Below are 57,671 nucleotides of genomic sequence, written 5' to 3'. Positions count from 1 at the left end.
TTTGGATGAAATAGCTCAAGAGAATGCGGAGCGAGAAGCAGTTGTTTATGCAGATCGGGGTCTTCGGTATACGTATAAACAGTTTAATGATGTTTGCAAGGAGGCAGCCCGAGCGTTTATGTCGCTTGGAATGGAAAAGGGAGATCATCTTGCCATATGGGCGACTAATACTCCTGAATGGCTGATTACCCAATATGCGACAGGGAAAATGGGAGCGGTGCTCGTTACGGTAAATACGAGTTACAGAGCCAAAGAGCTAGAATACCTTCTGCAGCAGTCTGATTCAAAAACACTGATTTTAATGGAAAATGTGAAGGATCATTCCTATATTGAAACACTCTATGAAGTCATACCGGAACTAAGAGATGCACCTCCTGGAGAGCTGGTCTCAGAGAAACTGCCTTATTTAAAAAATGTTATCGTGCTTGGTGAGAATCGATATCCTGGTACGTACAGCTGGGATGATGTGATGAAAATGGCTTCCCACACATCAGAGCAGGAATTGACTGAAAGGCTGGATTCCTTACACGACGGCGATGTCATCAATATGCAGTATACGTCTGGAACAACTGGATTTCCAAAGGGAGTCATGCTGACTCACCGCAATATCGTCAATAATGCGATCAATATTGCTGAAGGAATGAAGCTGACAAATGAAGATCGAATGTGTATTCCAGTTCCTTTTTTTCATTGTTTTGGGTGTGTATTAGGAACATTAACAGCCGTTACTGTTGGTGCAGCCATGATTCCATTGCAGGAGTTTAATCCGCGCAGTGTTTTACAGGTTGTTGAAGAAGAAAAATGTACCGCCATCCACGGTGTTCCAACGATGTTCATTGCTGAAATGAATCTGGAGGACTTTGAAGAATACGATTTATCCACTCTGCGTACAGGGATAATGGCTGGTTCCACTTGTCCTATTGAAGTCATGAAGGGTGTGGTGGAAAAGATGGGGGCCAATGAAATAACGATTGTATTTGGACAGACCGAATCCTCTCCGGGCATCACTCAAACGAGGACGGACGATCCGCTGGAATTACGAGTCAGCTCCATTGGCAGATCGATGCCTAATATTGAGGTGAAAATCGTCGAACCTGGCACTGAGAATGAAGTGCCTCGGGGGCAGCATGGTGAGTTAATCACACGCGGTTACCATGTCATGAAGGGGTATTACAAAAATCCGGAAGCGACTGCAGCTGCGATTTCCGAGGATGGCTGGCTTCATACAGGTGATTTGGCTGTCATGGATGAAAATGGGTATTGTGCCATTACTGGCAGGCTCAAGGACATGATTATTCGCGGCGGCGAAAATATATATCCGAGAGAAATAGAAGAGTTTTTGTACCAGCATCCTGCCGTGCTTGATGTCCAGGTCATTGGTGTACCGGATGCCAAATATGGTGAAGAAGTAATGGCATGGGTTATTCCAAAAGACAGCACATCCATAACAGCCGAGGATATCCGAACTTATTGCCAGGGGAAAATTTCAAGGCACAAAATTCCGCGCTATATCGAATTTATCGACGAATATCCGATGACAGCTTCTGGAAAAATCCAAAAATATAAGCTTCGTGAACAATCCATGCAGATTTTGGGAACGTGAGGAGGAGCAGCATTGTTTAAGAAAATATTAATTGCCAATCGAGGGGAAATCGCTTCAAGAATAATCCGTACCTGTAAAAGCCTTAATATTGAAACGGTTGCGGTCTATTCGGAGGCAGATCAAGAGGCACCATTTGTTAAGGAAGCGGATTTTGCTTTTCTTTTGGGTGGTCCAAGAGTAAATGAAAGCTATGTTAATACCGCAAAAATATTAGAGATTGCAAAAGAGCATGATGTGGAGGCTATCCATCCGGGCTACGGATTTTTAAGTGAAAACAGTGAGTTTGCGAGGGAATGCATAAGAGAAAATATTGTTTTCATTGGTCCCTCTCCGGATGTCATTGAACTAATGGGTCAAAAGACAAAGGCAAGGGAGGCCATGGAGAAGTCAGGTGTCCCGGTTGTGCCTGGAATATCATACCCGCTTGCTGATGCGGAGGAGGCAGTTGGGGTAGCTGAGAAAATCGGGTATCCTGTCATGCTGAAAGCCTCTGCTGGCGGTGGCGGGATTGGCATGCAGTCTGTTTCAAATGAAATCGAGCTCACAAAAGCCTATGAAGGCAATCAAAACCGAGCCCAAAGTTTTTTTGGAAATGGGGATATGTTCCTTGAGAAAGTCATTGTGAACCCGAGACATATTGAAATTCAAGTGTTGGCTGACAAGCAAGGTAACGCTGTATACCTTTGGGAACGGGAATGTTCCATTCAGCGCCGTAATCAAAAAGTGGTAGAAGAAGCACCATCTTCATTTGTTGATGAGAGTTTACGGAAAAGAATGGGTGAAACAGCATTAAAGGCCGTACGCGATTTAGGCTACTATAATGCCGGTACCTTTGAGTTTTTAATGGATGAACAAAAGAATTTCTATTTCCTTGAAATGAACACGCGCCTGCAGGTTGAACATCCGGTAACAGAGGAGATTACGGGAATTGATATGGTTGAGGAACAAATTAGGATTGCCTATGGGGAAACTTTACGTTTTACCCAAGATGATATTCGGTTAGAGGGTCATGCAATTGAAGTGAGAGTCTATGCGGAGGATCCCGTTACGTTCTTGCCATCACCCGGGCAAATAACCCATCTGAAATTACCGGATGGTCCCGGTGTACGAAATGAGGTTGCAATCAGTGGTAACTCAAAGGTAACACCATTTTATGATCCGATGATTGCAAAACTAATTGTGTCGGCCCCAAGCAGGGAAGCGGCTATAAGCAATATGACAAAGGCACTTCAAAACTATGAAATTCAGGGGATTAAAACAAATCTACCCATGCTTTTGACGGTCATCGAGCATGAAGCATTTAAGGCGGGAGACACAACAACTGGATTTATTGAAGCAAATCTAAAAAAAATGAAAAACAGATAGGAGAGGTAATAATGGCTGAAGAAATCAAAGCAAGTATGGCAGGAAATGTATGGAAAATACAAGTTAAAGAGGGAGATACCGTTGAAAACGGTCAGGACATGGTCATTTTGGAATCTATGAAAATGGAAATTCCTATAGCCGCTGAAGGAGACGGACTCGTCACAGAGGTTGTCGTAAACGAAGGGGATTTTGTAAATGAGGGCGATGTTTTAATCCGTATTGACTAGAAGGGAGAGAACTTTTTTGGAGATACCTGAATTTGTACAAATAAAAGAAGTTGGCCCCCGCGACGGTTTGCAGAACGAGATGAATATAGCTCCGACTGAACAAAAAATAGAATGGATTGACCTGTTGAGCGAAACGGGTCTTTCTTATATTGAAATCACTTCTTTTGTTGCTCCTAAATGGATTCCGCAGCTAGCTGATGCGCTGGAGGTATCAAGGAAAATCAAGCGCAAGGATACGGTCACTTATGCGGCTCTAGTGCCAAATCGAAAGGGATTGGAAAATGCGCTGTTAGCAGATATCGATGAAGTCTCTATTTTCATGTCAGCGAGTGAAGCACATAATCAAAAAAATATAAATAAATCCATTGCAGAAACCTTTCCAATTCTTCAGGAGGTTGCAGAGGATGCATCAAAGGAAGGAAAAACAACAAGAGCTTATGTATCGACAGTGTTTGGCTGTCCGTACGAGGGCGAGGTTCAGATTGACTCTGTCTTACATATATGCGATAAGCTGTTCGCGATGGGGGTAGATGAAATCTCTCTTGGCGATACAATCGGTATTGCCCATCCAAAACAGGTTGATTTCGTTCTGGATGAAGTAACAAAACGGTTTAATAAGGATCGTATTGCGCTACACTTTCACGACACACGCGGCATGGCGCTGGCTAATATATTAGTAGCTTTAAAGAAAGGATATACGATCTTTGATTCCTCGCTTGGTGGTTTGGGCGGCTGTCCATATGCACCTGGAGCCTCAGGAAATGTAGCCACTGATGACTTAGTTTATATGCTTGAGAGGATGGGGATTCGTACGGGTATTGATGGGAGATTGTTAACTGAAGCTGCAGATTATATTCAAAAACAAATGGGTATCCCTTTGTCGAGCAAACAAATGGCTATCCAGGAGAAAAAGGAAGGGAGAAGGGTCAACTGATGATCAATCAATCCATACGAGAAGACGGGATAGCGATGATTGTATTAGATCAGCCTCAAAAATCCAACGCTTTATCTATTGAGATGTTAAAAGAATTGCAACATACGCTGCGTCTATATAAAGAAAATTCATCTATTCATTGCATCATCATTACTGGCAGCGGTGACAAAGCCTTTTGTGCTGGTGCTGATCTAAAAGAACGGTTGAATATGACTCCAACACAGGTAGGAGAAGCGGTCAGATTAATCAAGGAAACCATTTTCATGATTGACCAAATGCCGCAGCCGACGATTGCATCCATTAATGGGGCAGCATTTGGCGGAGGGCTCGAGCTTGCATTGGCATGTGATATCAGAGTGGCCAGCCATCATGCCAAGATGGGGCTCACAGAAACCTCTCTGGGAATCATTCCAGGCGCAGGCGGAACACAGAGACTGCCGAGATTAATTGGAATCAGCAAAGCAAAGGAGCTTATTTTCACCGCTCGCAGGATAGATGCCATTGAGGCACTGCAAATTGGCCTGGTTAATCAAATCGCCAAACGGGATGAACTGGAGACGATGAGCCTATTAATCGCAAGGAAAATTGCAGCCAATGCACCTATCGCAGTTAAGGAAGCTAAAAAAGCGATAGAAAGAGGTATGGAAACAGATTTAGTACATGGTTTGCAAATTGAAGAAATGAGCTATCAGGTTACGATTCCAACGAAGGATCGTATGGAGGGACTCATGGCATTCAAGGAAAAACGTAAGCCTGTATATACCGGTGAATAAACTCTCATTAGAAAGGTAGATGACGATGAACACAATTCAAAATGACCTTATAGAACGAATAGAAAAAATAAAAGGAGGCGGAGAAGAAAAGTATCATCAAAAAAATAAAGAAGCAGGCAAATTGTTCGTCCGTGAGCGTTTGGAGCTATTGTTTGATGAAGGCGTTTTAGCGGAGGATGGATTGTTTGCGAATCATTCTGCGGAAGGTTTACCGGCTGATGGGGTGGTAACTGGATTAGGGAAAATAAATGGTCAAACGGTTGCTGTTATGGCCAATGATTCAACCATTAAAGCAGGATCCTGGGGAGCACGGACGGTTGAGAAAATCATTCGTATTCAGGAAACTGCTGATAAGCTTCAAATTCCTATGCTGTATTTAGTGGACTCAGCCGGCGCGAGAATAACGGATCAGGTAGAGATGTTCCCTGGACGCCGAGGGGCTGGCAGAATTTTTTATAATCAGGTAAAACTATCTGGGAAAATCCCGCAAATCTGTTTATTATTTGGCCCATCTGCAGCTGGCGGTGCCTATATTCCAGCATTTTGCGATATCGTTGTAATGGTGGAAGGGAATGCTTCCATGTATCTTGGATCTCCTAGGATGGCAGAGATGGTGATTGGTGAGAAGGTCACATTGGAGCAAATGGGCGGAGCGAAAATGCATTGTTCCGTTTCAGGATGCGGAGATGTCCTAGTAAGCAGTGAACAAGAGGCAATCGAATATGCCCGGAAATATCTATCCTACTTCCCGGCCAATTTTGCCGAAAAAACAAAAAGCACCGAAGAAAAACTACCTCAAGTATCAGACAAAACAATCGCAGATCTTATCCCTCAGAATCAAAATGCACCTTTTAATATGTATGATCTCATTAATCAATTAATAGACGAGGATTCCTTTTGTGAAATCAAGAAAATGTTTGCACCTGAATTAATTACTGGCCTTGCCCGAATGGGTGGAAAACCGGTTGGAATTATTGCCAATCAGCCGCGTGTAAAGGGTGGAGTCCTTTTTCATGATTCTGCTGATAAAGCAGCCAAATTCATTAATCTATGTGATGCCTTCAATATTCCCTTGCTCTTTTTGGCCGATATCCCAGGCTTTATGATTGGCACTAAAGTTGAGCAGGCAGGAATTATCAGGCATGGTGCAAAAATGATTGCTGCCATGAGTGAAGCAACCGTTCCAAAAATCTCTGTAATTGTTCGAAAAGCGTATGGAGCTGGCCTTTATGCGATGGCCGGTCCAGCCTTTGAACCAGATTGCTGTCTTGCCTTGCCAACAGCCTCGATTGCAGTGATGGGTCCTGAAGCGGCAGTGAATGCTGTGTATGCCAATAAAATTGCCGCGTTGCCGGAAGAAGAACGCCAAGGCTTCATTATGGAAAAAAGAGAAGAGTACAAGGAAGATATTAATATATATCGCCTCGCCTCTGAAATGATCATTGATGATATTGTTGAACCTAATGATTTAAGGAGTCAATTAATCACTAGATTTAGCTTATATGAAAGTAAATATCAGGTCTTTTCATGCCGAAAACATCCGGTTTACCCGGTTTGAGGAAACGGAGGGTTCTTTCATGAGCCAAGTAGCCTGGATACCCGATCAGAGTATAATTTCTAACCTGCGTCTTCATAAATGGATACAAGAACTGAGCCTTAAAGATTATGACCAATTTTATACTAAATCGATTGAAGATCCCGAATGGTATTGGGGCGAGGTCGAAAAAGAATTGGGGTTCAGCTGGAAAACACCATATAAAAAAGTAATGGATTTATCAAATGGGATTGAATTCCCGGATTGGTATGTCGGTGGAACGTGTAATATTGTGGATTCCTGTATAGAGAAATGGATATATTCTGATCATCATGCAATCGAATATGAAAATGAATTAGGACAAACAAAGAAAATCTCCTTTCCGCAATTATATGAGTGGGTGAGCCGAGTGGCAGGAGGGTTATTGGAACAGGGGATTGTACGTGGAGATAGAATAACCATCTATATGCCTATGATCCCGGAGACAATTGTTGCCATTCTGGCTGCCGCAAAAATTGGTGCGGTTGTCTCGCCTGTATTCTCTGGTTTTGCAGAGGATGCCCTAAAAACACGCGTAAACGCAGCAGGTTCCAAAATGATTATAACGGCAGAGTCCTATACTCGACGTGGTAAAAAGGTCGATATGTTAAAGACAGTTACAAATGTTTTAGATGAAACGGATACTTTGGAGAAGGTAGTTGTAGTTGGAGAGAGTGTGACACATGCTTCATTTGTATCCTGGAGTCATATTGAAGCAACAGAACCAGTGAACGTCTCTGCTGAAATGAAGAGTGATGACCCATTCATGCTCATTTACACCTCAGGGACAACAGGCAAACCAAAAGGAACAGTCCATACTCATACCGGTTTCCCGATAAAATCAGCAATTGATGCAAGAATCTCAATGGACATGGTCAAAGGTGATAAGCTTCTCTGGATAACCGATATGGGCTGGATGATGGGACCATTTCAGTTGTTTGCCAGTTTAATGAACGGAGCTACGATCATGCTTTACGATGGGGTGCCTGACTACCCAACGGCTAATCAGATATGGAAGTTAGTTGAAAAGTGGAAAGTTACGCAATTAGGAATTTCACCTACATTAATTCGTTCTTTAATGGCAAGGGCTGATGACTCGATTGGTTCTCATGATCTTTCATCTCTTAAAGTGTTTGGATCAACGGGTGAGCCTTGGAATCCGGATCCGTGGAATTGGCTGTTTGAAAGGGTTGGGAAAAAGAATATCCCGATTATCAATTATTCAGGAGGCACCGAAATATCCGGTGGCATTTTAGGAAATGTTTTATTGAAGCCTATTGCTCCTGTTACATTTAACTCACCGATGCCAGGCATGGATATTACGGTTTTGAATGCATCCGGAGAATCTGTTAAGAACGAAGTGGGTGAGCTATGTATTCGCGCTCCATGGGTTGGCATGACTAAAGGTTTCTGGAATGAGAAGGAAAGATACTTGGATACATACTGGAGCACCTATAAGAATACCTGGGTTCATGGGGACTGGGTGAGTACAGACGGTGTTTTTTGGGAGATTAAAGGACGGTCCGATGATACATTGAATATAGCGGGAAAAAGAGTAGGCCCGACTGAATATGAATCCATTCTTATTAAGCATGAAGATGTGATTGAAGCGGCTGCTATCGGTATTCCGGATGAGCTTAAAGGAGAATCCTGTGTATGCTTTGCCGTTTTACAAACGAATGTAAAGGGGAGTACAGAGCTCGAAGGGGAGCTCATGAAACTTTTGGGCAATCAGCTTGGAAAAGCACTCAAGCCTTCAGCTATTTACTTTGTTAGCGACCTGCCAAAAACGAGAAACCAGAAAATTATGCGCCGAGTCATCAAATCTACCTTCCTTAATCAAGATGCAGGTGATTTATCCTCCCTAGTCAATCCGGAGATCGTACATGAAATCAATCAGATAAAAATAAAATGATAACCTGTTAGGTGGAAGCAAGTGTGCGAATCACTTGTTGGTAAACAGCATCTAATAGTTGAGCGTTGGCATGGATAATCTCCATGCTTTTTTAATTAGTTTTATAGTTAATATAATTTGATTGCTGTATTCTTGAAAATTTAACTTGATTAAAATAATTTAATAGAATGTATTGGAACAAAAGAAAAAGCAAGGCATACATCATTGCCTCGCTTTACTGTCCTGTTAACGAATACGCTGTTTCCGAATCCATTGAGTTGCAATCCATTTTTCACCTTTCGTGACAGGGGCACCGCCATGTAAGGTCTTTTCGTTCAGAGATTCGTCTTGGTAGAAATATTCAAAGTAAACCGCCATTCCTTTTTGTGGAGCGACTGATAAGTCTAGATGAGGGAAATACGTTTCTCCGCCTTCTTCCACATTGTTTAGGTATAAGACAATTGTACTGATTCGATTGTTTTGAGCTGCTTGACTTGTTGAAGCAAAATAATCAAAATGTGCTTTGTATTCCTGACCAGGAGTATAGCGAAGGATATGGAGATTTTCACTATGTTCAGACGGAATGTCAGTGATTTCAGCTAGTCGTTTTTCAATGTGTAAAACGGTTTCATTTTGGGCATCTTCAATGAAAGCACCTGTACTCGTACGCATGCCGTTTACTTCACGGGTTGCTCCAATGGTTGAGCGTTTCATATCTTGCTTCGCTAACTCTATCAATGTATCGCATTCCTCGTTGCTTAACACGTTTCCCAATACCACAACAAGTGGTTCACCGTGACGAGCTAAGATAGGAATTCGTCTGTTCTCTGTTTCAATGAAATGGCCTGAGTGGGGGAAAATAGGCGTTTCTTTTTGTGGATGAATGGTAGTTGTCATTTTTTTCTTCCTCTCCCATCTTTTCTCTGTTCTATTTGTTATTTTATCATGTATGTTAATAAAGCTGATTAGAATTTATATAATTATTTATGGAAGAGTAGATTTCAAAAAAATAATATATGAGATTTTGAAATGATTCGCAGTTTAGTAGAAAAAGTTATAGAGTGGAATTGTAATGATTTCAAAATAAATTTATTGAATAGAAACTAGTTTATGGTAGTGAACGGAGGGCTTGTATATGTCGCGTATTCAATTTTTGGCATCATCTAAGCCATTTATAATGCCTGAAGAAATAGAGGATTACCCTATTAATGGCATAGATGAATTAGATATGTGTTTCTCAGTGTATGAAGCAGAGAAATGGTGGTGTGATATTGTTAAACCAATATTATCAATGCCATATATATATGAAGTCGGAGCGCTTGGTAATCATTTTTTCGTTTATTTGGAGAAATATATGGATATAGGCGATGTTATCGAGCTTTATGAAATACCTGTTCAACAGTGGTATGAAGAATATATACAGCGTGTCCTTGAAGTTCCAGAGCCAATTATGATCAACGTTGGTAGTTACACCTACCAAAATCAATATGGATTATTTCAGCTTAACCCTAAAAAATGGGTAGAAGAGCTTAGCCATCGAACATTATTAACTGAACGTGGTGTAACCACAATTGTAAAATATTGATAACTCTCTACATTTAGGAGTTTCCACAAACGGACTTCCCCCAGTAACATAAGTAAACACGTGTAAAAGGGCTTTGGTTTTTAATATTTAACAGAGCTATTATTAAAATTTTATTGAGGTAGCAGAAGATAAGAATATTAAAAGTTAAGTATAGCAATTGAGTTTTATGCGAATTAATTGGTTGAAATATAGGAGTATGCTGAGAATTTTAATAGTCTAAGAAAGTCCATAGTATTGGAGATACGTGTATGCTAAAAAGAAAATATGGTGGTCGTTTTGACTGGAACCGCATTTTAAAAAGAGAATATTCCCAAACATATCTTGAAACAAGAGAGTTCAAAGGATATATAACGTTGCTGCATGCAGTACAGGTAGTTAAGCCTTTAAATATAAAAATGGTGAGAAAAATCTTTGCATCATAGATAATGGATATATGTGGCTTCAGCAGTTTCCTTCAGATAAGAACCATTCAGTAACTACAATGTTTAATCAAAGAGGAGATATCGTCCAATGGTATATAGATATATGTCTTTGTAATGGAATAAATAATGGTAGACCATGGATGGATGATTTATTTCTGGATATCATTCTTTTACCCTCTGGTGAGATGCTTGAGAAAGACACTGATGAATTGGAGGATGCTTTATTCAAGGGAATCATTGATAAACAACTTTATGATTTAGCTTGGAATGAAGCAAAGACCCTTAAACGTTTAATAAGCTGTGGAGAATTGGATTTGTTAAAACTATCTGCTCAGCATAAAGATCTATTAATAGATTTCCTACAATAAATATGGCTGTTTTCACATAAATTCTTGCTCTTGGATAAAAGGGATAGGTGTCCATTTTTGTATCAACTTTAAATGAAGAGTAAAGAGAAACCCCATACGATGAATGTTTCTCTTCATCTCAATTAAATTAATCAATAGCGATTAGTTCTATATTTCCGTTTGTCTCTGCTTTATTATTAAATCGCTTAGAATTTCTAACTTCTTGTTTTAAAGCCTGCTTCCTCCGGTGGCATCAATAAAGTGCCCTGTGATCCATCGTGCTTCCTCGGATGCTAAAAACATAACTACATCAGCAACATCTTCAGTTGTACCCACTCTATTGAACGCAGATAATGCAGCTGCTTGTGCAAGGCCTTCTGGGGTAGATCGCATTTCCTTGTTCATATCAGTAGCCGTAATTCCAGGCCTTACTGCATTAATTGTAACGCCTTTTGATGCAAAATGTGGGGCTAAGGCCAAAGTCAGTGTCTCAAGGGCGCCCTTGGAAGCCGCATAAATGGCTTGCATTGGAGCGGCAACACGAGTAAAGCCAGTAGAAGTGTTAATGATCCGTCCGCCGTTCGGTATATACGGGCTGGCAGCTTGAGAAAGGAAGAAAGGAGCTTTAAGGTTAACGTTCATGACATCCTCATACATTTCGATGGATGTTTCTTCAAAAGAAACTGGAGGTCCAATCCCTACGTTATTGATTAAGATGTCCAGCCGTATAGTTCCGATTTCCGAGCGAACAGTCTTTTCAAATGCAGTCCAAAGCTTATTTACACCGGAAATGCCGGTGGTTAAATCTGCTTAATATCATCAACAACTTTTGAAGCAGCGTCTTTATTGCTGGCGTAATGAACGCCTATAAATTCCGCTCCGCCAGCAGCTAATTTTCTGGCTATTTCAGCCCCTATTCCGCGACTTGCTCCTGTAACCAAGGCAACTTTCCCGTTGAATTTCCCTTTATTCGTCGGCATATCATCTACCCCTTTTATAATAATTTTAATGCATAATTAATAGTATTGGATTATGATTATTCTGAATAGTACGATATTTTTGTGTCGTTACGATTAAATGGTGTACTAATAAGGGAGTACAACAATTCAGACACAGGTTTATTTTTGCATTAATTGATAGGGGTTATATGAACTTAGAGTAAAGGAAGAGGTGGATTTCATGATTGAATTAAATAGTGCCGATTTAACTTGCCCGTTCACTACTGCTCAGAAAGTATTGTCGGGTAAATGGTCTCTGATGATTATTTTTCATCTAAATGACGGACCAGTACGATTCAATGAACTGTTACGGAGATTTGATGGCTTAACGCACTCATCATTGACTAAACAATTAAGGCAGCTGGAAAACTTTCAACTTATTCACCGTGAGGTTTATAATCAAGTTCCGCCAAAAGTGGAATATTCTTTAACTGACCTAGGAATAAAGCTCAATCCTACGCTTAGTATGCTGACGGAATGGGGAAACGAGTATATACAGAATTGTAATGGAGTTACAAAATAATTAACGGGGCATTCGTTGAATAGCAAGTAGAGCAAATTCCTATCTGAAGATGGCTGTACACCTCAAATTAATATTAAACAATAGTAACAATCCTTATGAAAACAGCTATAAATATAGACTAATTAAGAAAAATCCTTAACAATCACTCATTCAATATCAAATTTAGCTGAGATTGTTTATGTGGAAATTAAAGTAAGGAAGCTGATAATTCTACATAAACTGTTTTAATTCAAGTACAAGAACCTTAATATGAAAGAATAAATCAAAACTCCTCAATGAATGGGGAGTTTATTTTGTTTAATTAACTTTTTCTGGATAAACAAAAAATGAGCCATCAAGCCAAACAAAATGGAACAACTATGATTGATCCGGTGATATTATATGTATGATTTGTATAAAGTAATGAACCAAGTGGATTTAATACAAAAATTAAGAATAAATAAGAGGTATCACATAATAATATTATGTAAACAACCGTATAAAATTTATAGATATGCGGGTAATCGTATATATTAGGCTTATAAGAGAATTTTTATGGCAGTTGAAGGAGAACGGAATAATGGACATATTGAATAAAGGGTATAAAGAAGCAGTTGAAAAAGCAAAAAATGATATTCTGAATGATATATCATTATATATGGAAGAAAGCGAAGCAAAGCCTGCTATACATGATTATTTGGAAAGCAGAGAACGTTATTTGAATCAGATTTGGAATTTAGCATGGAAGAGTCGAACGCTTCAGCGGATGAATAGAACTGAAAAAATTAAATTTTTGGGGCTGCGTGGTATAGAAACAGAAGGAGCCTCCAAGAAAGCAATTAATAAAATGGTTGAACAAGAACTTAGTGGACTAAAATCCTTTGATATGAAAAGTTGGATCCAAGATTACTTTGGAGAAACAGAAGAACGATGGAATGAATTATTTGAAACAGTAAAGCTAAAAAAATTGAAAGGGAATTATGAGAATACCGTTATCAAAGATGAGGCCTTAAGTATTTTGAGCAGTAACAAGCTTTATTTTTATTTAAAGCTCAGATATAAAGTGGCAAATCAATTACAAAAGGATATAGCAAATGTGAAGGGTTTCAATCAAGCCCAATTTGAAACGCTCAACGACCTCTTATATTGGGGATATGATGTATACCAGGATGATTCTGCTTTTGACGAATATATTTATCAAAATCTGATCGATACCTTTGTATACGAAACCATATACCCATTTATAGTATCAGAATTGCCGAATCAGATCATAAACCAATATGAGAATTTGTTTAAAGGGTCGATTAATCATAAGCTGATCAGGCAATTGATCGGCGGAAATATTAGTGAATTTCAATGGGAATATGAAAGTGAAATAGAGCAGGAATTGATTGAGGACCTTATAGATGTTCGAACCCACCCGGATGATTTTGATATACAAATGCCCTTATATCATACTCAGCACAAAGAGAGAATTGAAAAAAGAGAACAGAAATTAGAAGAGATGAGAAAACAGGAAGAAATAAAACAAAAGAAACTGGATGACATCTTTGGTGTGGAATACAAGACGACCGTTTATAGCAACACTAAATATATTCTGCATATTGGAGAAACAAATACCGGTAAAACTTATCAGGCACTAAATAGATTAAGGCAAGCTGCGTCGGGTATATATCTGGCACCTCTAAGGTTATTGGCACTTGAAGTATATGAAACGCTTAGAAACAACGGAATTGCCTGTGCGTTAAAGACAGGTGAAGAAGAAAAGGATATTGCAAATGCCACGCATTATTCCTGCACAATTGAAATGTTTACTGAGAAAGATGAATTCGATGTCATGGTTATAGACGAAGCGCAAATGATAGCAGATAAAGATCGAGGATTTTCCTGGTTTAGAGCTATTAATAAAGCACGAGCTCGCGAGGTTCACATCATAGGCAGTCACAACTCGAAAAGGATGATTTTAAATCTGCTTCAGGGAAATGATATTGAAATTCATGAATACAAACGGGATATACCGCTTATTGTAGAGAAAAAACCTTTTAAGATTGAACATGCCAAGGCAGGGGATGCTTTGATTGTATTTTCTCGAAATAAAGTGCTTCAAACCGCTTCAAAGCTGGAGAGAAACGGCCATAAAGTAAGTGTAATCTATGGAAGTATGCCTCCTGAGACAAGAGCTAAACAAATTCAGAGGTTCATTAACAGGGAGACGCGAGTGATTGTATCTACAGATGCTATCGGGATGGGGCTCAATCTACCGATTAGGCGGGTCGTTTTTCTCGAAAATGATAAATTTGATGGCACGAGAAGGCGTTTATTGACCTCTCAGGAAGTAAAGCAGTTAGCAGGACGTGCCGGCCGTAAAGGTATATATAATGAAGGAAGAGTGGCATTTACTGATCAAATTGGTTTAATGAAACGATTGTTGAATGGTGAAGACCGACCAATCAGTACATTTACAATAGCTCCTACACAGGGTGTATTTGAACGCTTTAAACGTTATCATTCCAGCTTTGATCAATTCTTTGAATTATGGGATGAATTTAAAAATCCTGCCGGGACAACAAAAGCGCCGCTTACTCAGGAAAAAGCTTTATATCATTTAATTCGCCATGAACAAATAGAAGGACGAATGTCGATAACTGATTTATACGGTTTTCTGCATTTACCTTTTTCAGCGAATGAGGAGAGCCTCGTTAATCAATGGCTCTATAATATGAAAGCCATTGTGGATAGAAGAGAATTGAGAGAGCCTTTAATAAAGAAAGATTCCTTGGATGAACTTGAATTATCTTATAAATCAGTAGGATTGCATTTATTGTTTTTGTATAAATTAGATCGAAGAAGTGAAACGGTCTATTGGGAGCGAGTAAGAGAAGAAATCAGTTCAGACGCACATAATCAGTTAAGAAAAGGGGTTAAAAAATATCAAACAAAGTGTCGATCATGCAATAAGCCGTTAAGCTGGAATTATCCATTTGCTATTTGCCAATCGTGTTATGAAGAGAGTAAACGATCAAGATACTATTACAAAGGATGGGATATATAGGACATTTAAGCTTGCTATCATAATGGTTGCAAGCTTTTTGTATTACATAATTATATTATGTAAACTACGAGATAAATAAAAGCATTAATCTATTTATAAAGTGGAATATGCCAATCCTTAAATGCATAAGTTTAATAGAGAAAATAGAGATAATAGATTTTAAACACATAAGTAGAACCGGCTGAAAGCCGGTCCCAACGTTCTTATTGAATGTTTCTGTATAACCCGATCACTTTGCCCAAGATACTGACATTTTGTAGAATGATAGGCTCGAGCATAGAATTTTCCGGCTGCAGACGGAAATGAGTATCTTCTTTAAAGAAACGTTTTACGGTAGCTTCATCATCTTCAGTCATGGCTACGACAATTTCGCCATTGTTTGCTGTATGCTGCTGGCGAACAATTACATAGTCACCGTTAAGTATTCCAGCTTCAATCATACTGTCACCCATAATTTCAAGCATAAACACATTTTCATCGGCAGGAGCCATATGCTCAGGTAGAGGGAAGTATTCTTCTATATTTTCGATAGCTGTAATAGGCTGCCCAGCAGTTACTTTCCCGATTAATGGTACATTAACTGAATTTGTTTTTGGAATATGGTCATGTGGATCCATATCCAGGATTTCAATAGCACGTGGTTTAGTAGGATCTCGTCTAATAAGCCCTTTGCTTTCCAATCGCGCTAAGTGACCATGAACCGTGGAACTTGAAGCCAGTCCGACTGCTTCTCCGATTTCTCGAACGGAAGGTGGATAGCCCTTCGTTTTAACTTCTTCTTTAATATATAGCAAAATATCCTGTTGCCGTTTGGATAATTTAGTAGTCATCTCCCGCACCTCTTTTAGCTTTTCTTGTTTTTAGTATATCATTTCCTGTTTAACAGTACAAACATAAGTTCGTTTTTTGTGTTGACACAAAACGTTTGTTCGGTTTATACTTAGTTTATATTAAACGAACATACATTCGATGGGGGTTTTATTAATGAAAAAATTATGGACTTCTTATAATTATTCCATCTTGTTTTTTATAGGTCTTTTCTTATTAATAACTACAATGATAGTAACAAATATTGAAGCACCGAAAGATGATTATCAACAAATCACGATTAAAAAAGGAGATACAGTTTGGGATATGGCTGAACGTTTTGATGGCAGCGAAATGACACAGACTGAATTTGTCTCTTGGGTTCAGGAACATAATGACTTGCACATTAATCATTTAAAGGAAGGGCAAACGATTGTGATTCCTGTAAAGAAAATGAATGAAAATACAGAAATGCTACACTTAGCAGATTCTGATAAATAACTATATAATCAGTAAGGTCGGGAATTTTTCCCGGCCTTATCTATATGTAAAGAAGAATGGTGAGAGAAAATGAAGGTTGGAATTTATTGCAGAGTCAGCACAGATAAAAGTTCTCAGGAAACATCACTGGAAAGGCAGGAGCAGGAGTTAACAAGACTGGCTGCCATAAAGGGGTTCGAGGTTGTCATAATCGAAAAAGAACAAGCCAGTGGATATGACTTAGAACGAGAAGGCATTCTAATCTTGCTGGAAAAAATGAAAAATAGAGAAATCGAGGGGCTCTTGATTCAGGATGAAACAAGACTTGGCAGAGGAAATGCCAAGATTGCTCTATTACATTGCATCTATAAAGAAGGGGTAAAATTATATACGGTTACTCATAATGGTGAGCTTGAGGTTTCTGAAACAGATGCCATGCTTTTGCAAATCATCAGTATAGTAGAGGAATATCAGCGGAAATTACAAAACAGTAAAATTAGAAGAGGGATGAAACGAGCAATTGAAAATGGATATAAACCACAAAGAAATTTGGCAAATCAACATCTTGGAGGCGGAAGAGAAAGGTCAGAGGTACCATTACAGGAGGTCATTGAGCTGCGTATTAAAGGATTAACATTTGCTGAAATTACGGAGAATTTAAACAGAAAAGGCTATGATCTCTCAAAGGCTACCATTCACCGGAGATATTCAGAATATATGAAAAAGAATCCTAATTAATAGTTCATTCTTGAAAATTACGCAATTTTTCTATACGATGACAATATCTACTTATATTTTAAATAGAAGGAGCAATACTATGCTGCCAATGCATAAAATTAAAAGAATTAATGAATTATCTAAGAAATCAAAAACAGTAGGCCTTACAAAAGAAGAAGCCACTGAACAATCTCTCCTAAGGAAAGAGTATTTGGAAACCTTCCGTACCTCAATGCGAAATACGGTTGAAGGTCTGACAATCATCGATCCCGAAGGTAAGGATGTTACACCTGAAAAAATAAAAAAACTACGTAATAAAAAATTACATTAAGGGTATAGCATAATAGGTTAGACTCCAAAAAATATCTTAAGGAGTGACGATTTTGTAGCATTTACCAACAAAGTCTTGTCAACCTGTTTATACTTCATTAATATAAATTAGAAGGTTAATCTGAAAGGATGTAGGCAATGTTCACAGAAAAAGATAATTTATCTATCACAGCTATTCGTACACTTTCAATCGATGCAATTGAAAAAGCTAACTCAGGTCATCCTGGTATGCCTATGGGAGCAGCTCCTATGGCATATACACTTTGGACCAAATTTATGAACCATAATCCAAAAAATCCGGATTGGTTTAACCGTGATCGTTTTGTATTATCAGCAGGACATGGTTCCATGCTTTTATACAGCTTGTTGCACTTATCAGGTTATGGCCTTGAGATGGAAGAGATTAAGAACTTCAGACAATGGGGCAGTAAAACACCTGGACATCCTGAATATGGTCATACAAAAGGCGTAGAAGCTACAACCGGACCACTTGGCCAAGGTATTGCGATGGCAGTAGGTATGGCAATGGCGGAACGTCATTTGGCGGCAGTTTACAATAAAGACAACTTTGATGTTGTAGATCATTTTACATACAGCATTTGCGGAGATGGAGATTTAATGGAAGGGGTATCAGCTGAAGCTGCTTCTCTTGCTGCCCATTTAAAATTGGGACGTTTAGTAGTCCTATATGATTCCAATGATATCTCTCTTGACGGCGAATTAAACATGAGCTTCTCTGAAAGTGTTGCTGAGCGTTTTAAAGCTTACGGATGGCAATACATTCGCGTAGAAGACGGTAATGATTTGAATGAAATTGCTAAAGCGCTTGAAGAGGCTAAAACAGATCTTGACCGTCCAACTATGATTGAAGTAAAAACAGTTATCGGATACGGTGCTCCAAATAAATCCGGTAAATCAGCTGTACATGGTGCTCCGCTTGGCGAAGACGAAATGAAATTGACTAAAGAATATTACAAATGGACATTCGAAGAAGATTTTTATGTACCACAGGAAGTTTATGACACATTCGAAGAAACTGTTGTAAAAGCTGGTGCTAAAAAAGAAGAAGAATGGAACCAATTATTTGAAAGCTATAAAAACGAATACCCTGAACTTGCTGCTCAACTAGAAACAGCAATCAAAGGCGAATTACCTGAAGGCTGGGATAAGGATATTCCTGTTTATGAAGCAGGAAAAGCCGTTGCTACACGTAATTCAGGTGGGGAAGTATTAAATGCAATCGCAAAAAATCTTCCATCTTTATTTGGTGGATCCGCTGACTTAGCTGGATCAAACAAAACGATGCTGAAGGGCGAAAAAGATTTCTTGCCAGGCTCCTATGATGGCCGTAACATTTGGTTTGGAGTACGTGAATTTGGTATGGGTGCTGCATTAAACGGTATGGCACTTCACGGTGGTGTGCATGTGTATGGAGGAACATTCTTTGTATTCTCTGATTACCTGCGTCCAGCTATTCGTTTAGCAGCGTTAATGAATCTTCCTGTCACATATGTATTTACGCATGACAGTATTGCTGTTGGAGAAGACGGTCCAACTCATGAACCAATTGAGCACTTGGCTGCATTGCGTGCTATGCCTAATGTTTCACTTATCCGTCCGGCTGACAGCAATGAAGTGGCAGCTGCATGGAAAGCGGCATTAACAAGCAAGTCTGCACCAACTGCATTAGTATTATCCCGCCAAAACTTAACTACGTTGCCGCTATCAGCTGAATTAGCTGAAGAAGGCGTTGCTAAAGGTGGATATGTGGTTTCACCTTCCAATAAGGATACTGCCGATGCTATATTGTTAGCATCTGGATCTGAAGTAGGATTGGCTGTTCAAGCACAGGCTATTTTAGCGAATGACGGCATTGATGTATCGGTTGTAAGCATGCCATCGTTTGATCGCTTTGAAGCTCAATCTGCTGAATATAAAGAATCTGTTATCCCTTCAACTGTTAAGAAACGCTTAGCAATTGAATTAGGTACATCTTTTGGATGGGACCGTTATACAGGTGATGAAGGACAAATATTAGCAATGGATCGCTTTGGAGCTTCCGGCCCTGGTGAATTGTTAATGGAAAAATTCGGATTCACTCCATCTAATGTGGTTTCTTTAGTAAAAGAAATGCTACAAAAATAAAATATATTTATTAAAAATCACCAGGGGGTTTTTCTCTGGTGATTTTTTTTATGAATATATTTACAAACAATTCCAAATGATGTATGTTTGATATGTACCTAATATTTCTAGGTAGGTGAAGAAATGTTTAATCGTGAACTTGTAAAAGGAAGTACATCACTTCTTGTTCTGCAGCTTTTGCAAGAAAGAGATATGTATGGGTATGAATTAGTGAAAGAAATGGATCACCGCAGTGACCATGGATTTCAGATGAAGGAAGGTACGCTGTATCCTGCTTTGCATAAGCTTGAAAAACAGGAATATATAGAGTGCTACTGGGTTGAACAAGAGAAGGGACCCGCTCGTAAGTATTACTGTATTACCTTGGCTGGCAAAGAGATGCTAGAGATTAAAACAAACGAATGGAATCGATATGTCCAGGTCATGAACAAGGTAATGGGGAGAACAGAAACATGAGACGGGCTGAAGAAGATTATTTAAGTCAGCTTGATCGATTACTGGGTGCCCATCCTGATAAAACGGCTATTATGGAAGAATATAAGTTGCATATTTCTGAAATGGCCTGCGACATCATTTATGAGGATGAGTCACCCGATTTAATCTATAAAGAACTATCAATGCGGCTAGGTACACCAGAAGAAGTTGCTTTATCCTGGAAACAGGAACTAACCCTTACACCAAGAAAAACAAGGTGGATCTTTGCAGGAATTAACTTGTCCTTATTTATAAGCGGAATCTTGTTAACATTTATCAACCATACATATGATTGGAATTGGGCCAAGGAAATATGGTCGTTGCTAACATCGATTCCTGTACTTTTAATGGCCATCTATATTGGTTTTTGGATCTTGCTTGGTTATGAAATTGGCAAGGAATTTGGACATCAGGGCAGAAAGCTTATTAAGAAAACGTTTTTGATTACGGTGATACCTAACATTACCTTAATGTATTTGGTTATCTTTAACCTCGTACCAGATCAATGGTTTGACCCCTTACTGGATAAGCCATTTATTATTGCCTGTGTATTTTGTACGTTTATCTTATATCCAGTCAGTATTGCTGGGTATCTATGGGGGAAGAAAGCCTCGCTTTGACTATTTGCCTATATACATAGAATAACTATGTATATTTATCACTATATACCTAGAAAAACTAGGTAGAGGGGGGATTCTTAATATGGATATTCAGTTTAAAAAAGAAGATAAAGTATTTTTATTGTTATGTATAGTCCTAGGCTTTTTGGCTGAGTTATCTTTTTTACATGGAGAAGTAGGGATTTCCTATCCGTTGTTCTTATTTGCTTTTTATGGTCTGTTTTTTTGGAGATTTCGGAAAACGAAATTTACTCATATGCGAATTGGAAGCCTTTTGATGGTTTGTATTTGGATTCTTGGTTTATCTTATTTCTATCAATCTAACGTCCTTTTTTATCTAACGAATGGGTTGGTTATACCTATCCTTGTAGCAGCTCAGCTAACACTTATGACAAATCAACAAAAAATTGATTGGAGCAGAGTCAATTTTATTAAACAATTGAAAACGAAGCTGGTAAACAGTATTAAATACAATGAGCAATTCATCTCCTACATCCTAAAAAAAATTCGAAAAGAGGGAGCAGAAGAAACGGGGGGCATGGCTAAAAGTATCGCTTTGGGAATTGTAATTGCCTGTCCGGTGCTCGTCATTATCATTCTATTGCTCGTATCGGCAGACAGTCATTTTCAAGCGATATTTATGCACATCCCTGACTGGTTATTTTCTGTACACATAGGTGAATTCTTTGGTAGATTGATAATTATTATCCTATTCTCTCTATTGTTTTTTGGTTTTTTAAATGTATTACATTTAAAACAACCGCAAACACTGTCCTCAAGCATGAAAGAGGCTGGAAATCTCCAGTTCGATTCAACCATTGTTACAACGATTCTGGTCCTAATCAATGGAGTCTATTTATTATTTACAGTTGTCCAGTTTAAATATTTCTTTAGCAGTCCGCTTCTCAATGATATGACCTATGCTTCAAGCGCGAGAACAGGATTTGCCCAGTTAATGTTGGTTACCCTCATAAATTGGTCCATACTACTTGGAACCTTAAAGTATGTATCTGTTCAAATGAACGCTGCTAAAAGGCTTATACAGGTCCTTCTCAATCTTTTAATCGTATTTAGCGGAGTTATGCTAACCTCGGCTTTTATGCGCCTCTATATGTATGAAGAGGCCTATGGATATACGATTCTCAGAATACTAGCACACACGATTATGCTTTATCTGGTTGTCATTTTCACCTATACATTAGTGAAAATTTGGATTGAACGAATTGCATTAAGACATTTTTATTTTTTAACCGGAATATTGTTTTATACGGGATTGCACATCGTTCAACTGGATCAACTAATTGTTGATAAAAATATAAGTAGATACAAAGAAACGGGCAAAATTGATCTTTATTATTTAAATGAATTATCCTATACAGGACTATCTGGCTTGATTGACTTATATGAATCAGACCCTGATTCAGGTGAATTGAAACAACTTTTATCAGTCCAATATGAGCAAATGAAGGAAACTGACTATACTTGGCAGTCCTATAATATTTCCAGAGTTGAAGTATATGAAAGGTTAGATAATCTTAACCTCACGGAACATGAACAAGGGAGTTAGGAGTATTTGGTTTAATAATCCTAACGAAAAATTCGCCAAAAAATAAATGTGTAATCAACGAAGTATTTAAGTAGAAGTGTTCAGAATTCAATCTAATTGGATAAATAAGAAAGACAACGCCTGGAATCCTTCCCAGTGTTGTCTTTCTTTGTTCTGAATATGTAGTCAGTCAAATTACAGAATTATACATATGATTGATAGTGAAAAGAGTAAATCATATGTATAATGGGTATAAGAGATTAATTTGAAAAGTCAAAAAATTAATCCGCTCGACAAAATTAGAACAACTCTGCACGTTCATTTTACATAATATGCAACAATAGTTTTTTATACTATATGTAAAGAGAATTGGAGGTAAGAGTATGCGCACTTATATTATTTATTTAATAGAGAATGAATTTGCACGTCATTACTATGGACGAGAATATATGTTTTTTAATTTATTCCAGGATTACGAACAATCTGAAGGAGATAAGAAAAAAATACTTCGCAGGCAAATTAACTTTGTTACTAAAAAGATTCATGCACAGCTTTTTACCTCTTTTATGGAAAATCAATTATTGGAAAATAAAGATTGTTATATGGAAAATGGGGTATATTATATCAGAAAGCGAAATGTCGGCCAAAGCGAAGCAAGCTTAGGATATCGCAATCATTCATTGATTCTGCATGCTACTGGAACATATGAATGTGAGACCATATTTTTTGAGTGGCTCAGGCAGTGGAATCCATATTTTTTAGCCTTGGATACAACCAAAGATCGTTGCGCTTGGCTCAGGCCTATTAAACAGAGATTATATGTGTGAAGCAGAATAAAACAGATTCCACTATAAAATCGTTATAAATGCCGTGGAATTTATTCTATTATGTCTGTTTGTATCAAAATCTGATAGAAATATCACAATAGTTATGGTATTATTACTTTGGTTTAGTACAATGTCTTTGTGACAGCACGGAGGAGGTAGTTTAGGTATGCTATATTATATTCTTACGGCAGTGATTGCTTTGCTTGCTGGTGTGGCTTTAGGATTCTTTATCGCCCGTAAATACATGATGGACTATTTAAAGAAAAACCCACCAATCAATGAACAAATGATTAAAATGATGATGACACAAATGGGTATGAAGCCATCCCAAAAGAAAGTAAATCAAATGATGAATGCGATGAACAAACAACAAGGGAAATAAGCCTTGTTACATCTGGATTCTAAGGTGTCGTCACCATACTGTATAGATTAATTTTTGTAATTTGGTTTATCTTTTTTTAGATACATAAGTCAAATTGGTTAATCTTCAATTAGACCGTCTTTTTCTGAAAAATGTTCAGAAGGAGATGGTCTTTTTATGTTGTTAAAGACGGCATATAAGTATAGCGGAAGAAGGATTATAAAATCTTTTATAGAATAATAATCAATGGTGTTGTTTAAATGACGTGTTCTTTAGGGGCTGGACTAAACGATGATTGGTTATATGAAGATCGACTATGGGATAACCACCCATCTAATAACTATTTCATCTGGTTTCACGTATTTGAAGGCGAAATTAACCATTGAGGACAAATAAGAGTGATTAGTATGCAGGTTATCTTCAGTGAAGGTCTTGGCCTATTAGGTTTTTGGATATTGTTTAGTGGGGGGATTTAATAATGTTAATTAGAGAGATACAACCCTTGGATGCCGAAAAATTTATATGTTTAATTAAGCAAGTTGAATCAGAAGCTAAGTTTATGCTTATGGAAGCAGGAGAAAGAAAAACCACTCCTGAACAGCAACGTAAACAATTAGAAAGTATTAAGAAGCAAAGTAATTCAACAATATTTGTTGCAGAAAAAGAAGATGGAGAACTTGTTGGCTATTTGATAGCCATTGGCGGTAGCGTAAAGAGAACAAAGCACTCTGCATATCTAGTGGTTGGTATTTTAGAAAAATACAGAGCTCACGGTATAGGAACAAGTTTATTTCAAAGATTAGAAGAGTGGGCAAGAAACTCTAATATATCAAGATTAGAATTAACAGTTGTTACTCAAAATGAAGCAGGTATTTCTTTATACAAGAAAAGTGGATTTGTGATAGAAGGTATAAAAAGAAAATCATTGCTAATCGATGATGAATTTTATAACGAGTATTTTATGTCCAAAATATTTTAATCTCACGTACTAAGCTAACAGGGCATTGATCTACAACGTTAAGAGATAAAAAAGTTACCAAATACGATTTTGGGGACTGTAATGCACTATAATTAAAGTTACCAAACGTCGCTTTGGGAACGATATTACGTATTTATAAAAAGGTTGCGATACCCCCTTTTAGATTACTTCCAGTAACCGTTATCTTATGCTAGAATAACAAAACCTACTGCATTTACCGCGGCGAATAAAGAAAGGTTGATGCAAAATGAACAAATGGTTACAACAATTTAAAGAAACATTACTCAATGAATTCGGAGAGAGTATCCAATTCATTGGCTTACAAGGCAGTCGCGCTCGAAATGAAGCAACTGAAAACAGCGATATTGATGTAGTTGTTATTTTCGATACACTAACTATTGATAAATTAAAAAGATACGAAATAGTCGTTCAAACGATGCCTGACCGTCATTTACTTTGTGGCTTTGTAGGGGGGATGGATGACCTCAATATTTGGGATAAAGCAGATTTATTTACGTTTATCTATGATACAAAAACCATCTATGGGCAGCTAGCTATTTCGAAAACAGCCATTACAACAGCTCATGTGAAAAAGTTTGTCCGTTCAACAGCTGGAAACATTTATCACATGACCCTACACAATTATTTACATGGAAAGTCTACTGAAATGATTCATGGTTTATTTAAAAACGCTCGCTTTGCGATTCAAGGAAATGTTTTTTTACAACAAACTGAATTCATCTCCCAACTAAATGAATTATCAACAGTTACAAAGGGTTACGACACTGATGTTATAACTCGTCTCATTTCATTAAAAAATAATGCACAAGTCGATTTGGACAAGGATACAGAACTATTATTAGCTTGGTCAAAAGAAATATTGCAAGCTGTAAAAGACGAAACATTGAGTTAATCTCTAGGAAAATATTGAATTAACAACGGCGTTAAATTAGTTTAATCAATCTTTTTCTATATTATAAAATTAAGGTTAGCAGCATACATTTGATTAAACATTATTTTAAATCAACAGCAGTTCAGTTAATTTGGAGCTTAGCAGTCTAACTTACTTATACAATTTCATTCAAAATAATGTTCCCAAATCAAAGTTTGGGGGTATAAGAAAAAGCACTAAGTATTGTTATTTCAACGTTTAGCGCTTTTCCTATGTCACATTATTTATACGGTGTTTTATGCACGTTTCCACAAAGCTAGTACCAGCAACAGGTTCAGCGTGTTTTGATGCTGGCTGTGTTCATCATGATGTTGAATAAAATTTTGCATATTTTTAAAGTTCCTTAACGTACAACATTTCCGAAATGTGGGTTGTACCCCTATACAAATAAAAAGTTTGATTATATATAATCAAACTCAAAACCTTTAAATATAAGGTATAGTTTTATTTTATTATACTATTCACCCTATATTAAGCCAGTTTAATACCGTTTTTTTGTAATAAGTTCAAGACATTATTGAGGTGAAAAAAGTCAAATTGGATAAGAGTACAATTACAACTAATAAAGAGAGGCTGGGACATACGTATTTCAGTCAATGATAAATCCGAACTACTAGGTGATATTTATATTTCGCCTAATAGTTCGGATTTTTATTTGTTTTCAATAGATTAGTTACTTCTATATACCATTATTAAACTTAGTGGAATGGAGCGGAAGCCACCGACTCCTGCGGGAAATAGAGGAAAGGCTGAGACCTGAGCAAGGCACAGCCGAGGAGGCTAAAGCCTTCCTCCCCGCGGAAAGCGAGTGGAGTAAGCGCGCAATGGAACGAACTTTTTTAACTCTTTAATAAGTAACAAAGTCGAAAATAGATATCGTTTGTCTCTTCAGGAACGTTTATAAGTTATGTCCCATCCTCAAACATAGATAGAGATTAATAAGATATTTAAAAATCTAAAGAGATTAATTTTTTCGATCTTGATCATCCTTCAATCGGCCTGCTTTTTTTACGGCTTCTTTTAAGAGGATTTCTATTTGAGCATTTACGCTGCGAAGTTCATCATCTGCCCATTTTTCAATTGCGTCATAAAGTTTAGGATCTATTCTTAGCGGATATGCTTTTCTTTTGGCCATCTTAAAAACCTAGTGAATGCTTCCTGTATTAATAATTGGCTGCGAACCCTTTTCTGAAACAATTGCAACCATTAAGTTATTGACCATTTGTGCTTTCTTGTCTTCATTAAGTTCAACAATATCTTCATCCGCCAATTGGTCAATCGCACTTTTTACCATTCCTATGGCACCATCAACAATTACCTTGCGGGCAGCCAGCACAGCCTGGGCCTGTTGTCTTTGTAACATAGCGGAAGCAATCTCAGAAGAATAGGCTAGATGCATAATTCGTGCTTCAAGCACATCCACACCAGCTACTTCTAAACGTTTTTGTAAATCCTCTGCTAAAAAAACAGCAATTTCATCACTATTTCTCCTTAATGATAGATCGGTTTCTTTGTCAAAGTGGTCATAGGCGTATTGGCTTGCGATATGACGAATTCCCGTTTCACTTTGAATTTGGACAAATTCTTTATAATCCTTCACATCAAAAGTTGCCTTCGCACTATCATTGACGCGGTATACCACCACGGCAGCAATTTCAATCGGATTACCTTCTAAATCATTTACCTTTAGAGTATCGCTATTGAAGTTTATGACACGCAGTGAAACGCTGGATTTGATAGTAAAAGGTATTGCCAACCATAGACCTTGATCCCGTATAACTCCTACATATGTTCCGAAAAATGTTAATACTTTTGCTTCGTTTGGTTGGACAATGGTGATGCCAGATAATAATACGGCAACAGCTATTAATAATACGATTGGAAGTACAGTTGATCCATTTACCAATAGATAAGCACTAATGCCGATAATGACCAACCCTGCAAGGACACCTAAATAACCATTCATTTTAACTGCATTTTTTTCACCCATCTTAACGCCTCCTATATATCAAAGTGATATCACAATTATATCACTTATTTAGTTAGACAGTTAGCATTTTTGTAAAAAATATACAAAACATTCTATTTAACTGTGTAGAGCAACTGATAAAGCACACCTATATAATTATTTAGAAAGTTTGAAATAATCTTTCTTTGGTTTATTTGATTTGCTAAAATAAGGAGGCCTTATAAAAGAGAAAAGGAGGGCGTTTGTGAAGATCTTTGTAAAGCTTAAATGGTTTTTTAAGAAAGAAAAAAAAGCATATATAATTGGCATCATTATGTTATTATTCGTCGCTATTTTGCAGCTGATTCCACCTAGAATTATAGGGATTGTAGTTGATCAAATTAACAATGATTCTCTGACAGGTACAGGTCTTTCGAAATTGACTGCAATTTTAATTGTTTCGGGAGTAGGAATGTACATATTAAGATATTTTTGGCGAATCCAAATCTTTGGTTCAGCCGTGAAGTTAGCAAGAGAACTTCGTTATCGATTATTTGATCATTTTACGAATATGCCGGCATCCTTTTACCAACGTAAGCGCACCGGAGATTTGATGGCACATGCGACCAATGACTTAAATGCAATACAGCAAACCGCAGGCAGCGGTGTCCTATCCTTGGTTGATTCGCTAACGACCGGTGGGTTTGTTGTCCTGGCTATGGCCTTTATTGATTGGCGTTTAACCTTGTTTGCATTGCTTCCTATGCCCGTTATTGCCATCTCAACAAGCTATTATGGGAAGCTATTACATAAAAGATTTAGGTCTGCTCAAGCTGCCTTTTCTGAATTGAATGATAAGACCCAGGAAAGCATAAATGGGATTAAAGTGATTAAGACCTTTGGGCAGGAAAGAGAGGATATTGAATCCTTCCGTTCTTCCTCTAATGATGTAGTGGATAAAAACATATCTGTAGCCCGTATAGATGCCTTGTTTGATCCAACTATCAGTGTAATGGCGGGGCTTTCTTATTTTATTTCAATCGCTGTTGGCGCAAAATATGTGATGGAGGGCAATTTGACGATTGGTGAACTTGTCTCCTTTTCAACCTATCTGGGATTATTGATTTGGCCGATGCTTGCTTTTGGGTTCTTATTTAATATCGTGCAACGTGGGAACGCCTCTTATGATAGGATTGCTGAACTCCTAGCTGAGAAAACTGATGTTTTAGATAAAGTTGGTGCTCTTAACGAACAAGCCAGTGGTGATATAGAATTTGAGATTTCATCCTTTACTTATCCCGATGAAAAGAATCCTGTACTAGAGGATATCTCTTTTAAGATAAAAAGAGGTGAAACGCTCGGTATAGTCGGGAAAACGGGTGCAGGTAAAACGACCTTATTAAAATTGCTGATTAGGGAGTTTGAGACAACAGAAGGGTGTATAAGGATTGGAGGACACGAAATCCAAAATTATACGTTGAGTTCCTTACGAGAAGCAATTGGGTATGTACCGCAGGATCCTTTTTTATTTTCAGCAACGGTTGGGGAGAATATCGCTTTTGCTAGACCGAATGCTTCCCAAGAAGAAATTAAAGTGGCAGCAAATCTTTCATATATTCATTCTGATATTGAAGGCTTTACGGAAGGATATCATACGGTTGTAGGTGAACGTGGAGTCTCACTTTCTGGCGGTCAAAAGCAAAGAATCAGTATAGCAAGGGCGTTGATGCTGGAACCTGAAATCTTAATTCTAGATGACTCACTATCAGCAGTCGATGCCAAAACAGAGGCAACGATCCTTCGGAATTTAAAGGAAAACAGAGTAAACAAAACAACGATTATCACATCCCATCGGTTAAGTGCTATCCAGCATGCCAATCTAATCATTGTTCTCAAGGATGGTAAAATTGTTGAAAGAGGTACGCATAGGGAGTTAATGGACTTGGATGGCTGGTATAAAGAGATGTACCAACAGCAACGATTAGAAGAATTAGTAGAACAGGGGGGATAAGAGATGGATGAACTTAAATCAATAACAGGAAAAGAACAGCGAGTCATTCTCTTCCGACTCTTATCCTATGCCAAACCCTATAAAAAGAGATTAATAGGAGCATTTTTCTTATTATTTCTTGCGACAGCGGCTGACATCACAGGTCCTATTTTAGTAAAGATATTCATTGACGATTATTTAACACCTATGAATATGGAGTATAAGCCAATAGCTCTATTGGCAATCGGGTACTTGATACTCCTATTTGCCAAAATGTTTATTACTTATTTTCAAGAGTTCTCATTCCAGCTTGTCGCCTTAAAAATCATTCAGCAGCTTAGGGTTGATGTATTTAGTAAAGTACAGAGCCTTGGATTGAGATATTTTGATAAAACACCTGCAGGAGCGATTGTATCCAGGGTTACTAATGATACAGAAGCAATTAAGGATATGTTTGTGACCGTAATTGCAGCTTTTATATCCAGTGGTTTTTTCGTGATAGGGACAATCATTGCGATGTTTATATTAAACGTTAGGCTTGCTGTGTTTTGTTTATTCATCCTGCCTATTTTATATTTGCTTATGAGATCTTATCGTAAATTCAGCAGTGTTTTCTATCAAGAACTCAGGGAAAGGCTAAGCCAGTTGAATGCCAATTTAAATGAATCTCTCCAGGGGATGTCTATTATTCAGGTGTTTCGACAGCAGAAACGGTTAAAGGATGAGTTTGAGGAGATTAATCAAAAACATTATGAAGCAGGAATGAGGAATATTAAGATAGATGGGCTGTTGCTAAGGCCAGCCATAGATCTAGTTTATATATTTGCAATCGTTCTAGTGCTCAGTTACTTTGGAATCAATTCGATGAATTCAGTAGTTGAAATAGGTGTTCTGTATGCGTTTGTAAACTATATTGATCGTTTTTTTGAACCAGTTAACCAAGTGATGCAAAGATTATCCTTATATCAGCAGGCAATTGTGGCTGGATCAAGGGTATTTGCTGTTTTGGATGAAGAAGAGTTAGCTCCCGGTGCAGATAACATACAACCGTATAAAATCGAGCAGGGTATCGTTGAATTTAAAAATGTTAGTTTTTCTTATGATGGAAAGAGGGATGTTCTAAAAAACATCTCCTTTAAAGTCAATGAGGGTGAAACAGTTGCGCTTGTAGGACATACGGGTAGCGGAAAAAGTTCCATTATAAATTTGATTATGCGTTTCTATGAATTTAATAGAGGAGATATTTTAATTGATGGGAAATCCATAAAAGGTTATTCAAATGAAGAACTGCGGGTGAAGATGGGACTTGTATTACAGGATGCTTTCTTATTCTATGGGTCTGTTAAAGATAATATTAGTTTGCATGATCAAACAATAACGGACAACAAAATAGAAGAAGCAGCAAAATTTGTTCAGGCGGAATCCTTCATTGAAAAGTTACCGGATCAATACAATCATTTAGTAGTGGAACGGGGAGCAACATTTTCGAGCGGTCAAAGGCAGTTGATTGGCTTCGCACGAACAATCGTTAGGGATCCTAAAATTCTTATTCTTGATGAAGCGACAGCCAACATTGACTCAGAAACAGAAGAGGCTATTCAAAAAAGCCTGGCAAAAATGAGAGAGGGCAGAACGACAATTGCAATTGCCCACCGTCTTTCCACGATCCAGGATGCTAACCTTATACTTGTGTTACATCAAGGCCAAATTGTTGAACAAGGAACACATCAGGAACTGCTGGCTAAGCAAGGGCTTTATTATAAAATGTATTTGCTTCAAAATGGTATCCGTTCAAGTTTCAACAAAGATGTAAGCTAAAATAAGGATATTCTAACTAAATAAATCGCATCCGATTCATCGGGTGCGATTTATTGAATTTACCGATATATACTTTTAGTCGATCCCTGAACCTGTTTTAAAAGTGTGTTAGTGTATAAAGAGTGGTTTCATGGCTCTACCCTTAACTGTTTGGGTTTACCTTATCTTTTCGCTTAACACGATATTTTTGATCTATTATATGTTTTTTCAGGTTGATAGTTGTTTAACAGATTATCGAGTTCCTGGCTATATTGAATGGTTGTTTGAGATGATAATCCGTTCTGAGAGACGACAGCAACTAGTTCTGCACGCTTGATTTCTATTTTATCTAACAACTCTTGATTATCCATGGTTGCAGATCCTTCCTCGTTTATTGATAATGTTTAATTTTACAATATTTTTACATAAAAGAATTAGAATAAAACTATTATACATAAATTTTACTAAAAATGTAAAATATATTTAAAAATAAAAACTATACTCTTTATCATCTGCTCAGACAGTTACTTTATATGGAGTAATTTGGTACAATGTAAGATGGAATGAATTAGAAACAATGGGGGTAATTTCATTTGGGTGATATAAATATTTTTTTGGCATTTGGAGCAGGTTTCCTCAGCTTTATTTCTCCATGCTGTCTTCCGCTTTATCCGGCCTTTCTTTCTTATATAACAGGAATGTCGGTTGGAGAATTAAAAAATGATAACGCGATGATGCATAAAAGGAGCCTATTACATACTTTCTTTTTCTTAATTGGGTTTTCCATTATTTTTATAGCTCTTGGATTCAGTGCATCTTATATTGGAACCTTTTTTGAAAACTATGGAGACATTATCCGGCAATTAGGCGCTATTCTTATAGTCTTTTTTGGATTAATTATAATTGGGTTCTTTCAACCCAAGTTTCTTATGAAAGAACACCGTTTTGAATTTAAAAATCGTCCGGGTGGTTATATAGGATCAATTTTAATTGGTATTGCTTTTGCAGCAGGCTGGACTCCATGTACTGGACCTATTTTAATGGTTGTCATAGGGATGACCGGGACCAACCCGGAATCTGGTATGTTCTACATGTTAGCATATATTTTAGGATTTGCTATTCCGTTTTTTATTATGTCGTTTTTTATTGGAAAATTAAACTGGATCAAGCGTAACTCGGATAAAGTTATGAAGGCAGGCGGAATGTTAATGATTCTAATGGGAATCGTCTTGTTTTTTGATTGGATGACCAAAATAAGCTCCTATTTTATTGCTTTATTCGGAGGGTGGAGTGGTTTTTAAATAGTTTTAATCATATTCAACACAGAATTTATACTTTTATATTGTAACAGGGGGAACTAAAGATGGCTAATATTCTAATAGTGGATGATGCAAAGTTTATGCGGTTGACGTTGGCAGCTATCCTTAAAAAAGGAAATCATCACATTGTTGGAGAAGCAGAATCAGGTATAGAGGCAATTGATCTATATGAAAAGCATAAGCCTGATTTGGTTACTATGGATGTAACGATGCCATTAATGAGTGGATTAGAGGCAACCAAAGTAATTAAGAGTAAATATCCGGATGCCAAAATCATTATGTGTTCGGCAATGGGCCAGCAAAAGATTGTCAGAGAATCTATAGAAGCGGGTGCAAAAGACTTTATCATAAAACCCTTTGAAGAGATAAGGGTAATAGATGCGATCAATCGTGTCTTGGATTAACATAAATCGTAATAAACAGTTGAAATTTATGTATGCTAAAAGGAATGATGATATATGATGTTTGCAGTATCTACTATACTTGCAGTTATAATGGGACTTTTAGTTTTTGCAGTTAGGATGAAGGCATCCCAAAAACCGGCCTCAATCAAAAAGATTATATTGCCACCGTTTTTTATGAGTACTGGTGCACTTATGTATATTTTCCCGTATTTTCGGTTAACAGGAATGGAAATACTCGAGGCAATTATACTGGGCATGTTTTTTTCCATATTTTTAATAAAGACATCCAAATTTGAAATTAAAGATAATCAAATATATATGAAACGGTCTAAAGCATTTGGAATTGTTCTTATAGGACTTATTTTAATCAGAACCATTCTGAAGGTATTCTTAAGTTCATCGATTGATTTGGGTGAAACAGGAGGAATGTTCTGGCTGTTGGCTTTTTCAATGATTGTGCCATGGAGAATAGCGATGTACTTCCAATATAAAAAGTTTGAAAACATACTAAATGATACACAGGCAGGTAATAATACGGTTAGTTCTGTATAAATGATTAAAAATCGACTGAATGGTCGGTTTTTTTTGTCTGTTTTATTAAGAAATTGCAGTTTATTTATGAAAAATAACCTTATAGCAGGAGAACGTAAATTAAAGAGTTACGAAACAAAATAAAATGTAGAGACATAGAGCAACTTTAAATTCTTATTACACAATAAAGTATTGAGTTCTTCGATGAATCTAAGAACACTGTAAAAAACGAATAATTTGTGGAATTTTAGGGTTAAAATGCACATAACTAAGAAAAATGGGTAAATACATAATATAAAAATGATGAGGAGAATTAGTACATGGTTACAAAGACAGAATTAACATTAGCTGAACGCTATGAAACTGCATTTAACCGTATTCATAAAGTGTTAAAAGATATTGTCAAACAAGCAAATACAGATAAATTTTCAGAACTGGTGAGTAAGGGGAAGCCACATTCTGCTTCGTTATTATGAAAAAGACTTGTGCCAATATGCAAAACTGAGAAATGCATTGGTGCATGAAAAGATAGACAGTGATTTTTATATTGCTGAGCCTCATAAGGACATTGTTGAAGATATTGAGAGGATAGCTGATGAATTTGAACAACCAAAAACAGGCTTATCCATATCATCAAAAGAGGTCTTTTATTTTTACGAAGAAGACAAATTGAAGGATATATTGGCCTGTATTAAGAAAAAATCTCATATAAGATTCCCCATATATAGTGATAAAGAAGAATTCAGATGGCTGCTAACCACCAAAGAAATAATCATATGGCTTGCAAGTCAATTCGATAATCCCAAAATAAACTTAGATCAGGTTAAAATCAAGGACTTATATAACCCGAAGCATGTTAATCGTGTTGAATTTGTTTCAAAAAATACAACTGTATTTGAAATTGAGGATATTTTTGAGGAAGATCATAAAAATAAAAATAGACTAGAGGCTGTTTTAATAACACCAAGGGGGAAAAGGACTGAAAAAAGCACCCAGTTGAGTTGGGTGCTTTTTAACTGCTGTAATTATGCTGTCTTAGTTCTTCTGATGAGTTTTTCAATCTCAATTACAATGATCGGTACAAATCCAAGTCCAAGCGCAATCAGATAGTATTCAGAAGGAAGAGGAGTAACCTCGAAAATATAAGCAAGCGGTGGTATAAATACAATCGCAACTATAAGTAAAAGTGAAGCAAGCAGGGCAAGAATCATATATTTATTTTCACGAATGTCGGATTGGAAAATAGATTTAGTTGTTCTCACATTTAGTACATGAAAGAGCTGCGAAAGTGATAAAACAAGAAAAGCCATTGTTTGGGCCGCGCCTAACGAGTTTAGATTGACTCCTGCCAGATAGAAACCTATTAAGGATAGGACAGCAAACATCAACCCCTGAAGGACGATCCGGTAAAGGAGTCCGCCTGCAAAAATTCCTTCAGCTTTCGGCTTTGGTCTCCTCTTCATAATATCTTCTTCAACAGGTTCCATTCCAAGAGCGAGTGCAGGAAGTCCGTCTGTCACCAAGTTCAGCCACAAAAGATGGATGGCAAGGAGCGGTGTTTGTTGCCAAATAATCATGGCAATGAAAACAATAAATATCTCACCCATATTGGTGCCAAGCAGGAATTGAATGGCTTTGCGAATATTATCATAGGTACCGCGACCTTCTTTTACTGCATCGACAATTGTCGCGAAATTATCATCCGTCAAAATCATATCAGATGCTCCTTTTGCGACATCCGTGCCAGTTATGCCCATTGCGCAGCCGATATCAGCTGCCTTCAAGGCAGGAGCATCATTAACTCCGTCACCTGTCATTGAAACGATTGCACCTTTTTGCTGCCAGGCGCGGACAATCCTTATTTTATCTTCCGGTGACACACGTGCATATACAGAGTATTCATCGATTGAGTCATTTAATGCTTGATCGCTCATTTTTTCAAGTTCTGCTCCACTAAGAGATTTTTGTCCAGCATTTAAGATACCGAGTTCTCTGGCAATAGCATTTGCCGTCCCAATATGGTCACCTGTAATCATAACCGGGCGGATACCAGCTCTTTTACAAACCTGTACGGCATCCTTAGCTTCTGCACGTGGAGGATCAATCATTCCAAGCAAGCCGACAAAGTGCAAATCATACTCAATCTCATCACTATTTGGGTGATGAGGAACACTGTCAAGTTCCTTGTAAGCAACAGCAATAACACGCATAGCCTCGTCCGTCATTTGATTGTTTATTCTCTTGGCCGCTTCAAAATCCCCAGTCTTACAGCGGTTCATCAATACATCAAAAGCACCTTTTGTAAGAGCATAAGGTTTTCCTTCAATTACATGGATGGTTGTCATTAGCTTTCTGTCGGAATCAAAAGGAATCTCACCAACACGGGGTGCTGCTTCATGAAGGCTTTCCTTTGTCATCTGATTTTTAAGTGCTGCTGAAAGAATAGCAGTCTCTGTTGGATCGCCGATGTGCTTTTCTTCTCCGTCTACGATTTCAACGGTCCCATTTGATGCAAGTGAACCAAGACGAAGCAAGGATTTGATTGGACCGGAAACATGGTCAGTTATATCTTCTGGTTCATCCTTAACCCAGGCTTTGATGACTGTCATTTTATTCTGTGTAAGTGTACCTGTTTTATCAGAACAAATAACAGAGGCACTTCCTAGGGTTTCAACTGCTGGAAGCCTGCGGATGATAGCATTTCGTTTGACCATGCGCTGGACGCCGAGTGCTAAAACAACTGTGACAATTGCTGGCAAACCTTCTGGAATAGCAGCGACGGCTAAGGATACTGCAGTCATGAAAATTTCGAGTATCGGCATTCCTGAGAAGAATCCGATAGCAAAGATTACAATACTGATGGCAAGTGCCAGTAAGCCGAGGTACTTTCCTAGTTTTCCTAGTTTTTGCTGCAGCGGTGTCTGACCTTGGTCTGCAGATTCAAGTAATTCGGCAATCTTGCCCATTTGTGTATCCATTCCGGTTCCAGTTATAATTGCTTTTCCCCGACCATAGGAAACACTGCTCCCTGAGAAAACCATATTCACCCGATCTCCAAGAGGTGCATCCTCATTAACCGTAGCATCCTGATCCTTTTCAACTGGAACGGACTCTCCAGTTAAAGCTGATTCCTCAATTTTTAAGGAAGCTGCATCAACTAATCTTCCATCTGCCGGTATAAAATCACCAGCTTCAAATTCGATTAGATCACCAGGCACAATCTGGCTTGCTTCAATTTCGGTTAATTTTCCATTACGGATGACTTTTGCCCGTGGAGAGGAAAGGTTCTGTAGTGCCTCTAGTGATTTTTCTGCCTTATTCTCCTGTACAACTCCAAGTATCGCATTCAGGATAACAATACTTAGGATAACAACTGGTTCTATATATTCCTTTGTATCATGGCCTTTAAGGGCGACGAAAAAGGAAACCGCAGCTGCGATGATTAGAATCAAGACCATGATATCCTTAAATTGTTCAAAGAAACGTTGGACGAGCGACTTCTGTTTTTTACCTTTCAATTGATTAAGTCCGTATTTCGCTTGATGTTCCGCGACTTGTGCATCGCTTAAGCCAAGGTTACTATTTGTCCTGAATTCCTTTTCGATATCATCAAGTTTTTTCACATGTGGATTATTCATGAAGAAACCTCCATTCTTTCACTAAATATGCCTTTAGCATAACCAAAAGAGAGCGAAGGATTCTTTAGATAATAAATTAATAAAGAAGGGCAGCCATTCTCAAAATCTCCTTCTGATATCGGACTATTCAATCAAAGAATTTGCAGATAGAATTGAGATGTCAATTGAACAAGTATTGTTTTATTCCATAAATACGATGAGAAAATAGTAGCGTTTAATGGGGAGAAGGGGATAGGCAGTTGAATGAGCGCCTATTGTCCACCGGAATTATGGACATTTCAATATTTGAAATACTTTTAACTAATACAGAGCAACGAAGGATTTGTAGGATTATAAATAATAGGGGATGCAGTAGGAAAATAAGGATAAGAAGAGCAGGGGATTCAAAGAATAAAAAAGGATTTCAGAATAATTGCTATTCTGAAATCCTTTATACGCCAATCTAATATATTTAAGTTTATAAGATTGATTTATCTGTGTCCATTGGCAATGTGTTATGTGTTTCAAGTGGAGCTGGTTTTAACATTGGTTTTGCGCCTTCTGCAGGTGGAACCACAGCCTCATAACGGAATTCACCTTGTCCATCCGGAGCTTCACCGCTTGCCCAGCTTCCCATGCTGCTTTCTTCGCCTTCAGAGAAATTATATAAAGAGTAAGCGATATCTAAGCGTTCTTTTTCACGTGGGAATGTGCTTGGAACAAGTAATCCTTCTTGTTCTTCTAATTCAGCGATTGCTTTCGCCCAAAGATTTTGGTGATAAGAATCACGTGCAATAAGAACGGCAAGCATATCTTTAATTCCTGGGTCATCTGTCATTTCATAAATACGTACTGCTGCTAATCGACCTTGTGATTCAGCGTTCAGGTTAGAGCGGAAGTCAGCCAATAAGTTGCCGCTTGCTGTTACATAGCTTCCCATCCAAGGGTTACCAACACTGTCCTGTGGACGAGGACCTAATCCGGAAACAATAGCATGTTGTGGATTCATACCGCTTAGTACAGCAGCGATTGCTGGGTCAGCCATTGCTTTTTCCTGATCTTTAAGTGGTGCGTCATCAAGAAGACGTGCGACCATAGTTGCTAACATTTCAACGTGACCAATTTCTTCAGTACCGATATCAAGTAAAAGGTCTTTATATTTTTCGTTGCCGCGTACGCTCCAGCCTTGGAACAAATATTGCATCATAACGGACATTTCACCATATTGTCCACCAATCAGTTCTTGAATTTTCTTTGCCATCAATGGATCTGGTCTAGTTGGTTTAGCTTCAAATTGAAGTTCTTTTTTATGGAAAAACATATTCATACCTCCGTATATAATAGTATTTTTTGAGCGATTGCTCGTACAATCTATTACATACCCAGCGTTTTTAGGAAGAAACATAGAAATTATATAAAATTAGGTAATAGAGGTGTGAAATGCTATGGGAATATTGACTTAGAAAGTAAGAAATAAATTTTATTTTCAAGTGTATTTTTACATGTTTTTTTCTTGGTTGTCGAAAATTTATGGTCTATACATAAAAAATGTCATAATAAGAAAAGCACCCAGAATACATGTATTTTGGGTGCCTTTGTTCGATAGGCGATAGCGCTAAATTAATTTTCTCATTTTCCGATTGGCGTTAATTGTTCATTAGGCTGTTGCTTGGTTATTGATTCCATCTTCTTTAATTCTTCTCGAAGTAATCGTCTGACTTCCCTGCGTCTGTGTACTTTTTTTCCCATTAAGTAAAGACCTCCTTAAAGTAGTGGAAATGCAACAAACCAATCTGACCCTTAACAAAAATAGGCAGTTGAACCACAAACCCTGATTAGATTAAAGAAATATCTAGATTGAATGATATGAGGAAACTATACAATATATTCATTACTTCTTTAATACAGTCAGATTGTTATCTTTAGTTATATCAGAAATTAATAATTCTGACAATTCAAAATAATTTTGATTAATAAGGGAAAACAGTAGAGAAAACGCCAAAATCTTTAATATATTTACGCAATACCCCCTTTTTACTGCAAATCTCTTCATTTTTCTTCAAAATCATGGTTGGAAATAATGCATCACTCATACTAAATTTGTATCCTTCGATTAGTAATTATCAGTCAATTTAGTTGAAGGTTTCCATCTGTTTGTTATAATAATATATGGAAAATGATTGTTAGATTAGGAAATTGTGTATTACTTAACTGGGGTGAATAAACTATGTTAGAAGGATGGTTTTTATGGTTCATCCTATTTTGGGTTGTCTTTATGATTGGTTTTATGGCTATCGGTGGATTTTTTATGTTTCGGAAGTTCTTAAAAAAACTGCCGAAAGAAGATGGAAAATCAGATATGGACTGGGAAGTGGAATTTGTTAATCAGACAAGGCATCTATGGAATCAAGAAGAAAAAGATTTTTTAGAAGAACTAGTAAGCCCGGTTCCTGAATTATTTCGAGATGTAGCGAGGCATAAAATTGCCGGGAGAATCGGTGAACTTGCTCTTAAAGAAAAGGCTAATAAGATAACGATTGATCTCATTATTAAAGGGTATATTCTGGCAACACCAAAACGCGATCACAAATTTCTTCGAAAAAAATTAGAAATCGAAAAAATAGATGTCAGTCCGTATGAAAAATATTTCTCTGTTTGACCTCTTCTTTTTATGAAGAGGTTTTTTTTATGGGAGAGCGTTTGATTGAAAATAGGACCTTAAGATAGGTCCTTGTTTGACAAATTAATTGTTGTTATCTTTTATAGAATCAAAAAAGCTATTTACGTCTTTTACGTATTGATGGAAAAACTCTGGGATCTCTTTATCGTCTAAACCATAAAAGCTATTCATTGCAACCCCTCTGATATACCATTCCTGAGAATCTAGTCCTCTTTTAAAGCAGTTCCAAATTTGATTTCCCAATAATTCATGTCCGGCAGTCATGGATTTTAAATTATCCCATTTATCAGCAACAATAAGAGCCTTTACTTCAAGAGGCGCTTCTTTAACAAGCTCAAGAGTATGTTGCTTACGTTCTTCCCATGTTTTTGTTTTGTCCTCTGTATGAGCAGAAACATAATGTGCGACTTTAGATCCAAACTCCTTTTCAATCTGTTCAATCGTTGTATCTGTGTCCTCCACAGTATCGTGCAATAATGCCGCAATCACCAATTCTTCACAAAAACCAGCCTCTTCAAGAGTTTTAGCCACCTGCAAAGGATGTATAATATAAGGTTCATTTGACAGCTTACGTACTTGTCCGGAATGTGCATGTGTTGCAAATTGTACTGCTTTTTCCTTTAATGTCATTCATTTTAGCCACCTTATCTATATTTACTAAAATTTTACTATCTTATTATAAATAAATAATTCTGTGCATCAAGAATATATAAAATATACATATAATTATGGGTATTATATCATATTTAGCTTTGAGGCAGGTCTTATGCGTTTTATTTATAAATATGTATAATATATATTACACAGAAAGCTAAAATTATATATAATCATACTGTGGATTATTAGAAAGATTTAAAAGGGGTCATAAACCATGGAACTTATCAAGGAAATTTATGATGATGCGTCAGAACAGTATACGGATCAAGCATACCGTATTAGAAAGGCATCCAGAGCTGTAGTCATTAACGACCGTGATGAGATTGCTCTCTTGTTCGTTACAAATGGAAACTATCATAAATTGCCTGGTGGAGGCATTAAAAGCAGTGAAACTATTTATGATGCATTAAAAAGAGAGGTAGAAGAGGAAGTAGGAACCTTAATAGAAGATATTAAGGAACTGGGACTTACTATTGAATACCGTAATAATGAAGAACTTCTTCAAATATCTTATGGATATATTGCAAAAACTACAGGTGAACTTAAAGACCCAATGTATACAGATGAAGAGATTAACGACGGATTTGTATTAAGGTGGGTACCAATCAAAATAGCGATTGAAATATTGAAGCAAGACATACCCTCTAATTATGCAGGACAATTTATTCAACAAAGAGATCTGGAATTTTTATTAAAAGCTGATGAACTGATATAAAATAATAAAAGTCACCATTTTAAATGCTGCACTCCAATTGTTATACACTTAATTGACAATTGGAGTGCTTTTTTAGGTCTAGTTAAAATAGTTTTCTAAGTCAGCTATAGAATAGGCATCTGATACACCTTTTCTGGAATATAAATAATGAATTAAATTTTTATCATCCTTGTACAAATCAGCCAGTCCATAATAAATATTTTTTAAATAGGGAAGGGATGGAGAGGTTATAACCTTTTCAGAGATATTTCGACTATCGGTAAAGGTGAAAATCGGATAACCTTCAGCCTCGCCCAAGTAGAGAATATTACCATACCAAGAATCGTTAAAGGAATAGGTATGAACACTTTTGGCCAATTCAAGATTTATCTCCATCTTATAATTGTTATTCTCCTGCTGTACAATTTGTTTGAACTGTTCACTTGTAATTAGGTATTTCTTGCCGTATGTTCGCGTATTCGTATCTTTATCAGTATTGATAAAAGCGACACCGCCATCCCAGCGACCTGAATATTCTGCAAAGTACATCTCATAGGGAAGTGAAATTGGGGCTACTTTTGCTGGATAGGCAGGATTCGTACACCCACGTTCATTTTTTGTAGAACCCTCAGGTGTCCCTCCGCTTAAATAACAATGAAAGCGGCTCTCTAGTAAATTGGATCCGTAACTTGCGTACCAAACATAATCCATTGTTGTATAATTCCTCCTAATTAATAATCTATATAGATATACGTACCACAAAAGGGGATAATTACACATGAACCTAGGGTAGGTTAACTAGGCGGAAAACTGAGTAACCATCCATTTTAACCAATCAGGGAGAGAATAGGGCAAGTCATTAATAGGCTGTTTATGTATAGTTTATGGCTTTTATATAACATAGGATTGCTTATCCATTTGCCTGTACATTGATGTGTAGTTAACTTCTGAAAAAATGGTGATGGTAAGTTCAAAAGTATACCGAGATTTATAGTTTTACTAATATTTATAGCTGTTATTTTATGTTATGATTTATTAAAGATTGATTAGGATATATTTACCAAAGGGGAGGATATAGTATGAGAAAGTATATTTTTGCTGCATAGCAAAGGCTATGTGATAATGAATAATATAGCTTTTGCTCTTTCTAATAAAACTAAATAAATTATTAGGAGTGCGAAAATGAGCTATTCAAATGCTATTGATCTTTTACCATCTGAACTATTGAAGGAATATGTCGATGGTGAATACATCTATATCCCAAGGGAAGAAAGTAATAAAAAATCTGGGGAACTAACACAGGTACAAGAACAGAATTGGATTTAAGGATTAAAAAATATATAGCGATTATCTAGCTGGTGTTGATATGAATATATTAAGTTCTAACTATTATTTATCTGTAAAGAGTATTCAAAGAGTAGTGTTAAATGAAAAAAAGAATAATAGATAAAAGTAAGCCAATGCGTTTTCGTTATCGCATTGGCTTATTTTTATTTATGAATAAAGTATAAGGTTTTTCTTACAGCTTTTGTAATTTAAATTAAATAAATCAAAGGCTAAGACTATTTTACTGGGTAACTTTATTATACGGTCTTATGAAGCAGTTTGCGGATGAGATGTCATATAACTTTTTGGCTGAGTAAAAAAGATACAAAAGAGTAGATAGAGAGGGAGGTATAAGATGACGAAATATCAATTAATTAGTGACTACAAATGTATTGAAGCATATAGAGAAAGCTTCAATGATTTGGCTAAAAAGGTATTCGGTATAGATTTTAAAAAATGGTATGAAAAAGGTTGCTGGAATGATAATTATATTTGTTATTCATACGTTTATGGAGAGCAAGTAATTGCTAATGCCTCTATCAGCAAAATGACAGTTGTATGTAATGGTAAAGATTATAAAGCTATTCAAGTTGGTACCGTTATGACACATCCTGATTATCGAAATCAAGGATTATCTAAGAAATTGATGGACCATATCATTGAAAAATATGAAAATGAAACGGACTTTATCTACCATTTGCCAATGAAACCGTTTTGGATTTTTATCCAAAGTTTGGATTTGAAAAAGTACAGGAAAGCAGCTTTTCTTTAAACGTTGCAGATATAAAAAACAACAAGTACAAACGAATACTTTACGTCAATTAGATACAGAAAATACGAGTGATTTAAAAATGATGAAAGAATTCGCTAAGGGACGAATACCCATTTCTTCAAAATTGGGTGTCAAAAATAACGAGCACCTATTAATGTTTTATTTTCTCCTGGTATTTAATGACGCGATTTTCTATATCAAAGAGGAAGACGTAATTGTGATCTTTGAAAAAGTAGATGCCCAACTTCACCTATATGATGTAATCACTATTTCACACCAAACGACAACAAAATCTACAATAAATTCTTAACAAAGAGCAATGATACATTATTTGTCCATCCATTATTTAAAGAAGAATTAAACCCATTTCTCTTTCCCTTAACATCACATTCTTAAAAATAAAATAAGATTGTAAAATTCCCGTTCTTATACTGAATGCCGTTCTGGTTATTGTAAGAGGTATCTTTGGTTAATGATATTTATATTGCTGAAGACCTTTCCTACATACTATCTAAAGCTAAACGGAATTAAAGAGCGAGAGAAAAATAATTCCTCCCGCAGTCTTTTAAGAAAAGATAATGTTGTTACATATCGTGATGAGAATGTTTTTTTTGACGTGTATGCTGCCTGTTTTTCACTTTATGAGAACCGCTTAAGGGTGCAGGTTGGCCAGAGTGGTTTTTATCTTTAGGACCTTTTTGATGGTTAGCGTTTTTATTTGACATATTACATCCCTCCTAAGAATAGTATGAGAGGCAATTAAATGATTATACAGGTATATTATAACGGGTATTTAGAAGCTGATTCACATCATGAATAAGGCGATAAACTTCCGTACATCATAAAAGATATATTGTTAAGGAGGGGTGTACGTGCCTTATCACAAAAATAAAGTTCAAGCCTTTCAATCCGCTCAAAATGGTGTCAGGAAAGCGATTGAAGTCCGTGAAAATCTGGAATTGATGCAGCATGATCCTCAATTTGGCCATGAAGTGGGGCATTTGTGGGAAGAAATTAATGAGGCGTATCAGCAGGTTGAAAATGCTTATGAAGTGGCCAGTGAACATCAAAAGGACCAACTGGACGATTACAGAAATACATTAGACAAAATGGTTACAGATTTAGACAAATATGAAAAATATCGATAAGGTACCGGCCAGCTAATATTACTTTGCTGGCCGGCTTTTATTTTACCAGGAAAATAATTACCAATAAGCAGAACTTATGACAGGTAATAAATTACTTATATTTTACTTTATGGAAAGGTTATATTAATATTAAATTGTGAGAATATTAGGATTGAATGAAAAGTGTTTTACTTTTCTACAATTTATTACTATATTCTGTAATATCTTTTACCTAGAGGGGGTAATTTGATTGGGGAAAAATGATGTGTTCGATTCACGGAGATTTTTTGAAATCGACGGTAAACGCTATCATTACTACAATTTGAATGTATTGGAAGAAGCAGGGGTTGGAGAAGTTTCCAAATTGCCTTATTCCATTAAAGTTTTACTGGAGAGCGTTTTGCGTCAACAGGATGGGAGAGCCATTAAACAGGAACATGTGGAAAACCTTGCTAAATGGGGAACAGAAGATATGTCAATCGATATTGATGTACCTTTTAAACCTTCCCGTGTTATCTTGCAGGATTTCACAGGTGTACCGACCGTAGTCGATTTGGCTTCATTACGTAAAGCTATGGCTGATATCGGAGGAGATCCGGGTAAAATAAACCCTGAAATTCCGGTTGATCTTGTTATCGACCACTCTGTTCAGGTTGATAAATATGGTACTGCTGATGCCTTGCAGATAAATATGGACCTTGAGTTCGAACGAAATGCGGAACGTTATCAGTTTCTAAGCTGGGCACAAAAAGCATTTGATAACTACCGTGCGGTTCCACCAGATACAGGAATTGTTCATCAAGTGAACCTTGAGTATTTGGCGAATGTTGTACATTCAGTAGAAATGCCGGATGGCGATTATATGACTTTCCCAGATTCATTAGTGGGAACTGATTCTCATACAACCATGATCAATGGTCTGGGGGTATTAGGTTGGGGTGTAGGTGGAATAGAAGCGGAAGCAGGAATGCTCGGTCAACCTTCTTATTTCCCAGTACCTGAAGTAATCGGTGTACGGTTTATTAACTCCTTGCCGAACGGGGCAATGGCTACAGATTTAGCGTTGAAAGTTACTGAAATTCTGCGTAAAAGTGGCGTAGTTAATAAATTCGTAGAGTTTTTCGGCCCTGGTATGAGCGCTCTTTCACTTTCAGATCGTGCTACCATTGCAAATATGGCACCGGAATACGGCGCAACTTGCGGTTTCTTCCCAATTGACGAGGAATCTCTCACTTATATGCGTTTGACTGGACGTACAGAAGAGCATATCGCAATTGTTGAGAAATATTGTAAAGAAAACGGTTTGTTCTACTATAAAAACAGTGACGAACCAAGATATACAAAAATTATTGAGATTGACCTTTCAGAAATTGAGGCTAATCTATCCGGTCCAAAACGTCCGCAGGATTTGATTCCTTTATCTAATATGAAATCTGCCTTCAATCAAGCTTTAACAGCTCCGGTTGGAAATGCAGGATTCGGTCTTAGTCAAGACGAAATTAATAAAGAAATCACTGTTCAGCTGAATGATGGCCGTCAGGCGCCGATGAAAACAGGTGATATTGCCATTGCTGCCATTACAAGCTGTACGAATACCTCTAACCCATATGTTATGCTGGGTGCTGGACTAGTTGCTAAGAAGGCTGTGGAATTAGGATTACAGGTTCCACATCACGTAAAAACATCATTAGCTCCGGGATCAAAAGTCGTTACAGGCTATTTGCGTGATTCTGGTCTGGGAACATACCTTGATAAACTTGGTTTCAATGTTGTTGGGTATGGCTGTGCTACATGTATCGGGAACTCCGGTCCATTAATGGAAGAGATTGAAGCAGCTGTTGCTGAATCAGATTTACTTGTTACTTCTGTCTTATCCGGTAACCGTAACTTTGAAGGACGTATTCATCCGTTAGTAAAAGCAAACTATTTGGCATCACCGCCATTGGTTGTCGCATATGCCTTAGCAGGTACAGTGGATATCGATCTTGAGAATGATCCAATTGGAAAAGGTAAAGATGGAAAAGATATTTATTTCAAAGATATCTGGCCATCCAGTGAAGAGGTTAATAAACTTGTACAGGATACCGTAACATCTAATCTCTTCCTTAAAGAGTATGAGCATGTATTCGATGACAATGCAAGATGGAATGAAATCCAAACCAGCAACGAACCTTTATATAATTGGGATTTTGATTCAACTTATATTCAAAACCCACCTTATTTTGTAAATATGGATCCTAATCCTTCGGAAGTAAAACCGCTTGATGGACTGCGTGTTGTAGGATTATTTGGAGACTCAGTTACAACAGACCATATATCTCCGGCTGGATCTATCGGCAAAGATACACCAGCAGGTAAATACTTGCGTGAAAAAGGAGTTGCTATCCGTGACTTTAACTCATACGGTTCTCGTCGTGGAAACCATGAAGTTATGATGCGCGGTACTTTTGCTAATATCCGAATTCGCAATCAGATTGCTCCAGGCACTGAAGGTGGATATACAACATATTGGCCAACAGGTGAAGTGATGTCGATTTATGATGCATGTATGGAATACAAAAAAGATGATACCGGCTTAATTGTATTGGCTGGGAAAGATTATGGAATGGGAAGCTCCCGTGACTGGGCTGCCAAAGGAACTAACTTACTTGGAATTAAAACAGTCATTGCGGAAAGTTTTGAAAGAATTCACCGTTCCAACCTTGTATTAATGGGTGTGCTTCCGCTTCAATTCAAAGAAGGCGAAAGCGCTAAAACTCTTGGTTTAACTGGAAAAGAGAGAATTTTTGTTCCTGTTAATGAAAATGTTAAACCACGTGACATCATCGAGGTAACTGCAGTCGGAGAGGACGGAACAGAGAAGAAATTTGATGTTTTAGTTCGTTTTGATTCTGATGTGGAAATCGATTATTATCGTCATGGCGGTATCTTACCAATGGTCCTACGAGGCAAATTACAAGAAGCATCATCTACTAAGTAACGATAAAAAAACTGACTTCGGTCAGTTTTTTTATTTTTGCTTAAAATGAAAGTGCAAATCTTATCTGGTTGGGATTTGCTGGCTTTCGTAAAATTGGAAATACTGATACAATTTCAGGTGGGGAGTATACTATTTGTGGCTGGGGGGAGTTTAGCGTGAAAAAAATCATCGGGTCACTTTTATTGCTGACACTGATTGGAGTAGCATTTTATCAAGTGTTGAATCAGCCTGATACACCTGTCAAGGCTGATGAGGGCAAAGAAGCAGTCGATTTTACATTAAAAGATCCAGATGGAAAGGAAATTACACTATCTGATTATAAGGGGAAAAAGGTGTTGTTAAACTTTTGGGCAACCTGGTGCAATCCATGTAAAAAAGAGATGCCTGATATGGAAAAAATTAAACAATCTCATCCTGATGTAGTTGTTTTAGCCGTAAATATAGATTCTGATCAAGATATAAAAGGATTTATGAGTAATTTAAAACTTACGTTTCGGACCGTACTGGATGTAGATGGTGAAGTGAATAAAAAATATAAGGTTGTGTCCATTCCAACTTCATTCTTCATTAACGAAGAGGGAGTTATTGATAAAAAGGTAGTAGGGTTAATGGAATATAAACAAATGGAAGAGCATATCGAAAACATGTAAGCAGCCCTTGAGGCTGTTTTTTTATTTTAAAGTCTTATTAGTTATCGTTATTTTCTAAAAATGTTATAAATACAGAAAAAGTAGGCAATGATAATAGAAAATAATGTATGGATGGTGATTGACGATGAAGAAGCGTAAACGGATGTCTTTAGCCGATTTAATTCTGGAAAATAAAAAACAAATTATAATGGATAAACATGCAATGGAAGTACTGGAAGATCGAATCGACAAAAGAATGATGGAACGAGCGGAGTAGTATCCAATATCTGCACCTTATAAGTCGTGCGTAAGTAAGCATGATAAGATAGAAGGGGTGAAGATAAATGGGTAATCCGAAGAAAAATTCTAAGTCATTTGTACCAAATCATATTGGAACTCAACCTAGAGCTGCCGGAGGAAATAAAGGCAAACAGATGCAAGATACATCCGGAAAGCATCCAGACGTGATTCAAACAAAAGGTGAATAACCGAATAATTTAATCTCAAATCTGCTTGAATCCTAATGGAGACAGGCAGATTTTTATATTGGTTTTAGCACAGAAAGGTTCATTCCGCGTTCAATTATGAATTTAAAAAACTATGTTCCAAATCTTCATGGTGTTTTTTTAAAACAAAACCCCAGTAACCAAGAAAAATAAACCGTGAAAATACTTAGAAATGAAACAGCCTACACGACTATAAGACAGAACTTCTGAAGGTGAAGATGTTAAATTCCACTAGTTAACTGGCAAATCCTACATTAAGCTAAAATGATTAATCTGAAACGTGTTGTATGATAGGATGGAGACATCGACTTAAAAAAGGATGAAGCAGTAAATGGAATTATCAATAACCAATTATAAAAATATGATTGACGAGTGGGAGAGAACGCTGACTAAAGAAGGTTCGCTGCCAAAGAAAGCAGAACTACTTGGTGCACTCCAATTTATATGTAAAAACCAAGGGGAGTGGGAAATATCAGCAGACTTAGAAGGAAAGCTGTTATATTTATTAGCCCTGGAAAGAAGTAAGCAAGAACAAGATGATTTATATTATCTTTTATTAGATGAAGCAAACCGATTATTAAATAATCGCTCTGAAATACAACGATTGCTGGAAACCAAGCAGCTCAATCGTTTTAATGACTTATATACTGGCTTTTCTACTCCTACATTACGAGAAACGGATAATAGAACGGCAAAACGTAACACGGTCGGGCAGATTATAAATGAAACAAGTAATTACATGAACCGTACAACTGAAGCATTAAAACAAATCAATCAATTGGCAGAAACCGATTTAATCCATACTGCCAAAAAATCCTTAAATGATATATTTGATGGTATGCAAAAGGTACTCTCTACGGCAAAAGAGTATGAAGAAACATTAAGCGGAAATTTCCATACAGCTATTGTTTATCAGGAGTTAAAATCCTCATTAAATCTTCTGAATAGCCATATTCATCAATTTAACGAGTTTATATCACAGCATGAAGTTGTTGATACAAAGGATCATGCCAGCGCCTTAGCAGAGTTGAGCGAAATGATTGGGCTGAACGAAATAAAAAAACGGGTTAACCAGCTTTATCAATTTTTGAAGTATCAAAAACACCGTGAAAAAATGGGATTCAGTAATACAGGTGATATTAGCCTAAACATGATTTTAACGGGTAATCCTGGAACTGGTAAGACTACCTTGGCCAGATTATTAGGGAAAATCTATTATGAATTAGGCATACTACCAAAGGAAAAAATTGTAGAGGTTGATCGTTCTAAATTGGTTGGGGCTTATGTTGGACAAACAGAAGAAAATGTTCGGAAAGCTGTGGAAGAGGCAGTTGGAGGCGTTCTTTTCATTGACGAGGCATATAGCTTAAAAAGAGAAGGCCAACAAGGAACAGATTACGGGCAGACAGTGATAGATACACTTATATCTCTCATGGATAGTGCAGAGTATTCTGGGAGATTCGCTGTTATACTAGCAGGATATCCTGATGAAATGAGACAGTTTCTGGATAGCAATCCTGGTTTACGCAGTCGTTTCCCGAATTTTAATTATATGGAGTTGCCCGACTATTCATTGGATGAAATGATTGAAATTGCGATTCAAACGGCAGAAAAAAATCACTATTTTATCGCTCCTGATGCGATTCCATCCTTAAAAAAACGAATTGAATATGAGATGGTTGATCAAACTTTCGGTAATGCCCGAACAGTTAAATCCATTGTTATGGATGCAATCTTCCATAAAGGTTCTACAGGTGAAAGGCATGCCAATGAGAGCTTTTTAAATTATCTTCTTCTGCAAGAGGACGACTTTTCTTCTCAGTTTCCTGTATCCACTGGAAATCCCCAGGCAGAACTAAAGAATCTCGTTGGTTTGGATATGATTAAAGAGGAAATTCATAAACTTTCAGCATTTGTAAAGATACAGCAATCAAGGAGACAGGCTGGAGTAAAAACGGTACCTGTCCAGCTTCATGCAGTTTTTACAGGGAACCCCGGAACTGGTAAAACAACGGTCGCAAAGCTTTACTCGGAAATTCTGCGAGATTGTGGACTGCTGAAGAGAGGTCATCTTGTTGTAGCTAGCCGTGCTGATTTTGTAGCTGGTTATGTCGGGCAGACAGCCATTAAAACGAAAAAGAAGGTTCAGGATGCTTTGGGCGGTGTGTTGTTCATTGATGAGGCATACTCATTATTAAGTTCCTCCAATTCAGATTACGGAAAAGAAGTTGTGAATACTTTAGTGGATGAGATGACCAAACATAATGAAAACCTTGTCATCATCTTGGCAGGATATCCTGATGAAATGAAGGCGTTGCTGTCCAGTAATCCAGGATTTTCATCCAGGTTTAAAAAGTTCATGCATTTTCCGGATTATAGCACAGAGGAATTGATGCAAATTATTGTAAATTATGCTCGTAAATATCAATATATATTGGACCAGGGAGCTAAGGATTACTTAGTGGAAAAGTTGAATCTAATAGAGATTGATGGGAATGGACGATTTGCTATTAATTTGGTTGACAATGCGATACAGGTACAGGCGGTTCGATTAATCGAGCAGACTGGCCAGGATATGGCTGCGGTTGATTACTCTACTCTGACAAAGGCTGATTTTCAAAATGTGTTAGAATAGAAAAAGGACTATTATTGTAGAATTGGAGTGTAGATGGAATGTTTGTTTCAAAAAAAGAAATCCAATTATTTTACGCAGATACTGACATGATGGGTGTTATGTATCATGCAAACTATCTTAAATGGTTTGAACTGGGCAGATCAGCCCTTATTGAGGAGTTGGGCTATAAATATACGGATATGGAGGAAGCAGGCTACTATGCACCTGTTTACGATATTCATGTAACCTATAAAACACCATTGCGATATGGAGATCAAGCCTATGTACATACTTGGGTAGAAGAAAACAATGGAATAAAAACACTGTATGGCTATGAGATCCGGAATCAGCATGATCAAATATGCGCAACTGGAACAACTACGCACATCGTAGTAAAAAAAGATAATTTCAGACCAATCCAGTTTAAAAAAGCATTTCCGGAATGGAATGCAAAATACGAAGAAATCAAACGAAAATAGATAAAGAGAATCCCCTGTGTCAGTGATACACAGGGGATTACTATTTTTATTTGCTATAGGAGAACGTGGGCTCAGCCTTCTGTTCATCAAAGGTTATATTGAGATTATTCCCGTCAAAATACCATACATCATCCTCATTAACGAAATAAGTAATACCATCCTTTAATAGGGTAACAGTGGCTTGTTTTCCTTCCTCTTTACTAATCCCCAAAGAAAAACCTGATTGTATAGGGCTATAGCCTCCATAACGGGGAAAGAACCGAAGGCAGTCGCCTTTTTCAAGTTCCAATTCTGCTTTATACCATGCAGCTGATTGCTCATCTATTGTAATTTCCATAGTTGAATCCTCCTGATATGTTTATTAGTAGATAATGGTGAGCTATCTGACTACTGAATAATTACCATTATGACATAGTTTCAGTAAGATAACGATTGGTAACACTCAGTAAACAAAAGGTGTATCAGTAGAATGGTTTAAACTGTTTAAATTCACAACTTTTTATTTGGCGAAAAATGCATCTCTGGTAAAGACCCTGTAGCTGTAAGATTATCAATATAATACTCTATAGCCCTTATCTATCTCTTTTAATCTTTTTCTCTGCTAAACCTCAAAAAGAAAAACTGTTCCAATGCAATTTATGCACATTTGGAACAGCAATTTAGCTTAAATTCTTATTTTTTTGATGGAAGGCCAAGCATAAAATCAGTCAATTTTTCTTTATCGACCTTTTCCTGTCCAAATACATCTTCACTTCCAAATGTATTTATTCTGTAATCACGGTTGTTTTGATTGGTTACATAGGTTGGAGAGAAGCTTACGTCAGTTACTTCGGTCTCAGTTCCCTGAGCTGACCATTCTTTACGAACGCTAATGGTAACCATACCACCAATGTCTTTATAGTTATTTTTTTGTGCGGAAATGAAGTTTCCTAATGAATAGACAACTAATGTTTTCTTCTGATTGGATTCTATCCATTCAATGGGTTGGAGGACATGTGGATGATGGCCAATAATGATATCCGCTCCCGCATCAGACATTAACTGTGCCATTTTTCTTTGTTCATCAGAAGGGTTTCTTTGATATTCCAGTCCCCAATGAGCATTAATGAGTATGAGATCCACTTTATCACGCAAATCCTTGATATCTTGCGAGACTTTTTTACCATCTAAGTAATTGACTAAATAATCTTTTCCATCCGGAATCGGAATCCCATTTGTTCCATAGGTGTAAGAGAGAAAGCCGATGTTAATACCATTTATGTATATGATGCGGTCTTGTTTGGCATCTTCTTCATTCTTATGAATTCCTACGTAGGGCATATCAATTTTATTATAGTACTCGATTGCACGCAGAATACCTTTTTCACCTTTATCAAGGGAATGGTTATTTGCTAAGGTTACGAGGTCTATTCCAACGTCTTTTAATGTGTCCGATATTTCATAAGGTGAATTAAATGTCGGATACCCTGATAAACCCAAGTCACTACCTGCAGCAATAGATTCCTGATTGGCGATCGTAAAATCCGGGTTACTTAACATGTCTTTTACGGGTGCGAACATATCTGAAAAATCATAACCAGAACCAGTATTGGCATCTTCATATACCTTATCATGCAAAAGTATATCTCCGATGGCTCCGATTTCAGCAGTAGAATGGTAGTTACGTTCAGATAATATAACTTCTCTATTATGGGCTAAAGCTACGTTTTTTTCTTCATATTTATTGAAAATCCCCTGAATGTTTAGATATATAATTATACCTATAGCTGCGGTTATGATTATAAATGATAGAAGAGCTGATTTTTTCATCAGTATTCACCTGCTTAAAGTTTTTAATTATGAGTGCATATTAAAAGATATTCCTACATGTATATTGACACTTTTTAGAGTAAAATGCAAAATAAGGTATTTTTATGGTTTCATATGACTGATAATTTTATACTAAATTAAGGATCATTTAAGCCCAATAGGTAATAAGTCGATAGAGGTCGAGCTTTGGGAAATTATTAAAACCTAAAGCTTTTGTATTCTGTTTAACAAAAATAAAAAAGACTGTTTTTGGACCACTAATCGTGGTTGCAAAAACAGTCTTATATCATCGTTTAAACAAATTAACCTTAGGTTCTGTTTTATTAATAATACGTTTGATATTAGCGCGATGGCGATAGAAGATAAATCCTGCCAGGAAAATAATTAGAATTAACAGGGAAGGATCTCCGCTAAACATGGAATAGATAAGTGCCACAACAGCAATTAGCATAGAAGATAGTGACACGATTTTAGTCAGATATAAGAATGCAAAAAAGCATGCAACTAGAATCACAAATAAAAGTGGATCGTATCCGAGCAAAATACCTCCGGATGTAGCTACAGCTTTACCGCCTCTGAATCCGGCGAATATAGGGTACATATGACCGATAACCGCCAATAAGCCGCATATCAACGGAACAGCAATCCAGCTTGGCCATTGATCAGCCTGTATATTGAATATGTATGGCAATAAGGTGGCCAATGTCCCTTTTAAGATATCTATCGTTGTAACAATAATTCCAGCTTTTTTTCCAAGTGTCCGAAATGTATTGGTTCCTCCTAAGTTACCGCTGCCATGCTCACGTATATCAGTATTATAAAAAACTTTTCCTATAATTAAGCCTGAAGGTATTGAACCTAGCAGATAGGCCAATAAAAACAAAAAATATAACATATAAACAGTTCCTTTCTTACACTACTAGTTAATATATTTTAACATGTACCTGCAAAAAGAAAATAAAAAAATTATTTTTATTAACTTCCCTATTCTGAGCTGACCGTTTATTCTATAATAGCCTATGGGTATACATAAGGATAAATTTTATTATTGAAAGGGGTTATATTCATGATAGAAAATCCAAGCAGAGATGAAATTGGTCTCCTCTTAAAAAAAGCGAAACGAATAGCTGTCGTTGGCCTTTCTGATAATCCGGAACGGACATCTTACATGGTATCTAAGGCCATGCAGGATAATGGATATGAAATCATCCCGGTCAATCCTTCAGTGGATAGTGTTTTGGGTGTAAAGGCGGTTGCGACATTGAAGGATATTGAGGGACATGTGGATATCGTCAATGTTTTTCGCCGATCTGAATATGTAATGGACCTGGCTAAGGAATTTTTGGAAATTGACGCTGATATATTTTGGACACAGCTGGGAGTTATCGATGAAGAAGCCTTCCAAATGCTAAAGGACAAAGATTACACTGTCATTATGGACCGTTGCATAAAAGTGGAGCACGCATTAACTAAATAATAAAAAATGGCCACCAATTGCTCGCAAATAGCTCATTGGTGGTTTTATAATGTTGTAGGTAATAAAAACTAATAGTTGTAAAAACACTGAAGATGATACCATAATTAAGATACAGGGACTTATTTTATTTATTATTTACCGGGACTGGAAGCTAGAAAGTCTCGTATACATAACCTTTATCTAAACTTTATTTGCGAAACGAAAAATAATCTGTAAAAATAGAGCAATAGAGCTTAAGTGTGCTGTTTATACTATCAAGAACATTTGTTCTTGTTTGATAATATGTATATAATAGAAGTTGTAACGTAAAGAGAGGGGTACATAAGTGGCAAAAAATCTAAAACCTATTGACTATAACGAAGATGCCATCCAGGTACTTGAAGGATTAGAAGCTGTCCGAAAACGACCGGGAATGTATATCGGAAGCACAGACACACGAGGCCTGCATCATCTCGTTTATGAAATCGTTGATAACTCCGTGGACGAAGTATTGGCCGGACATGGGGACGAAATTATTGTAAAAATTCATAAAGATAATAGCATCAGTGTAATGGATAAAGGCAGAGGAATGCCTACCGGAATGCATAAAATGGGTAAACCGACGCCGGAGGTTATTCTAACCATCCTCCATGCAGGAGGAAAATTTGGTCAGGGTGGCTATAAGACGAGCGGTGGTTTACATGGTGTTGGTGCATCGGTCGTAAATGCTTTATCAGAATGGCTTGTTGTAACCATTAAGCGTGATGGTTTTATTTATGAACAGCGTTTTGAAAATGGTGGAAAACCTGTAACGACTTTAGAGAAAATCGGTAAAACCAACCAAACCGGGACAACCATTCATTTTAAACCGGATGAGAGTATTTTCTCTACCATTGTTTACAATCGTGAAACCTTAAGTGAACGCTTACGCGAATCAGCCTTTTTACTAAAAGGGTTAAAAATAGAATTACACGATTTACGTACGGATGATAAAGATGTTTATTATTATGAAAATGGGATTGAGGCATTTGTTTCTTACCTAAATGAAGAAAAAGATACATTGCATCCTGTTGTAAGCTTTGAAGGCACTCATTCTAATATTGAGGTTGATTTTGCTTTTCAATTTAACGATGGGTATTCGGAGAATATTTTATCATTCGTCAATAATGTCAGAACAAAAGATGGCGGAACTCATGAAGTAGGAATGAAAACTGCTGTTACACGTGCTTTTAATGAGTATGCACGTAAATCCGGTTTGCTGAAAGAGAAGGATAAAAATCTGGATGGTTCAGATATTCGGGAAGGATTGGCTGCTATCATTTCTGTAAGAATTCCAGAAGAATTATTACAATTTGAAGGACAGACAAAAAGTAAACTTGGTACCAGTGATGCCCGCTCTGCGGTAGATTCGGTTATATCTGAAAAATTATCTTATTATTTAATGGAAAATGCCGATATCGCGACATCCTTGGTCCGTAAGTCGATTAAAGCGGCTCAGGCCAGAGAAGCAGCCCGAAAAGCAAGGGAAGATGCACGAAGCGGTAAAAAACGCAAGAAGTCTGAAGCATTGCTTTCAGGAAAACTAACTCCGGCGCAGTCCCGTAATCCATTGAAGAATGAACTATACCTCGTCGAAGGAGATTCTGCCGGAGGGTCTGCCAAACAAGGCCGTGATCGAAGATTCCAGGCTGTTTTGCCTTTACGCGGTAAAGTTATTAATACAGAAAAAGCTAAACTTGAAGATATCTTTAAAAATGAAGAAATAAACACAATTATTCATGCAGTCGGTGGTGGAGTAGGATCTGATTTCTCCATCGAGGATATCAATTATGATAAAGTCGTCATTATGACCGATGCTGATACGGATGGCGCCCATATCCAAGTATTATTGCTTACGTTCTTTTATCGCTATATGAAGCCATTAATTGAACATGGTAAAATATTCATCGCCTTACCTCCTTTATATAAAGTTAGTAAAGGAAGCGGTAAAAGAGAAGTTATAGAATATGCCTGGGATGATGATGAATTAGAAGGTACCATTAAAAAGGTCGGAAAAGGTTACATGCTTCAGCGATACAAAGGTCTTGGAGAGATGAACGCAGACCAGCTATGGGAGACGACTATGGATCCAGAACAACGTACCTTGATCCGTGTACGCATTGATGATGCAGCGCGGGCAGAGCGACGGATCACGACATTAATGGGTGATAAAGTAGAACCAAGGCGTAAGTGGATTGAAGCTAATGTTGCTTTTGGTTTAGAAGAAGATGGAAATATTTTAGAGAATGAGAACTTAACGGTTGCTGGTGAGGAGGAAGTATTATGACAGCAGAGAAATACCGCGATCTCCCTCTTGAGGATGTGATTGGCGACCGCTTCGGCCGATACAGTAAATATATTATTCAAGACAGGGCATTACCGGACGCACGAGATGGATTAAAGCCGGTTCAGCGAAGAATTCTTTACGCTATGCATTCGGATGGTAATACCAATGACAAACCATACAGAAAGTCAGCTAAGACAGTCGGTCTGGTCATCGGTAACTTCCATCCTCACGGTGACTCATCTGTTTATGAAGCAATGGTCAGAATGAGCCAGGACTGGAAGCTTCGCCGTGAATTAATTCAGATGCACGGGAACAACGGAAGTATCGATGGGGATCCGCCTGCGGCCATGCGTTATACGGAGGCACGTTTATCCTCTATTGCAGGCCAGCTATTACGAGATATTGAGAAGAAAACAGTCGATTTTGTACCAAACTTTGATGATACAGCTGAAGAGCCAATTGTACTGCCAGCTAAATTTCCGAATTTGCTCGTAAAT

At 37.2% G+C, this 57,671-nt stretch carries 61 protein-coding genes (2 of these 61 only partly in view); 45 read left to right on the top strand and 16 right to left on the bottom strand.

The window, feature by feature from the left end; genetic code table 11:
* The 7 genes in view from AC4D4A_RS03660 to AC4D4A_RS03630 are tightly spaced (at most 25 nt apart) and all read left to right on the top strand, a layout consistent with a single transcriptional unit that may run on beyond the window.
* Positions 1-1,603, top strand: partial view of an AMP-binding protein gene (locus AC4D4A_RS03660; protein WP_490994764.1) — the 3' portion only. Its footprint begins 26 nt before the window's first position; 1,603 of the gene's 1,629 nt are visible here — the last part of the coding sequence; its start codon lies off the left edge, out of view; the stop codon is at positions 1,601-1,603.
* A gap of 12 nt (positions 1,604-1,615) precedes the next feature.
* Entirely contained in the window at positions 1,616-2,968 is a 1,353-nt protein-coding gene (locus AC4D4A_RS03655; protein WP_490994630.1) for an acetyl-CoA carboxylase biotin carboxylase subunit, read from the top strand.
* Between the two features lie 11 nt (positions 2,969-2,979).
* A complete protein-coding gene (locus AC4D4A_RS03650) occupies positions 2,980-3,195 on the top strand; it encodes an acetyl-CoA carboxylase biotin carboxyl carrier protein subunit (protein ID WP_066104050.1) in 216 nt (71 codons plus the stop codon).
* Positions 3,196-3,211: 16 nt separating this feature from the next.
* Positions 3,212-4,129, top strand: coding sequence for a hydroxymethylglutaryl-CoA lyase (locus tag AC4D4A_RS03645; RefSeq protein WP_490994629.1), 918 nt, complete (start codon positions 3,212-3,214; stop codon positions 4,127-4,129).
* Positions 4,129-4,902: an enoyl-CoA hydratase gene (locus AC4D4A_RS03640; protein ID WP_490994628.1), complete on the top strand. Its 774-nt coding sequence runs from the start codon at positions 4,129-4,131 to the stop codon at positions 4,900-4,902. The genes AC4D4A_RS03645 and AC4D4A_RS03640 overlap by 1 nt, the downstream gene beginning before the upstream one ends.
* 25 nt (positions 4,903-4,927) lie before the next feature.
* Complete coding sequence (locus AC4D4A_RS03635) at positions 4,928-6,460, top strand: acyl-CoA carboxylase subunit beta (protein ID WP_490994627.1); 1,533 nt, start codon at positions 4,928-4,930, stop codon at positions 6,458-6,460.
* A 19-nt stretch (positions 6,461-6,479) separates the two neighbouring features.
* Complete coding sequence (locus AC4D4A_RS03630; protein ID WP_490994626.1) at positions 6,480-8,390, top strand: AMP-binding protein; 1,911 nt, start codon at positions 6,480-6,482, stop codon at positions 8,388-8,390.
* A 225-nt stretch (positions 8,391-8,615) separates the two neighbouring features.
* Here the strand turns inward: AC4D4A_RS03630 and AC4D4A_RS03625 are convergent, their stop codons facing one another.
* Positions 8,616-9,266 carry a 2OG-Fe(II) oxygenase gene (locus AC4D4A_RS03625; protein ID WP_490994625.1) on the bottom strand — a complete coding sequence of 217 codons (651 nt, stop codon included), beginning with the start codon at positions 9,264-9,266 and terminating at the stop codon, positions 8,616-8,618.
* Positions 9,267-9,504: 238 nt separating this feature from the next.
* On the opposite strand from AC4D4A_RS03625, the gene AC4D4A_RS03620 reads away from it, so the two are divergent.
* The 3 genes from AC4D4A_RS03620 to AC4D4A_RS03610 all read left to right on the top strand — a co-directional run bounded on the left by AC4D4A_RS03620 (position 9,505) and on the right by AC4D4A_RS03610 (position 10,744).
* Positions 9,505-9,954, top strand: a complete 450-nt coding sequence (locus tag AC4D4A_RS03620; protein WP_490994624.1) for a hypothetical protein — start codon at positions 9,505-9,507, stop codon at positions 9,952-9,954.
* Between the two features lie 248 nt (positions 9,955-10,202).
* The gene (locus tag AC4D4A_RS03615) at positions 10,203-10,376 is read left to right on the top strand and encodes a hypothetical protein (RefSeq protein WP_490994623.1); all 174 of its coding nucleotides are present in this window, start codon (positions 10,203-10,205) and stop codon (positions 10,374-10,376) included.
* A gap of 11 nt (positions 10,377-10,387) precedes the next feature.
* Complete coding sequence (locus tag AC4D4A_RS03610; protein WP_490994622.1) at positions 10,388-10,744, top strand: ribonuclease FAU-1 family protein; 357 nt, start codon at positions 10,388-10,390, stop codon at positions 10,742-10,744.
* A gap of 207 nt (positions 10,745-10,951) precedes the next feature.
* Here AC4D4A_RS03610 and AC4D4A_RS03605 read toward each other — a convergent pair whose 3' ends face one another.
* Positions 10,952-11,419 (bottom strand): SDR family NAD(P)-dependent oxidoreductase, encoded by a 468-nt coding sequence (locus AC4D4A_RS03605; RefSeq protein WP_490994763.1) that lies wholly within the window; start codon positions 11,417-11,419, stop codon positions 10,952-10,954.
* Between AC4D4A_RS03605 and AC4D4A_RS03600 the strand changes: the two genes are divergently transcribed.
* Complete coding sequence (locus tag AC4D4A_RS03600) at positions 11,364-11,537, top strand: hypothetical protein (RefSeq protein WP_490994621.1); 174 nt, start codon at positions 11,364-11,366, stop codon at positions 11,535-11,537. The two genes, AC4D4A_RS03605 and AC4D4A_RS03600, sit on opposite strands and share 56 nt — an antisense overlap.
* On the opposite strand, the gene AC4D4A_RS03595 is transcribed toward AC4D4A_RS03600, so the two are convergent.
* A complete protein-coding gene (locus AC4D4A_RS03595; protein WP_490994620.1) occupies positions 11,524-11,703 on the bottom strand; it encodes an SDR family NAD(P)-dependent oxidoreductase in 180 nt (59 codons plus the stop codon). The genes AC4D4A_RS03600 and AC4D4A_RS03595 overlap by 14 nt on opposite strands.
* Before the next feature lie 199 nt (positions 11,704-11,902).
* On the opposite strand from AC4D4A_RS03595, the gene AC4D4A_RS03590 reads away from it, so the two are divergent.
* The gene (locus AC4D4A_RS03590; RefSeq protein ID WP_490994619.1) at positions 11,903-12,244 is read left to right on the top strand and encodes a winged helix-turn-helix transcriptional regulator; all 342 of its coding nucleotides are present in this window, start codon (positions 11,903-11,905) and stop codon (positions 12,242-12,244) included.
* Positions 12,245-12,803: 559 nt separating this feature from the next.
* On the top strand, positions 12,804-15,275 hold the full coding sequence (locus tag AC4D4A_RS03585) for a helicase-related protein (RefSeq protein WP_490994618.1): 2,472 nt from the start codon (positions 12,804-12,806) through the stop codon (positions 15,273-15,275).
* A 203-nt stretch (positions 15,276-15,478) separates the two neighbouring features.
* On the opposite strand, the gene lexA is transcribed toward AC4D4A_RS03585, so the two are convergent.
* Positions 15,479-16,105 carry a transcriptional repressor LexA gene (gene lexA, locus AC4D4A_RS03580; RefSeq protein ID WP_066104026.1) on the bottom strand — a complete coding sequence of 209 codons (627 nt, stop codon included), beginning with the start codon at positions 16,103-16,105 and terminating at the stop codon, positions 15,479-15,481.
* A 154-nt stretch (positions 16,106-16,259) separates the two neighbouring features.
* Here lexA and yneA point away from each other — a divergent pair, with 154 nt between their 5' ends.
* The 11 genes from yneA (at position 16,260) to AC4D4A_RS03525 (ending at position 25,474) form a co-directional block, all read left to right on the top strand.
* Positions 16,260-16,583, top strand: coding sequence for a cell division suppressor protein YneA (yneA, locus tag AC4D4A_RS03575; RefSeq protein WP_490994617.1), 324 nt, complete (start codon positions 16,260-16,262; stop codon positions 16,581-16,583).
* Between the two features lie 69 nt (positions 16,584-16,652).
* The gene (locus AC4D4A_RS03570) at positions 16,653-17,300 is read left to right on the top strand and encodes a YneB family resolvase-like protein (protein WP_490994616.1); all 648 of its coding nucleotides are present in this window, start codon (positions 16,653-16,655) and stop codon (positions 17,298-17,300) included.
* 79 nt (positions 17,301-17,379) lie between these two features.
* On the top strand, positions 17,380-17,610 hold the full coding sequence (locus AC4D4A_RS03565) for a DUF896 domain-containing protein (RefSeq protein WP_139891586.1): 231 nt from the start codon (positions 17,380-17,382) through the stop codon (positions 17,608-17,610).
* Positions 17,611-17,747: 137 nt separating this feature from the next.
* Positions 17,748-19,754 (top strand): transketolase, encoded by a 2,007-nt coding sequence (gene tkt, locus AC4D4A_RS03560; protein WP_490994615.1) that lies wholly within the window; start codon positions 17,748-17,750, stop codon positions 19,752-19,754.
* Positions 19,755-19,877: 123 nt separating this feature from the next.
* Complete coding sequence (locus AC4D4A_RS03555; RefSeq protein WP_490994614.1) at positions 19,878-20,210, top strand: PadR family transcriptional regulator; 333 nt, start codon at positions 19,878-19,880, stop codon at positions 20,208-20,210.
* A complete protein-coding gene (locus AC4D4A_RS03550; RefSeq protein ID WP_490994613.1) occupies positions 20,207-20,848 on the top strand; it encodes an HAAS signaling domain-containing protein in 642 nt (213 codons plus the stop codon). The genes AC4D4A_RS03555 and AC4D4A_RS03550 overlap by 4 nt, the downstream gene beginning before the upstream one ends.
* Before the next feature lie 82 nt (positions 20,849-20,930).
* Positions 20,931-22,415, top strand: a complete 1,485-nt coding sequence (locus AC4D4A_RS03545; RefSeq protein ID WP_490994612.1) for a DUF4153 domain-containing protein — start codon at positions 20,931-20,933, stop codon at positions 22,413-22,415.
* A 362-nt stretch (positions 22,416-22,777) separates the two neighbouring features.
* The gene (gene sirA / locus AC4D4A_RS03540) at positions 22,778-23,221 is read left to right on the top strand and encodes a sporulation inhibitor of replication protein SirA (RefSeq protein ID WP_490994611.1); all 444 of its coding nucleotides are present in this window, start codon (positions 22,778-22,780) and stop codon (positions 23,219-23,221) included.
* A 166-nt stretch (positions 23,222-23,387) separates the two neighbouring features.
* Entirely contained in the window at positions 23,388-23,603 is a 216-nt protein-coding gene (locus AC4D4A_RS03535; protein ID WP_490994610.1) for a YneF family protein, read from the top strand.
* A gap of 457 nt (positions 23,604-24,060) precedes the next feature.
* On the top strand, positions 24,061-24,561 hold the full coding sequence (locus AC4D4A_RS03530; RefSeq protein ID WP_490994609.1) for a GNAT family N-acetyltransferase: 501 nt from the start codon (positions 24,061-24,063) through the stop codon (positions 24,559-24,561).
* A gap of 247 nt (positions 24,562-24,808) precedes the next feature.
* Positions 24,809-25,474: a nucleotidyltransferase domain-containing protein gene (locus AC4D4A_RS03525; RefSeq protein WP_490994608.1), complete on the top strand. Its 666-nt coding sequence runs from the start codon at positions 24,809-24,811 to the stop codon at positions 25,472-25,474.
* Positions 25,475-26,477: 1,003 nt separating this feature from the next.
* On the opposite strand, the gene AC4D4A_RS03520 is transcribed toward AC4D4A_RS03525, so the two are convergent.
* Together AC4D4A_RS03520 and AC4D4A_RS03515 are read right to left on the bottom strand one after the other, a co-directional pair.
* Positions 26,478-26,648 carry a type II toxin-antitoxin system antitoxin gene (locus AC4D4A_RS03520; protein WP_490994607.1) on the bottom strand — a complete coding sequence of 57 codons (171 nt, stop codon included), beginning with the start codon at positions 26,646-26,648 and terminating at the stop codon, positions 26,478-26,480.
* Between the two features lie 9 nt (positions 26,649-26,657).
* On the bottom strand, positions 26,658-27,503 hold the full coding sequence (locus AC4D4A_RS03515) for an SPFH domain-containing protein (protein WP_490994606.1): 846 nt from the start codon (positions 27,501-27,503) through the stop codon (positions 26,658-26,660).
* Positions 27,504-27,726: 223 nt separating this feature from the next.
* On the opposite strand from AC4D4A_RS03515, the gene AC4D4A_RS03510 reads away from it, so the two are divergent.
* Together AC4D4A_RS03510 and AC4D4A_RS03505 are read left to right on the top strand one after the other, a co-directional pair.
* Positions 27,727-29,472 (top strand): ABC transporter ATP-binding protein, encoded by a 1,746-nt coding sequence (locus AC4D4A_RS03510; RefSeq protein ID WP_490994605.1) that lies wholly within the window; start codon positions 27,727-27,729, stop codon positions 29,470-29,472.
* Positions 29,473-29,475: 3 nt separating this feature from the next.
* Positions 29,476-31,269 carry an ABC transporter ATP-binding protein gene (locus AC4D4A_RS03505; protein ID WP_490994604.1) on the top strand — a complete coding sequence of 598 codons (1,794 nt, stop codon included), beginning with the start codon at positions 29,476-29,478 and terminating at the stop codon, positions 31,267-31,269.
* 173 nt (positions 31,270-31,442) lie between these two features.
* On the opposite strand, the gene AC4D4A_RS03500 is transcribed toward AC4D4A_RS03505, so the two are convergent.
* Complete coding sequence (locus tag AC4D4A_RS03500; protein ID WP_490994603.1) at positions 31,443-31,619, bottom strand: Spo0E family sporulation regulatory protein-aspartic acid phosphatase; 177 nt, start codon at positions 31,617-31,619, stop codon at positions 31,443-31,445.
* A 222-nt stretch (positions 31,620-31,841) separates the two neighbouring features.
* Between AC4D4A_RS03500 and AC4D4A_RS03495 the strand changes: the two genes are divergently transcribed.
* From AC4D4A_RS03495 to AC4D4A_RS03475, 5 genes are all read left to right on the top strand, one after another.
* Positions 31,842-32,549 carry a cytochrome c biogenesis CcdA family protein gene (locus tag AC4D4A_RS03495; RefSeq protein WP_490994602.1) on the top strand — a complete coding sequence of 236 codons (708 nt, stop codon included), beginning with the start codon at positions 31,842-31,844 and terminating at the stop codon, positions 32,547-32,549.
* A 62-nt stretch (positions 32,550-32,611) separates the two neighbouring features.
* Complete coding sequence (locus tag AC4D4A_RS03490; protein WP_490994601.1) at positions 32,612-32,971, top strand: response regulator; 360 nt, start codon at positions 32,612-32,614, stop codon at positions 32,969-32,971.
* A gap of 54 nt (positions 32,972-33,025) precedes the next feature.
* Positions 33,026-33,523, top strand: coding sequence for a CcdC family protein (locus AC4D4A_RS03485; protein ID WP_490994600.1), 498 nt, complete (start codon positions 33,026-33,028; stop codon positions 33,521-33,523).
* 299 nt (positions 33,524-33,822) lie between these two features.
* Positions 33,823-33,978 (top strand): hypothetical protein, encoded by a 156-nt coding sequence (locus tag AC4D4A_RS03480; protein WP_490994599.1) that lies wholly within the window; start codon positions 33,823-33,825, stop codon positions 33,976-33,978.
* A 40-nt stretch (positions 33,979-34,018) separates the two neighbouring features.
* The gene (locus AC4D4A_RS03475) at positions 34,019-34,612 is read left to right on the top strand and encodes a hypothetical protein (protein ID WP_490994598.1); all 594 of its coding nucleotides are present in this window, start codon (positions 34,019-34,021) and stop codon (positions 34,610-34,612) included.
* Here AC4D4A_RS03475 and AC4D4A_RS03470 read toward each other — a convergent pair.
* From AC4D4A_RS03470 to AC4D4A_RS03460, 3 genes are all read right to left on the bottom strand, one after another.
* Entirely contained in the window at positions 34,528-37,140 is a 2,613-nt protein-coding gene (locus AC4D4A_RS03470; RefSeq protein ID WP_490994597.1) for a calcium-translocating P-type ATPase, PMCA-type, read from the bottom strand. The genes AC4D4A_RS03475 and AC4D4A_RS03470 overlap by 85 nt on opposite strands.
* A 457-nt stretch (positions 37,141-37,597) precedes the next feature.
* Entirely contained in the window at positions 37,598-38,440 is an 843-nt protein-coding gene (locus tag AC4D4A_RS03465) for a manganese catalase (protein ID WP_490994596.1), read from the bottom strand.
* A gap of 649 nt (positions 38,441-39,089) precedes the next feature.
* A complete protein-coding gene (locus tag AC4D4A_RS03460; protein ID WP_490994595.1) occupies positions 39,090-39,212 on the bottom strand; it encodes a hypothetical protein in 123 nt (40 codons plus the stop codon).
* 134 nt (positions 39,213-39,346) lie between these two features.
* Between AC4D4A_RS03460 and AC4D4A_RS03455 the strand changes: the two genes are divergently transcribed.
* Positions 39,347-39,778 carry a DUF2621 domain-containing protein gene (locus AC4D4A_RS03455; protein ID WP_490994594.1) on the top strand — a complete coding sequence of 144 codons (432 nt, stop codon included), beginning with the start codon at positions 39,347-39,349 and terminating at the stop codon, positions 39,776-39,778.
* Positions 39,779-39,862: 84 nt separating this feature from the next.
* Here AC4D4A_RS03455 and AC4D4A_RS03450 read toward each other — a convergent pair whose 3' ends face one another.
* Positions 39,863-40,429, bottom strand: a complete 567-nt coding sequence (locus AC4D4A_RS03450) for an HD domain-containing protein (RefSeq protein WP_490994593.1) — start codon at positions 40,427-40,429, stop codon at positions 39,863-39,865.
* Positions 40,430-40,670: 241 nt separating this feature from the next.
* Between AC4D4A_RS03450 and AC4D4A_RS03445 the strand changes: the two genes are divergently transcribed.
* Positions 40,671-41,171, top strand: coding sequence for an NUDIX domain-containing protein (locus AC4D4A_RS03445; RefSeq protein ID WP_490994592.1), 501 nt, complete (start codon positions 40,671-40,673; stop codon positions 41,169-41,171).
* 78 nt (positions 41,172-41,249) lie between these two features.
* On the opposite strand, the gene AC4D4A_RS03440 is transcribed toward AC4D4A_RS03445, so the two are convergent.
* Complete coding sequence (locus AC4D4A_RS03440; RefSeq protein ID WP_490994591.1) at positions 41,250-41,861, bottom strand: hypothetical protein; 612 nt, start codon at positions 41,859-41,861, stop codon at positions 41,250-41,252.
* Between the two features lie 471 nt (positions 41,862-42,332).
* Between AC4D4A_RS03440 and AC4D4A_RS03435 the strand changes: the two genes are divergently transcribed.
* Together AC4D4A_RS03435 and AC4D4A_RS03430 are read left to right on the top strand one after the other, a co-directional pair.
* On the top strand, positions 42,333-42,476 hold the full coding sequence (locus AC4D4A_RS03435; protein WP_490994590.1) for a hypothetical protein: 144 nt from the start codon (positions 42,333-42,335) through the stop codon (positions 42,474-42,476).
* A 355-nt stretch (positions 42,477-42,831) separates the two neighbouring features.
* A complete protein-coding gene (locus tag AC4D4A_RS03430) occupies positions 42,832-43,248 on the top strand; it encodes a GNAT family N-acetyltransferase (protein ID WP_490994589.1) in 417 nt (138 codons plus the stop codon).
* Between the two features lie 584 nt (positions 43,249-43,832).
* Here the strand turns inward: AC4D4A_RS03430 and AC4D4A_RS03425 are convergent.
* Complete coding sequence (locus AC4D4A_RS03425) at positions 43,833-43,973, bottom strand: small acid-soluble spore protein P (protein WP_490994588.1); 141 nt, start codon at positions 43,971-43,973, stop codon at positions 43,833-43,835.
* A gap of 147 nt (positions 43,974-44,120) precedes the next feature.
* Here AC4D4A_RS03425 and AC4D4A_RS03420 point away from each other — a divergent pair, with 147 nt between their 5' ends.
* From AC4D4A_RS03420 to AC4D4A_RS03390, 7 genes are all read left to right on the top strand, one after another.
* Positions 44,121-44,396 (top strand): hypothetical protein, encoded by a 276-nt coding sequence (locus AC4D4A_RS03420; protein WP_490994587.1) that lies wholly within the window; start codon positions 44,121-44,123, stop codon positions 44,394-44,396.
* A gap of 229 nt (positions 44,397-44,625) precedes the next feature.
* A complete protein-coding gene (gene acnA / locus AC4D4A_RS03415) occupies positions 44,626-47,355 on the top strand; it encodes an aconitate hydratase AcnA (protein WP_490994586.1) in 2,730 nt (909 codons plus the stop codon).
* Positions 47,356-47,510: 155 nt separating this feature from the next.
* Complete coding sequence (locus tag AC4D4A_RS03410; protein WP_490994585.1) at positions 47,511-48,005, top strand: TlpA family protein disulfide reductase; 495 nt, start codon at positions 47,511-47,513, stop codon at positions 48,003-48,005.
* A 124-nt stretch (positions 48,006-48,129) separates the two neighbouring features.
* Complete coding sequence (locus AC4D4A_RS03405; protein WP_077248025.1) at positions 48,130-48,261, top strand: FbpB family small basic protein; 132 nt, start codon at positions 48,130-48,132, stop codon at positions 48,259-48,261.
* Positions 48,262-48,328: 67 nt separating this feature from the next.
* Positions 48,329-48,472 carry an acid-soluble spore protein N gene (locus tag AC4D4A_RS03400; RefSeq protein ID WP_066103946.1) on the top strand — a complete coding sequence of 48 codons (144 nt, stop codon included), beginning with the start codon at positions 48,329-48,331 and terminating at the stop codon, positions 48,470-48,472.
* A 349-nt stretch (positions 48,473-48,821) separates the two neighbouring features.
* Positions 48,822-51,125, top strand: a complete 2,304-nt coding sequence (locus AC4D4A_RS03395) for an AAA family ATPase (RefSeq protein WP_490994584.1) — start codon at positions 48,822-48,824, stop codon at positions 51,123-51,125.
* Between the two features lie 38 nt (positions 51,126-51,163).
* A complete protein-coding gene (locus AC4D4A_RS03390) occupies positions 51,164-51,583 on the top strand; it encodes an acyl-CoA thioesterase (protein ID WP_490994583.1) in 420 nt (139 codons plus the stop codon).
* Positions 51,584-51,629: 46 nt separating this feature from the next.
* On the opposite strand, the gene AC4D4A_RS03385 is transcribed toward AC4D4A_RS03390, so the two are convergent.
* From AC4D4A_RS03385 to plsY, 3 genes are all read right to left on the bottom strand, one after another.
* Complete coding sequence (locus AC4D4A_RS03385; RefSeq protein WP_490994582.1) at positions 51,630-51,920, bottom strand: HesB/YadR/YfhF family protein; 291 nt, start codon at positions 51,918-51,920, stop codon at positions 51,630-51,632.
* Positions 51,921-52,255: 335 nt separating this feature from the next.
* A complete protein-coding gene (locus tag AC4D4A_RS03380) occupies positions 52,256-53,392 on the bottom strand; it encodes a CapA family protein (RefSeq protein ID WP_490994581.1) in 1,137 nt (378 codons plus the stop codon).
* A 286-nt stretch (positions 53,393-53,678) separates the two neighbouring features.
* The gene (gene plsY / locus AC4D4A_RS03375) at positions 53,679-54,287 is read right to left on the bottom strand and encodes a glycerol-3-phosphate 1-O-acyltransferase PlsY (RefSeq protein ID WP_490994580.1); all 609 of its coding nucleotides are present in this window, start codon (positions 54,285-54,287) and stop codon (positions 53,679-53,681) included.
* 171 nt (positions 54,288-54,458) lie between these two features.
* Here plsY and AC4D4A_RS03370 point away from each other — a divergent pair, with 171 nt between their 5' ends.
* The 3 genes from AC4D4A_RS03370 to parC form a co-directional block, all read left to right on the top strand.
* On the top strand, positions 54,459-54,869 hold the full coding sequence (locus tag AC4D4A_RS03370; RefSeq protein WP_066103933.1) for a CoA-binding protein: 411 nt from the start codon (positions 54,459-54,461) through the stop codon (positions 54,867-54,869).
* Positions 54,870-55,215: 346 nt separating this feature from the next.
* Positions 55,216-57,174 (top strand): DNA topoisomerase IV subunit B, encoded by a 1,959-nt coding sequence (gene parE / locus AC4D4A_RS03365; protein WP_490994762.1) that lies wholly within the window; start codon positions 55,216-55,218, stop codon positions 57,172-57,174.
* Positions 57,168-57,671 carry the 5' end (the start) of a DNA topoisomerase IV subunit A gene (parC, locus tag AC4D4A_RS03360; RefSeq protein WP_490994761.1) on the top strand. 1,929 nt of this gene lie beyond the right edge of the window, so the window shows 504 of its 2,433 coding nt (coding positions 1-504); the start codon lies at positions 57,168-57,170; the stop codon falls past the right edge of the window. The genes parE and parC overlap by 7 nt, the downstream gene beginning before the upstream one ends.

The organism is Pradoshia sp. Z5_111 (assembly GCF_058267535.1).
This window is presented reverse-complemented; position numbering and strand designations above follow the sequence as displayed.

Excerpts from the sequence above, each read along its gene's own strand:
- AC4D4A_RS03650 (WP_066104050.1), top strand. The coding sequence starts at position 2,980 with ATGGCTGAAGAAATCAAAGCAAGTATGGCAGGAAATGTATGGAAAATA.
- AC4D4A_RS03640 (WP_490994628.1), top strand. The coding sequence starts at position 4,129 with ATGATCAATCAATCCATACGAGAAGACGGGATAGCGATGATTGTATTA.
- AC4D4A_RS03635 (WP_490994627.1), top strand. The coding sequence starts at position 4,928 with ATGAACACAATTCAAAATGACCTTATAGAACGAATAGAAAAAATAAAA.
- AC4D4A_RS03630 (WP_490994626.1), top strand. The coding sequence starts at position 6,480 with ATGAGCCAAGTAGCCTGGATACCCGATCAGAGTATAATTTCTAACCTG.
- AC4D4A_RS03625 (WP_490994625.1), bottom strand. The coding sequence starts at position 9,266 with ATGACAACTACCATTCATCCACAAAAAGAAACGCCTATTTTCCCCCAC.
- AC4D4A_RS03620 (WP_490994624.1), top strand. The coding sequence starts at position 9,505 with ATGTCGCGTATTCAATTTTTGGCATCATCTAAGCCATTTATAATGCCT.
- AC4D4A_RS03615 (WP_490994623.1), top strand. The coding sequence starts at position 10,203 with ATGCTAAAAAGAAAATATGGTGGTCGTTTTGACTGGAACCGCATTTTA.
- AC4D4A_RS03610 (WP_490994622.1), top strand. The coding sequence starts at position 10,388 with ATGTGGCTTCAGCAGTTTCCTTCAGATAAGAACCATTCAGTAACTACA.
- AC4D4A_RS03600 (WP_490994621.1), top strand. The coding sequence starts at position 11,364 with ATGACATCCTCATACATTTCGATGGATGTTTCTTCAAAAGAAACTGGA.
- AC4D4A_RS03595 (WP_490994620.1), bottom strand. The coding sequence starts at position 11,703 with ATGCCGACGAATAAAGGGAAATTCAACGGGAAAGTTGCCTTGGTTACA.
- AC4D4A_RS03590 (WP_490994619.1), top strand. The coding sequence starts at position 11,903 with ATGATTGAATTAAATAGTGCCGATTTAACTTGCCCGTTCACTACTGCT.
- AC4D4A_RS03585 (WP_490994618.1), top strand. The coding sequence starts at position 12,804 with ATGGACATATTGAATAAAGGGTATAAAGAAGCAGTTGAAAAAGCAAAA.
- lexA (WP_066104026.1), bottom strand. The coding sequence starts at position 16,105 with ATGACTACTAAATTATCCAAACGGCAACAGGATATTTTGCTATATATT.
- yneA (WP_490994617.1), top strand. The coding sequence starts at position 16,260 with ATGAAAAAATTATGGACTTCTTATAATTATTCCATCTTGTTTTTTATA.
- AC4D4A_RS03570 (WP_490994616.1), top strand. The coding sequence starts at position 16,653 with ATGAAGGTTGGAATTTATTGCAGAGTCAGCACAGATAAAAGTTCTCAG.
- AC4D4A_RS03565 (WP_139891586.1), top strand. The coding sequence starts at position 17,380 with ATGCTGCCAATGCATAAAATTAAAAGAATTAATGAATTATCTAAGAAA.
- tkt (WP_490994615.1), top strand. The coding sequence starts at position 17,748 with ATGTTCACAGAAAAAGATAATTTATCTATCACAGCTATTCGTACACTT.
- AC4D4A_RS03555 (WP_490994614.1), top strand. The coding sequence starts at position 19,878 with ATGTTTAATCGTGAACTTGTAAAAGGAAGTACATCACTTCTTGTTCTG.
- AC4D4A_RS03550 (WP_490994613.1), top strand. The coding sequence starts at position 20,207 with ATGAGACGGGCTGAAGAAGATTATTTAAGTCAGCTTGATCGATTACTG.
- AC4D4A_RS03545 (WP_490994612.1), top strand. The coding sequence starts at position 20,931 with ATGGATATTCAGTTTAAAAAAGAAGATAAAGTATTTTTATTGTTATGT.
- sirA (WP_490994611.1), top strand. The coding sequence starts at position 22,778 with ATGCGCACTTATATTATTTATTTAATAGAGAATGAATTTGCACGTCAT.
- AC4D4A_RS03535 (WP_490994610.1), top strand. The coding sequence starts at position 23,388 with ATGCTATATTATATTCTTACGGCAGTGATTGCTTTGCTTGCTGGTGTG.
- AC4D4A_RS03530 (WP_490994609.1), top strand. The coding sequence starts at position 24,061 with ATGTTAATTAGAGAGATACAACCCTTGGATGCCGAAAAATTTATATGT.
- AC4D4A_RS03525 (WP_490994608.1), top strand. The coding sequence starts at position 24,809 with ATGAACAAATGGTTACAACAATTTAAAGAAACATTACTCAATGAATTC.
- AC4D4A_RS03520 (WP_490994607.1), bottom strand. The coding sequence starts at position 26,648 with ATGGCCAAAAGAAAAGCATATCCGCTAAGAATAGATCCTAAACTTTAT.
- AC4D4A_RS03515 (WP_490994606.1), bottom strand. The coding sequence starts at position 27,503 with ATGGGTGAAAAAAATGCAGTTAAAATGAATGGTTATTTAGGTGTCCTT.
- AC4D4A_RS03505 (WP_490994604.1), top strand. The coding sequence starts at position 29,476 with ATGGATGAACTTAAATCAATAACAGGAAAAGAACAGCGAGTCATTCTC.
- AC4D4A_RS03500 (WP_490994603.1), bottom strand. The coding sequence starts at position 31,619 with ATGGATAATCAAGAGTTGTTAGATAAAATAGAAATCAAGCGTGCAGAA.
- AC4D4A_RS03490 (WP_490994601.1), top strand. The coding sequence starts at position 32,612 with ATGGCTAATATTCTAATAGTGGATGATGCAAAGTTTATGCGGTTGACG.
- AC4D4A_RS03485 (WP_490994600.1), top strand. The coding sequence starts at position 33,026 with ATGATGTTTGCAGTATCTACTATACTTGCAGTTATAATGGGACTTTTA.
- AC4D4A_RS03480 (WP_490994599.1), top strand. The coding sequence starts at position 33,823 with ATGGTTACAAAGACAGAATTAACATTAGCTGAACGCTATGAAACTGCA.
- AC4D4A_RS03470 (WP_490994597.1), bottom strand. The coding sequence starts at position 37,140 with ATGAATAATCCACATGTGAAAAAACTTGATGATATCGAAAAGGAATTC.
- AC4D4A_RS03465 (WP_490994596.1), bottom strand. The coding sequence starts at position 38,440 with ATGTTTTTCCATAAAAAAGAACTTCAATTTGAAGCTAAACCAACTAGA.
- AC4D4A_RS03460 (WP_490994595.1), bottom strand. The coding sequence starts at position 39,212 with ATGAGTGATGCATTATTTCCAACCATGATTTTGAAGAAAAATGAAGAG.
- AC4D4A_RS03455 (WP_490994594.1), top strand. The coding sequence starts at position 39,347 with ATGTTAGAAGGATGGTTTTTATGGTTCATCCTATTTTGGGTTGTCTTT.
- AC4D4A_RS03450 (WP_490994593.1), bottom strand. The coding sequence starts at position 40,429 with ATGACATTAAAGGAAAAAGCAGTACAATTTGCAACACATGCACATTCC.
- AC4D4A_RS03445 (WP_490994592.1), top strand. The coding sequence starts at position 40,671 with ATGGAACTTATCAAGGAAATTTATGATGATGCGTCAGAACAGTATACG.
- AC4D4A_RS03440 (WP_490994591.1), bottom strand. The coding sequence starts at position 41,861 with ATGGATTATGTTTGGTACGCAAGTTACGGATCCAATTTACTAGAGAGC.
- AC4D4A_RS03435 (WP_490994590.1), top strand. The coding sequence starts at position 42,333 with ATGAGCTATTCAAATGCTATTGATCTTTTACCATCTGAACTATTGAAG.
- AC4D4A_RS03430 (WP_490994589.1), top strand. The coding sequence starts at position 42,832 with ATGACGAAATATCAATTAATTAGTGACTACAAATGTATTGAAGCATAT.
- AC4D4A_RS03425 (WP_490994588.1), bottom strand. The coding sequence starts at position 43,973 with ATGTCAAATAAAAACGCTAACCATCAAAAAGGTCCTAAAGATAAAAAC.
- AC4D4A_RS03405 (WP_077248025.1), top strand. The coding sequence starts at position 48,130 with ATGAAGAAGCGTAAACGGATGTCTTTAGCCGATTTAATTCTGGAAAAT.
- AC4D4A_RS03400 (WP_066103946.1), top strand. The coding sequence starts at position 48,329 with ATGGGTAATCCGAAGAAAAATTCTAAGTCATTTGTACCAAATCATATT.
- AC4D4A_RS03395 (WP_490994584.1), top strand. The coding sequence starts at position 48,822 with ATGGAATTATCAATAACCAATTATAAAAATATGATTGACGAGTGGGAG.
- AC4D4A_RS03390 (WP_490994583.1), top strand. The coding sequence starts at position 51,164 with ATGTTTGTTTCAAAAAAAGAAATCCAATTATTTTACGCAGATACTGAC.
- AC4D4A_RS03385 (WP_490994582.1), bottom strand. The coding sequence starts at position 51,920 with ATGGAAATTACAATAGATGAGCAATCAGCTGCATGGTATAAAGCAGAA.
- AC4D4A_RS03380 (WP_490994581.1), bottom strand. The coding sequence starts at position 53,392 with ATGAAAAAATCAGCTCTTCTATCATTTATAATCATAACCGCAGCTATA.
- plsY (WP_490994580.1), bottom strand. The coding sequence starts at position 54,287 with ATGTTATATTTTTTGTTTTTATTGGCCTATCTGCTAGGTTCAATACCT.
- AC4D4A_RS03370 (WP_066103933.1), top strand. The coding sequence starts at position 54,459 with ATGATAGAAAATCCAAGCAGAGATGAAATTGGTCTCCTCTTAAAAAAA.